Genomic DNA, 57,671 nt, shown 5'->3' with positions numbered 1-57,671 from the left:
TTCGGCTATTTCCGCGCGAGTTGGACGCTGCGCGTCGATCTCGTCGCCGATTTCGTCTGCCGCCTGCTCGGGCATATGAAGGCGAAGGGTGCCAACAAGGTCGAGGTTGGCTTGCGCCCTGAAGATCACAACATGCCGATCCTGCCCTGGATCGATCCGGAAAACTTCAACCCCGGCTACATGATGCGTAACATGGACGTCCTGCCCAGGCGCGGCGACAAGCCGGAATGGCAGCACAGCCAGGACTACTGGACCGAGAAGGACGAGATCCCGAAGACGGATCTGGATGATAAAGCGTTCGTGTATGGGTGAGGGGGGTAAGCGTCGCCACAAACTCTGGTGTCGTCCCGGCGAAGGCCGGGACCCATATCCCCAGGGAGTAGACGTGGCGCGAGCTGCCAACTCCAAGTCTTCGCCAAATCGCCTCCTGTGGTTATGGGTCCCGGCCTTCGCCGGGACGACCCCGTTTGTTGGGGTGACGGCGTTGCAGCTTACTTGCTGTCGCCCTGGCGAAAGCCAGGACCCATTACCCCAGGGGGTGGTTGCGGCGCGAGTAGTCACCACAAGTCTTCGCCAAACCACTTCCTGTGGTAATGGGTCCTGGATCCGCGCTCCGCTTCGCTGCGCTTGTCCAGGACGACGAGGAACTAGGAATTCCGCCTTGTCGCATTCGTGGCAATCGCCGCGGCCGCCGTCCGGTTCTCCACCCCAAGCTTGGCGTAGATCTGCTCCAGATGCTTGTCGACCGTGCGCGGGCTGAGGCCCAGGATCTGCGCGATGTCGCGGTTGGTCTTGCCTTTGCTGAGCCAGGCCAGCACCTCGCCTTCGCGGGTGGTGAGGCCGAGCTCGCTGGTGAATTCGGGCGGCAGCGCGGTGCCGGACTCCTTGGACAATCGCAGCAGAAACTCGTTTGCCGCGGTTTCGCCCATGTAATAGAGCCGGAGTTGCGGATTGTCGGGCAGGGAGACTGCCTGAGACTTCGAGCTGCCCTTGCCCTTGGCCTGCTCCAGCCATTGCAGCAGCGATTCCGGCAGGATGAAGTCATCATCAGTCTGGGCGCCGTGATGATCGGCGAGCAGCTTCTGCGCCTGCGGTGTCGCCCAGAGAACCTTGCCTTGGCGGTTGACCGCGAACAGGAAGCGTCCGGAGACGTCCAGTGCGGCGCGCGCGCTCTGGGTCAGCCTTGCGTTGCCGAGATGGACACGGATGCGCGCCAGCATCTCCTCGATCACGATCGGCTTGGTCACGTAGTCGACGCCGCCGGCTTCCAGCCCGCGTACGATATGCTCCGTCTCGGCCAGACCGGTCATGAAGATCACGGGGACATTGGCGAGGCCCGCGTCGCGCTTGAGCCGGCGGCACGTCTCGAACCCGTCCAGCCCGGGCATCACGGCATCGAGCAACACGATGTCAGGCGTGATCTGGTCGACGATGCGCATGGCGGCGGCGCCGTCGAGCGCCACCATCACGGTCATCCCTGCGCCGTCGAGCGCGTCGGTGAGCAGCCGCAGCGTCTCCGGAGAGTCGTCGACAACGAGCGCGACGTCGCGCTTTTTTGTCTCAATGCTCATAAGCATGCAGTGTTTTCAATGTGACCATGTATTGGTCAAGATCGAAGCGGTCGACCAGCGATCGCATCTGTGCGACGAAGTCGGCATGCTCGGGATGTTCGCTGCCGATCTCGTCGAGCTTCAACTGGATGCCCCTGACGTAGCCGATCTGACCGAGCCCGATCAGTGCCTCGATATGCCCGACCGGCGGCCGCGAGCCGCTCTCGGGCCGCCACAGCGGTACAGCGATCTCGTCGGAGCCGTATTGCCATTCGATCTTGAGCAACTGGCGAATGCTCTCCAGCAGCCGCGGGATGTCGATCGGCTTCATCAGGTAGCCGTCGTGGAAAGGTTGCGCCAGCGGCATCCCGTGAGCCTCCAGCGCGCTCGCCGACACCATCAGGATGCGTGCCTGGTGATGGCCGCTCGCGCGCAACGACTCCGCCACGGTCCAGCCGTCCATGCCCGGCATCGAGATGTCGAGCAGGAACAGATCGGGCCGACAATGCTGGGCCAGCGCGAGACAACCCGGCCCGTCGGCGGCGCTGAGCAGGATGAAGCCAAGCGGCGTCAGCACTTCGCGCAAGAGGTCACGATGGACGGGGTCGTCGTCGGTGATGAGGATGGTCTTGCGCGCGCCGTGATAGCCGGAGACCGGCGCCTCCACGGGCGCGGTGCGCCTGGGGTTGGTGACCTCCGACAGCAGCATCTTCACCTTGAACGTGCTGCCGCGGCCAACGGTGCTGGTGACCTTGATGTCGCCGCCCATCACGCCGGCGAGCAGCCGGCTGATCGTGAGCCCCAATCCCGTGCCGCTGTGCGGCTGCGAGACCCCGAGCGCGCCGCGCTCGAACGGCGCGAAGATGCGTTCGAGATCATCGGCCTGGATGCCCGGGCCGGTATCGATCACCTCGAACTCGGCGACCGGGCTGCGGTAATGCACCACGAACTGCACGCTGCCGGTCTGGGTGAACTTGATGGCGTTGGACAGCAGGTTGATCAGGACCTGACGCAGCCGCTTCTCGTCGGCGTAGACCACTGTCGGCAATGTTGCCGGCCGCCTGAAGACGAAGTCGATGCCTTTGGCGCCGGCCTGGAGGCGGAACATGCCGAGGAGCTGGTCCAGGAATTCGCTCAAGCGGACTTCGTCGCGGGAGAGATAAAGCCGTCCAGCTTCGATCTTGGAAATGTCCAGAATCCCGTCGATCAGGCCGGAGAGGTGGTCGGCGCTGCGGCGGACGACGCGGACCTGATCGCGTGGCTTGGTGTTCAGCGTCGTGTCCTGCTCCAGGAGCTGGGCATAGCCGCTGATCGCGTTCAGCGGCGAGCGCAGCTCGTGGCTCAGGCCGACGACATAGCGGCTCTTGGCGAGGTTGGCGGATTCGGCGACCTCCTTGGCGCGCTGGAGCTCGGCGTCGGTGCGCTTGTGCGCGTCAATCTCCTGGATCAGCAGCGTCGTCTGCCGCCGAGTCTCGGCTTCCGCGGCGCGACGGCTCTGCTGCGCCAGCACGAACAGCCAGGCCACCACGCCGATGATGATGCTGAGCGAGAAGAAAACCTTCCACAGCACGTTGGAGACGAGCACGTTCTCGCCATGGACGCTCGCCGAGGTCTGGAGATAGATCAGGCCGAGCACCAGTGCGACGAGCCCGGCGGAGACCACGAATACGCCGATGTAATGGCCGAGCTGCGAGTTGATCCGCTGATAGATCGGCTGCGGCAGGATCTTGCCGAGCGTCTCGGAGAATTGCGTCTGGATCCGCGCGTGCGGCTTGCAGAGATCGTGGCAGCGGGCGTCCAGCGAACAGCACAGGGAGCAGATCGGCCCGGCGTAAGCGGGGCAGGAGGCCATGTCCTCCGGTTCGAACGAGTGCTCACAGATGCAGCACTGGATCGCCTCGATGTTTTGCCAGCTCCGCTTCGGCTTGCGCGCGATGTAGTATTTGCCGTCGGTGGCCCAGGCAATCAGGGGGGCGGCGATGAAGGCAACCGCCAGCGCGATGAAGGCCGACAGCGCCTTCGCGGTAGGCCCGAACAGGCCGTAGAAGGCACTGATGGAGACAATGGTCGCGATGGTCATCGCGCCAACGCCGACCGGATTGATATCGTAGAGATGCGCGCGCTTGAATTCGATCTGCGGTGGCCGCAGGCCAAGCGGCTTGTTGATGACGAGATCAGCGACCAGCGCGCCGACCCAGGCAATCGCGACGTTGGAATAGAGCGCCAGCGTCTGCTCCAGAGCCTTGTAGACGCCGATCTCCATCAACAGCAGCGCCACGATCACGTTGAAGACCAGCCAGACCACGCGGCCGGGATGGCTGTGAGTCAGGCGCGAGAAGAAGTTCGACCAGGCGATCGAGCCGGCATAGGCGTTGGTGACGTTGATCTTGACCTGTGACAGGATCACGAAAGTGCCGGTCAGCGCCAGCGCGAGGTCAGGCTGCGACAGCACGTATCGAAATGCTTCGAGATACATATGCGCGGGCTCGGCAGCTTCTTCCGGCGGCACCCCGTGGCTGAGTGCGAAGAAGGCGAGGAACGAACCAGCCAGCAATTTCAGCGCGCCGAGCACGATCCAGCCGGGCCCTGCGCTCATCAGCGCGATCCACCAGGAGGCCTTCGAGGCGCGACGGTCGCGCGGCAGGAATCGCAGGAAGTCGACCTGCTCGCCGATCTGCGCCACCAGCGAAAACACGACCGAGGCCGCTACACCGAACAGCAACAGATCGAAATGTCCGTTGAGATCGCCGTGATCGCCCGAGAACTTGCGCCACTCCGTAAAGGAGTGCGGGTTGTGCCAGGCGATCGCCGCGAACGGCATGATGTGAAGCACGATCCAGAGTGGCTGCGTCCAGAGCTGAAAGCGGCTGATCAGCGTGATGCCGTAGGCCACCAGCGGGATGATGACGACGGCGCTGATGAGATAGCCTACGGGGCGCGGAATCCCGAAGCACATCTCGAGCGCGGACGCCAGGATCACGGCCTCGATCGCAAAGAAGATGAAGGTGAAGGAGGCATAGATCAGTGAGGTGATGGTCGAGCCGATGTAGCCGAACCCAGCGCCGCGGGTGAGCAGGTCAATATCGATGCCGCATTTGGCGGCATAATAGGCAATCGGCACGCCGCAGCAGAAGATGATGGTCGAGACGACGAGGATCGCGGCGGTGGCGTTGGTGACGCCGTAGTTCAGGGTGATGGTGCCGCCGATCGCCTCCATCGCCAGGAACGAGATTGCGCCCAGCGCCGTGTTGGCGACGCGAGCGGCGGACCAGCGGCGCGCGCTCTTGGCGGTGAAGCGCAGCGCGTAGTCTTCCAGCGTCTGGTTGGCGACCCATTGGTTGTACTGGCGCCTGACGCGGTCTATTCGCTGCCGCCCTGCCACTTAACCCCACTCCCGAACTCGCCAAAACCCTCGCAAATCCCGTACCAAAAGCCTACGTCGGTATTTTGCGGTGCAGTATACGCGATCTTGCGTATGCTTGCGGTGCACAAATTCGAGCCATCCTCACGGCACCAATCGCGTGTCCTCGAACAAAAGTGGGGTGCTCATGTCAGACGAAGCAAACAAGGGTCTATTGTCGCCGCTCCGGCGCAAACTATTGATGGGAATGGCGGCCGTGCCGGCCATCACGATGCTGCCGCGAGCGTCTTTTGCGCAGGCTCCGGCGACCTCGGCGGTCAATACCACGGGTCTCGCGGTCACCGACACCGAGGTGACGGTCGGCATCCTGCATTCGGCGACCGGCACCATGGCCATCTCCGAGACCGGCTCGATCGAAGCCGAAAAGCTCGCCATCGAGCAGATCAACGCCATGGGCGGCGTGCTCGGGCGCAAGATCAAGTTCATCCAGGAAGATGGCGCCAGCGACTGGCCGACCTTCGCGGAGAAGGCCAAGAAGCTGCTGGTCAACGACAAGGTCGCGGCGATCATGGGCTGCTGGACCTCGGCCTCGCGCAAGGCGGTGCTGCCGGTGGTCGAGCAGTATAACGGCATGCTCTATTACCCGACCTTCTACGAAGGCCTCGAGCAATCCAAGAACGTGATCTACACCGGCCAGGAGGCGACCCAGCAGATTCTCGCCGGCCTGAACTGGATCGCGAAGGAGAAGGGCGCGAAGTCGTTCTTCTTCATCGGCTCCGACTACATCTGGCCGCGCACCTCGAACAAGATCGCGCGCAAGCACGTCGAAAACGTGCTGAAAGGCAAGGTCGTCGGCGAGGAGTATTATCCACTCGGCAACACCCAGTTCAACTCGGTGATCAACAAGATCAAGCTGACCAAGCCTGACGTGATCTTCACCGACGTCGTCGGCGGCTCGAATGTCGCGTTTTACAAGCAGCTCAAGGCCGCGGGCATCGACCTCTCCAAGCAGGCGCTGCTGACGATCTCGGTGACCGAAGACGAGATCGATGGCATCGGCGGCGAGAACATCGCGGGCGCCTATGCCTGCATGAAGTACTTCCAGTCGCTCGACAATCCGAACAACAAGACCTTCGTGCCGGCGTTCAAGAAGATGTGGGGCGAGAAGACCGTGATCGGAGACGTCACCCAGGCTGCCTATCTCGGCCCGTGGCTGTGGAAGTTGACGGTGGAGAAGGCCGGCTCCTTCGATGTCGACAAGATCGCTGCGGCCTCGCCGGGCGTCGAGTTCAAGGGCGCTCCGGAAGGCTACGTGCGCATCCACGAAAATCATCACCTCTGGTCGAAGACCCGGGTGGGACGCGCCAAGCTCGATGGCCAGTTCGAGCTGATCTACGAGACCGCCGATCTCGTCGAGCCGGATCCGTTCCCCAAGGGCTACCAATAACAAGAGCTACCAGTAAGTCGCGGCGCGCCTGCCGCGGTTTCCTCTCAAGACCAAGGCGCTCCCTGGCGTGGATTGCAAGTCCACGCTCAAGACCCCGCGTCGCGAACCTGCTCGCGACGCGGGACCTTCATCCCAGACGGAGGACATCGATGTTCGGCGACTATTCGCTTGGTGATCTTGGCTCCATCTTCGTCATGCAGGGCTTTGCAGGACTGATCCTGTTCTCGGTCTACGTGCTGATGGCGCTCGGTCTTGCGATCATCTTCGGCCAGATGGGCGTCATCAACATGGCCCATGGCGAGTTCATGATCCTCGGCGCCTACGTCACCTGGATGACTTCGAATTTCTTCCAGTCCTATTTGCCGAGCTTGTTCAGCGGTTACTTCTTCCTCGCGATGATCCTGGCCTTTGTCGCATCCGGTGCGCTGGGAATGCTGGTGGAATGGGTGTTGATACGGCATCTGTACAAGCGCCCGCTCGATACGCTGCTTGCCACCTGGGGACTCAGCCTGATTTTGCAGCAGGCTTTTCGCTCCGTGTTCGGCGCGCGCGAGGTCGGCGTCGACCTGCCGCAGTGGATGCTCGGGTCGCTGCACGTGTCCGAGAGCATCGAAGTGCCGATCAACGGCGTCTTCGTGATGTGCCTCACCGTCTTGATCACGGTCGGTGTCGCCTATGTGATGTACAAATCGCGCTGGGGCCGCCAGGTGCGCGCCGTGGTGCAGAACCGCATCATGGCCGGCGCGGTCGGTATCAACACCGAAAAAGTCGATCGCTATACCTACGGCCTCGGCTGCGGCATCGCCGGTGTCGCCGGCAGCGCCTTCACGATGATCGGCTCAACCGGGCCGACGTCCGGACAGCTCTACATCGTCGATACCTTCCTGGTGGTCGTGTTCGGCGGCGCCGCGAGCCTGCTCGGCACCATCGCCTCGGCCTTCTCGATCTCACAGACGCAATCCACCCTCGAGTTCTTCATGTCGGGCTCGATGGCCAAGGTGCTGACGCTGCTCGCCGTTGTCGGAATCCTGATGCTGCGGCCGCAAGGGCTGTTCGCCCTCAAGGTCCGCAAGTGAGAAACGGAAGGCTGATGCAATGACCGACAATCGCTTCTTCAATCGATCGGAGTTGATCGGAATTCTGTTGCTCGCGATCTTCCTGGTGCTGGTGCTGCCGCTCACGCTCGATGTCTTCAGGCTCAATCTGGTCGCGAAATACCTGACCTATGCCTTCGTCGCGTTGGGGTTGGTGGTTTGCTGGGGCTATGGCGGCATTCTCAGCCTCGGCCAGGGCGTGTTCTTCGGGCTCGGTGGCTACTGCATGGCGATGTTCCTCAAGCTGGAAGCCTCCAGCCCCGAGAACACCAAGATCCAGTCGACGCCCGGGATTCCCGATTTCATGGACTGGAATCAAATCACCTCGCTGCCGCTGTTCTGGAAGCCTTTTCACAGCCTCACCTTCACCATCGCCGCCATCATTCTGGTGCCTGGCATCTTCGCCCTGATCATCGGGACGGCGATGTTCAAGCGCCGCGTCGGTGGCACCTACTTCGCCATCATCACCCAGGCGGTCGCGGCCATCCTCACCATCCTGATCGTGGGCCAGCAGGGCTACACCGGCGGCATCAACGGCATGACCGATCTGCGGACGCTGAAGGGGTGGGATATCCGGCCCGATCACGCCAAGATCGTGCTGTACTTCTTCGAGGTCGGATGCCTGTTCGTCTGCATCATGATCGCGCAGTTCGTCCGGCACTCCAAGCTCGGACGCATCCTGGTCGCGATGCGTGAGAAGGAGGACCGGGTCCGCTTCTCCGGCTACAGCGTCGCGAACTTCAAGATCTTCGCCTTCTGCGTCGCTGCCGTGTTCGCCGCAATCGGCGGCGCGATGTTCGCGCTCAATGTCGGCTTCATGTCGCCGTCCTTCGTCGGCATCGTGCCGTCGATCGAAATGGTGATCTACACCGCGGTCGGCGGCCGGCTGTCGATCCTCGGCGCGGTCTACGGCACGCTGCTGGTCAATTTCGCCAAGACCAGCCTGTCGGAATCCTTTCCCGAATTGTGGCTATTCGGATTGGGCGGGCTGTTCATCGCCGTGGTCCTCGCCTTCCCGAACGGCCTTGCCGGGATCTGGGGCGACTATGTGCAGCCGCGCATCGATCGCCTGATCTCGTCGCGCAAACCGAAACCTGAAGGCTGGACCGACAGCTCGGTCGCCGACGGCGCCCCGGCAGAGTGAGGAGATCATCATGCTCGTAGGTCACCAGCCCAAGGAATTCCTGCTCGCGGTCGAGGCGCTTACGGTGTCGTTCGACGGGTTCAAGGCGGTCAACGATCTCTCTTTCTATGTCGATGAGAACGAGATCCGCGTCATCATCGGTCCCAACGGCGCCGGCAAGACCACCGTGCTCGATTTGATCTGCGGCAAGACCAAAGCAACATCCGGCTCGATCCAGTTCCGTGGCAAGGAGCTGACCCGGATGAAGGAAAACGAGATCGTCAAGACCGGCGTCGGCCGCAAGTTCCAGAACCCGTCGATCTATGACGACCTCACGGTGTTCGAGAATCTGGAGATTTCCTATCCGCGCGGACGCTCGGTGTTCGGTGCATTGACCTTCACCCGCGACGCCGCCGTGCGCGACCGGGTGCATGAAGTCGCCGAAATGATCTTCCTGAAGGATCGGCTGAACGTGAACGCCGATCTGCTCAGCCATGGCCAGAAGCAGTGGCTCGAGATCGGCATGCTGCTGATCCAGGACCCCGACCTGCTGATGCTCGACGAGCCCGTCGCCGGCATGAGTGTGTCCGAGCGGGCCAAGACCGCCGAGCTTCTCAATCGCATCATCAAGAATCGTTCGGTGCTGGTGATCGAGCACGACATGAAGTTCGTCGAAGACATCGCGCACAAGGTCACCGTACTTCACCAGGGCCAGATCCTCTCCGAGGGCACCATGGAGAAGGTGAAGAACGACCCCAAGGTCATCGAAGTCTATCTCGGCCATTAAGGAGCAGGTTCGATGCTGGCTATTTCCGATCTTCACGTCGCCTACGGCCAGAGCGAGGTGCTGCACGGGCTCAACGTCAAGGTCGCCGCCAACGAGATCGTGGCGATCATGGGCCGCAACGGCATGGGCAAGACCACACTGATGAAATCGCTGATGGGCATCCTGCCGGCGAGGAGCGGCTCGGTGACGATGGACGGCGCCGAGCTCGGCAATCTGCCGAGCTACGAGCGCGTGGCCAAGGGTCTCGCCTATGTGCCGCAGGGCCGCATGATCTTCTCGACCATGACGGTGAAGGAGAACATCGAGACCGGTCTCGTCGTCTCCGGCGGGACCGAGGTGCCCGCTGATATCTACGAACTGTTCCCGGTGTTGCTGGAGATGAAGGGCCGCCGCGGCGGCAATCTCTCCGGCGGCCAGCAGCAGCAGCTTGCGATCGCGCGCGCACTCGCGACCAAGCCGAAGGTGCTGCTGCTGGACGAGCCGACCGAAGGTATCCAGCCGTCGATCATCAAGGACATGGCGCGCACCTTGAAGCGCATCCGCGACGAAAAGGGGCTCTCGATCGTCGTGTCCGAGCAGGTCCTGAGCTTCGCGCTCGATATCGCCGACCGCGTGCTGGTCATCGAAAACGGCGAGATCGTGCGCGACGATCCGCGCGACAGCGTCGATGCCGCGCAGGTCTCGAAATATCTGTCCGTCTAACCAACCGTGTAAAAGGGGAGCATCTCGATGCCAGAGACACTGATCAAGGTCGATCTCACCAAGTCGGCTTACGATAATGACATGGTGCATAACCGCTGGCACCCCGACATCCCGATCGTGGCCTGGGTCAATCCCGGCGACGACTTCATCATCGAGACCTATGACTGGACCGGCGGCTTCATCAAGAACAACGATTCCGCCGACGACGTGCGCGACATCGATCTTTCGATCGTGCACTTCCTGTCCGGCCCGATCGGCGTCAAGGGCGCCGAGCCCGGCGATCTCCTCGTCGTCGACCTGCTCGACGTCGGTCCGCTCAAGGAGAGCCTGTGGGGCTTCAACGGCTTCTTCTCCAAGCAGAACGGCGGCGGCTTCCTCACCGACCATTTCCCGCTGGCGCAGAAGTCGATCTGGGACATCAAGGGCCTCTACACCTCGTCGCGCCATATTCCCGGCGTCAACTTCGCTGGCCTGATCCATCCCGGCCTGATCGGCTGCCTGCCCGATCCGAAGATGCTGGACATGTGGAACAAGCGCGAGGCCGAGCTGATCTCGACCAACCCGACCCGGGTACCCGGCCTTGCCAATCCGCCATTTGCGCCGACTGCCCATGGCGGCCGCGCCAAGGGCGACGCCAAGGAAAAGATCGGCGCGGAAGGCGCGCGCACCGTGCCGCCGCGCGAGCATGGCGGCAATTGCGACATCAAGGATCTCTCGCGCGGCTCGAAGATCTACTTCCCGGTCTACGTGCCCGGCGCCGGTCTCTCGATGGGCGATCTGCACTTCAGCCAGGGTGACGGCGAGATCACCTTCTGCGGCGCGATCGAGATGGCCGGCTGGCTGCATCTCAAGGTCGAGGTGATCAAGGACGGCATGGCGAAGTACGGTGTCAAGAATCCGATCTTCAAGCCGTCGCCGATCACGCCGAATTACAAGGACTACCTGATCTTCGAAGGCATCTCGGTCGACGAAGCCGGCAAGCAGCACTATCTCGACGTCACCATCGCCTATCGCCAGGCCTGCCTCAATGCGATCGAGTACCTCAAGAAGTTTGGTTACTCCGGCGCCCAGGCCTATTCGATCCTCGGCACCGCACCGGTTCAGGGCCACATCTCCGGCGTGGTCGACGTGCCCAATGCCTGCGCCACGCTATGGCTGCCGACGGAAATCTTCGACTTCGACGTGATGCCGTCGTCGGCGGGACCGATCAAGCACATCACGGGCGATATCCAAATGCCGATCTCGCCGGACAAGTAATCACTGCGCGACGGGATGCGGGACGGCTTGTATCTGCGGCCCCGCATCCGCCACTGGATACGTTGAACAAGCTGAAGCGTAGGGATGATGCGATGCCGGTCTATGAATATCTCTGTGACGACTGCGGTCCGTTCAAGGATCTGCGCCCGATGGCGGAATGCGACGATCCGCAGAGCTGTCCCCATTGCGAGACGATGGCGCCTCGCGTGATCCTGACCGCGCCAAACTTCTTCTGCATGCCGGCGGAGAAGCGCAAGGCCCACGCCGTCAACGAGCGCAGCTCGCACGCGCCGCAGACGCTCGCGCAATACAAGGCGTCTCATGGCCCCGGCTGCGGATGCTGCTCGACCGGCAAGAAATCGTCCAGGTCCGCGTCGGACAAGACAAAGCCGGCGCGCCTGATGACCAAGAGCACGAGCGGCGCCAAGGGCTTCCCGACAGCGCGACCCTGGATGATCAGCCACTAACGCAGGCGGCAACCTCAAACCAATAAAAGACAGGAGCGGTCCCATGCTTCACGGCGATATTTCCAGCAGCAACGACACCGTCGGCGTTGCAGTGGTCAACTACAAGATGCCCCGCCTGCATACCAAGGCCGAGGTGCTCGACAACGCCCGTAAGATCGCCGACATGATCGTCGGCATGAAGCTCGGCCTGCCCGGCATGGATCTCGTGATTTTCCCGGAATACTCGACCCAAGGGATCATGTACGACTCCAAGGAGATGTACGAGACCGCCTCGGCGGTGCCCGGTGAAGAGACCGCGATTTTTGCCGAGGCCTGCCGCAAGGCGAAAGTGTGGGGCGTGTTCTCGCTGACCGGCGAGCGCCACGAGGAGCATCCGAACAAGGCGCCCTACAACACGCTGATCCTGATGAACGACAAGGGCGAGATCGTGCAGAAGTACCGCAAGATCATGCCATGGGTGCCGATCGAGGGCTGGTATCCCGGCAATTGCACCTATGTCTCCGACGGCCCGAAAGGGATGAAGGTCAGCCTGATCATCTGCGACGACGGCAATTTTCCGGAGATCTGGCGCGACTGCGCCATGAAGGGAGCCGAGCTGATCGTGCGTTGCCAGGGCTACATGTATCCGGCGAAGGAACAGCAGATCCTGATTTCCAAGGCGATGGCGTGGGCCAACAATGTCTATGTCGCCGTCGCCAATGCTGCCGGATTTGATGGAGTCTATTCCTACTTCGGTCACTCCGCGATCATCGGCTTTGATGGCCGCACACTCGGCGAGTGTGGGGAGGAGGAGTACGGCATCCAGTACGCCCAGCTTTCGAAGAATCTCATTCGCGACGCCCGCCGTACCGGTCAGTCGCAGAACCATCTCTACAAGCTGGTCCACCGCGGCTACACCGGTATGATCAATTCCGGCGAAAGCCCGCGCGGCGTCGCGGCCTGTCCCTATGATTTCTACAAGAACTGGATCGCCGATCCCGAAGGTACGCGGGACATGGTCGAAGCGATGACCCGTTCGACGGCAGGCACCGCCGAATGCCCGATCGATGGCATCCCGAATGAGGCTGCGCCGAGCAACTATTAGGTCGTCGCGGCCGACATCCGGGTCGGCCGGCGCAGGATCTTGCGCGGAATGGCAACTCCGCCGGGCAAAACCGTGGCGCGGTTGCAACATGGTCGTGGATTTTGCCTCGGTTGTGCGCCAAACGGACGCATTCGGGCCGGCCGTAGTTCTGCGGAACCTCCCCATGGCCTAAGTTCCCGGGCGGAATAGGCGGGACTGGGGGAGTGCGACGTGAGGGGCGTGGGGCTATGGAGGCTGCAGGGTGGACTGCGCCGGTATGGCGCCGTGTCATCCGCTGGCGCATCAACAATCCTGACGCTGGTGTTCAGCCTTGGCCTCTCGACGAATTCGGCCAACGCGCAATGCGCGCCTGATCCGGCGTCAAGCGGCCAAACGGTCACCTGCAGCGGTACCGATGCCGACGGCTTTCAGGCTGGCGTCGCTGTCAACAGCCTCACCGTCAACGTGCTGTCGGGCGCGACCGTGAACGACAACGGTGCCGTGTCGATCGGCGTCAACGACTCCAACACCGTCACCAACAACGGAACGCTTTCGGCAGGCTCGGGCCTGACCGGCATCAGCGTGGGCAATTCGAACACCGTGACCAACAACGGCATCATCACGGTGCTCGACAACGGCCTCGGCATCTCCGCGCTGGACCGCAACACGATTGCGAATGCCGGAACGATCACGACGGGTGACGGGGGCGTCGCGATCTCCGTCGACGACAACAACACCGTCACCAACACGGCGAGCGGCAATATCTCGGTCGGCCTGAGTGGCGCCGGCATACTCATGAACGGCAACTTTCAAACCGTCAGCAATTTGGGCGCCATCACGGCCGGCGACTCCGGTGTCGGAATTGCTGTGCAGGGCGATGACGCCAAGGTCAGCAATGGCGGTTCGATCACGACGGGCGACAGCGGGTCGGCGGGCATTTCGCTGCAGGGTGATCGGGCCGTCATCAGCCAGAGCGGGACGATCAGCGTTGGTCTGGGCGGCGTGGGCATCGCCGCGTCCAGCCTGTCCTCCACGATCACCAACAGCGGGCGGATCACGGGGACCGATTTTTCCGAGGGCATCATTATGTTCGGCGACGGCAACGTCGTCACCAACAGCGGTACGATCTCTGTCGGTGCCTCAGGCGTCGGTATCGATGTGTTCACGTTGTCGACCAGCAATCAGGTCGTCAATACCGGCACCATCACCGTCGGGTCCGGCGGCGTCGGCATCAGCGTGAGTGGCGGCGCGAGCGTCTTCAACTCGGGAACCATCAACGCCGCGACCGGCTTTGCCGCGATCGAGTTCTGTAGCTGCGGCTCGAACACGCTTACGCTCGGGCCCGGCAGCGTCATCAACGGCTTCGTGCTTGGCGCTGGCACCGATACATTCCAGCTCGGCGGCACCGGCAAGGACACGTTCGATCTCAGCCTGATCGGCAGCGGCCTCCAGTACGACGGCTTCACGACCTTCAACAAGGTCGACAGCTCGACCTGGACGGTGACGGGCACCGGCAATCAGAACTGGAACGTCCTGGGCGGCACGCTCATGCTCGCCGGTACCATCAACGGCATTGTGAGTGTCGCGGCCGGCGGCACGTTCGGTGGTGTCGGCACGACTGGCACGATCACCGTTACTGGCGGCACGCTGGCGCCGGGTCATCCGACCGGCACGCTCACCGTGTCCGGCGACCTCTCGTTCACGTCGGCGTCGAGCTACATGGTGCAGGTCTCAGGCACCAACAACGGCTTCACGATCGTGACCGGGACGGCGACGCTCGCCGGCGCCACGGTCGTCGTCGTGCCGACCGGGTCGATCGCGAAGCACTACACGATCCTGAATGCGACGACGCTTCCCGACAGGTTCAACCCGGTGGTCGCGGGTCTGTCGCCGAATCTGCATGCCATTCTGAGCTATGATCCGAACAATGTCTTCCTCGATCTCGCGCTGGGCTACGGCGGCGGCCTCAACATCAACCGGCAAAACGTCGCCAATGTCCTGACACACCACTTCGACAGCACCGGCAGCCTTCCCGTGGCGCTGGCGAACCTCTCGCCGACCGGACTGACGCAAGCCTCCGGCGAGCCGGGGACGGGATCGCAGCAGACCACGTTCAATGCGATGAACCTGTTCCTTGGCCTGCTGACCGACGTCTTCGGCACGGGGCGTAGCGGCGCGCCCGGTGCTGCGCCTTATGCCGACGAGACGAACGCAAATGGCTATGCGGCGGCCGGCAAGCGCCCCAGCGATGCGTTTGCGTCGATCTACCGCAAAGTACCGACGCCGACATTCGAGCAGCGCTGGGACGTCTGGGCTGCGGGTTATGGCGGCTCGCAGAGCACCGACGGCAATGCCGCGCTCGGCTCGAACAACACCACCAGCAGTGTCTACGGCACCGCGGTCGGTCTCGATTATCGCTTCTCGCCGGCGACGATCGCGGGCTTTGCTCTTGCGGGCGGCGGCACTGGTTTCAGCGTCAACGGGCTGGGTTGGGGCCGCTCGGACCTGTTCCAGGCCGGCGCCTTCGTCCGTCACACCGCCGGGCCTGCCTATATCTCGGCGGCGTTGGCCTATGGCTGGCAGGACGTCACCACCAATCGCATCGTCACGGCCGCCGGCATTGATCAGTTGCGCGCGCAGTTCAATGCCAACGCCGTCTCGGGCCGCATCGAGGGCGGCTATCGCCAGGCAACGCAGTGGATCGGGCTGACGCCCTATGCCGCACTCCAGGCCACCATGTTCAGCCTTCCCAGCTATTCGGAGTTCGCTGTGGTCGGCAACAACGCGTTTGCGCTCAATTACGCTGCCAAGAGCGTCACCGACACCCGCACCGAGCTCGGCCTGCGCGCGGACCGGGCGTTTGCGGCCGCAGGCGGCGTGATGACGTTGCGCGGCCGTGTCGCCTGGGCGCATGATTTCAATCCTGACCGCAGTGTCGGTGCGGTGTTCCAGGCGCTGCCGGGCGCGGCCTTCGTCGTCAACGGCGCCGCGCAGTCGCGCGATTCCGCGCTGACCACGGCGTCGGTGCAAATGAACTGGATGAACGGCTGGATCGCGGCGCTGACCTTCGAAGGCGAGTTTTCGAACGTCACCCGCTCCTACGCCGGCAAGGGTGTCGTGCGCTACGCCTGGTAGACTTTACCGTTTCTGCTGTGTGGGCTTGCGCGGTGGACGCGGCGCGACCGGAGTTCCGCTCATCTTGTTGGCGGCCTCGCTGATGTCGAGCAGGGTCTTTCGGCCATCCTCGAGGAAGCTCGCCGATTTTTTCTTCATGGTGTCGGCGAGCTCGTGCAGACCCTGCACCTTTTCGAACAGCTCGTCGGCCTTGCCGTCGACGAAGCCCGGCACCACGCCCTCGATCTTCGTGACCGCCTTGTCGAAGCCCGCAAACGCGCTGTCGACTTTGGCCATGATCGTGTCGATTTCGCCGCCTTTGCTCCTGAGGTCGTCGGTGTAGTTTTCGAACGTGCGCAGGCCTTCCTTGATCGCGGGCGCGTTGCTGACGATCGTGCGATCGACACTGTGCAGGGTGTCGACGATCGTTTCGGCGTCGCTGAGATCGGCGGTCAGCACGGGGACGCCGTCCGAATCCAGCGGCACCGGCGGCGCGGAGGGCGCGCCGCCGATCAGCGAGACCGCAGCGACGCCGGTGAGGCCCTGGAACTCGATGCCGGCGACGGTGTCCTTGCGGATCGGTGCCGCGTTGTCGAGCATTACCAGCGCGACGACCTTGCGCGGATTGTCGAGCTTGATCGACAGGATCTGGCCGGCAGGCACGCCGTCGAAATTGACCGGTCCGCCGCGACGCAGGCCGCTCGCGGAACCGCCTTCGAATACGACGCGCAGCTGGCTGCGGCTCTGGATGGTGCGCCATTTCTGCACGCCGAGCAGGCCGCCGAACGCCACGGCGATCACCGTCAGCGTCGCTGTTCCGATCACCAGATTGCTCGCGCGTGCCATGCAGGTGCGATTCTACGGCCAAAGCGGGAAAGTTGGAAGGACGATGCTTCGGTCGTGATGTTAAGGAGGGCGCGTTAGCGAAGCGCAACCCGCCCTATCTCTTGCGGCCTTTGGATACAAGATGGCGGATTACGCGGAGCCGGTGGCTCTTCCGCCCTACGGCTCTTCAATGCCCGGCGGAGCGTTTTGCCGCAGCATTGTTCAGTACGATCAGGGCGTCGACGGCGACGCCGGTCCTGGCGTTGATCAGGAACGGATTGATGTCGATCGATGCGATCCGGTCGCCGGCATCCGCGATCAGGTTGGAGAGTCCAACCAGCGCCTTGACCGCGGAGGCCTCATGCAACGCCGGCTTGCCACGATAGCCGTGCATCTTGACGCCGGCCTTGGTGCGTCCGATCAAAAGCCGCGCTTCGTCCTCGTCGAGCGGTGCGCCGGCGAGCGCCACGTCCTTCATCAGCTCGATATCGATGCCGCCGGTACCGAACAGCACGACCGGCCCCATCTCCGCATCCAGCGAGGCGCCGACCACGAGTTCGAGATCAGCCCTGACCTGCTGCGCGATCAGGATGCCGTCGAGCTTCGGCTTGCCCTTCAGCTTCTTCACCCGCGCCGTGATGTCGGCAAACGCCTTCTTCACCTCGGCCGCGTTGTTGAGGTTCAGCACCACGCCGCCGATGTCGGATTTGTGCAGGATCTCGGCGCTGACCACCTTGGCTACGACGGGATAGCCGATCTGCTTGGCGATCTTCACGGCCTCCACTGTCGTCTGCGCGATTCCTTCCTTCGAGACCGGAATACCGTAGGCCTTCAGCAGCTTCTTCGAGGCGACCTCGTCGAGGGCGGCGCCGGTTGCCGATGTCAGCGCCTTCTCCAGCACAGCACGCGCGGCAGGCCTTGAGCTCGAGGCGATGTCCGGCACTTCCTTGCGCAGCCTGGCATAGTCGAGCAGGGATTTGATCGCAGTCACCGCGCGGTCCATGCCCTGCATGACTGCGAGATGCGGCAGCGATTTGCGCAAGCCCTTGGTGAATTCGGTGAAGCCGATCGACATCGCGCTGATATAGATCACCGGCTTCGAAGCCCGGCCCGCCATCTCGTCGACGATGCGTAAATTGCGCTCGCGCAGCTCATGCGGTGCCTTCGGCAGCTCGGCATCGACAATGACGATATCGATGTCGGGATCGTCGATCATCAGCTTGATCGACTTCATGTAGACGGAAGGATCGACCACCGCGGCGAAGCCTGCGTCGAGCGGATTGCCGACGATCGAGCCCGGCCCGAGCATTTTTGCAAGTTCCGAGCTGACATGCGGGCTCAGCGGCGCGAAATTCAGTCCCGCGGCATAGAAGGCGTCGATCAGCATGCCGCGCTTGCCGCCGGACAGCGTGACTGCGGCGAGCCGGTCGCCTTTGGGTAGCGCGGCGTGGACGAAACATTCGGTGGTCTCGATCAGCTCGTCGAGGCCGCGCACGCGGATCACGCCCTCGCGGGTCGCAATCGCGTCGAACGTCTCGATCGAGCCAGCGAGCGCGCCAGTATGCGCCATCGCGGCGGCGCGGCCGCCCTCTGACGAGCCGAGCTTGAGTGCGATCACGGGCTTGCTTGCAGCACGCGCGGCCTTGCAGGCATCGCGAAAAGCCTTGGTGTTGCGCACGCCTTCGAGATAGACCACGATCACCTTGACGCTCGGATCCTCGGCGAAATAGCGCATCAGGTCCGGTGTCTCGAGCCCGGTCTCGTTGCCGGTCGTGACCATGTAGCCGACACCGACGCCGCGATCTTCCAGCGCCTGGCGGATCGCCATGACGATGGCGCCGGACTGCCCGGCGATCGCCACTGCGCCCTGTTCCATGGTGACGATGCGGTCGTCGATATTGGTGAACAGCTTTTCGCCCGCGCTCAAATTGCCAAGGCAGTTCGGACCCGTGACGGCCAGCCCGGTCTCGCGCACGGCCGCCTGCAATTCGGCGGCGAGCTTCTGGCTCTCCTCATCCTGCAACTCGCTGAAGCCCGAGGTGACGATGGTGGCCGACCGTGCGCCGGCCGCGGCAGCGTCGCGGATCACCTGCACGGCAAAGCGTGCGGGCACCAGCACCAGAACGTGATCAGGCTTTTCCGGGAGGCTGGCAAAGTCCTTGTAGCAGGGGACGCCCCAGATGGCTTCGCGCTTGGCGTTGACCGGGTAGAGCCCGCCCTCGAAGCCGTATTTGATCAAATTGTTCCAGATGCGCTCGGCATAATTGCCCGGCTTGTCGGTCGCGCCCACCAGCACGATGTTGTGCGGATGCAGCATGGCGTGGATGCCTTTGACCATTTCGCTGGCATCGGGCGGCGGAGACCAAGGAGAGACTGACGCAGCAGACACCTGAGCTTCCATGGCGTGACCTCACCTGTTGTTTTTCTTGGCGGCGCGTCGCTCTGTTCTATGGCGAGTTCTCCGCAGTGGCAACCGTGAGGGTGGTATGCCGCGTGATGGAATGAGCGACGTATCAGCGTGGGTGACCGCGGCGTGTTCAGTATCGCAGCAGGCCCCACTTGTAGCCATAGTGATAGGCCACTTGCTGTGCGAGATAAGGAGCGACGGCGCGCCGGATCTGCATCTGCGTCGGATCGAATCCGAGAACGCGGCACCGCAAGATGCCCATTTCTTTTACGCCGACCGAATAGGTTGCCGCGGTCTTCTGCGCGTCATGGATGCGGAAGCAGGACAGAAACCGCGGCAGGCGCACGAACTTGAATCCGGCGGCCTGCGCCCGCAGTATGAAGTCCCAGTCCATTGCGTAGTGGAAGCTTTCGTCGATCGGTCCGATCCTGTCCCATACGCGCTTGCGCCAGAACATCGTTTCCTGCGGAATGTAGTCGGCATATTGCAGCGCCTTGCCGTCATGGCGCGGCAGCACGGCGCGGCCGACCTCGAGCCCCTCGCGATCGATGAAGATGCGGTTGCCGTAGACGACGTCGGCGTCGGGATGCGCCGTGAAATAGTTGGCGACATAGGCGAGCGTCCCGGGCAGCAGCATGTCGTCGCTGTTGAGATAGGCCATGATCTCGCTGTCGACGCCGGCAAAGCCGAGATTGATGGCGTTCGACTGGCCCTTGTCCGGCTCGCTCTTCCAACTGATACGGCCGCCGCGGCCTTTCAGCAGATCAAGCGTGCCGTCGATCGAAGCGCCGTCCTGCACATGATAGTAAAGGTTCGGATAAGCTTGGCTGACGATGCTGTCGATCGTGGCGCCGAGATATTGCGCATGGTTGTAGCTCGGCGTCACGGATCGCGATCCGCGGCGCGTTTGCCGGGATAGCGGGTGCGGGACTGAACGCATTCAGGTTGAGCAGGCGCGGCGGATATTGCTCGAAGGTCCACATCGGCGGGCGCCGCCAGAGGCTGCGAAGGGAGGTGCGCCGCTGGCCGGACGCGATGAGATCCAGGTTTCTTTCCAGTAACGCGACGCGGTTTTCGAGCTGCTCCAATCTCTGTTCGAGACGCTGCCTGAACTCTTCGTCCATCTACGGCTTCTTCCCCGCCGATTCCAGAATAGGAAAATCCCGGCATTCTTGTAGGTCTACGAGGTCTACGGCTGGCGGCGCCAGTTCACAGGTTCCATGCGACGATTTGGCCCGGCGAATTTATGCGCAGTTTGAGAAGGCGCGACAGAAAACCTAGCCGCCGTTTCCAACCAGCGTGGCATGAAGGATGTAGCGCTCGGGGCCGGACGCGACGGCGTCGAACGGCCAGCAGGTGGTGAGTACAAGTTCAGCATCCTCTGTCGCCGGATCGATGCCCGATGCATCGAAATGAACCACGGCGGAGGAATCCGCGCGATAGCGGAAGTGCCTGCCGTCGCGGCGTGTGATCTCGATCACGTCGCCAATTGCAACATTTCGCAAGAAGCGGAAATGCGTGTCGCGATGCGCCGCATATACAGCAATGCCGTGCTCGCCGGCATCAACCGTTTGGTCGATATGACCGGGCCCGAAGGCAAGCGCCTGTCCGCTGGTGCCCGCGAGCACGATGGTGCTGGCGCCGATCCGCTTCACCTCGATCCGTGCGATCGGCCAGGTATCGGCCCAGGACCACGGCTTGACCGTCTGGCCCGTCGCAACGCTTCTGTCGAATGCGCGCTCCAGCAGCACCTGCGCGAACCAAGCCTTGGCGTGGATGTAGACGCCATCGCCAAACAGGATGGCGCCGACGAGCGCGAGAACGAGAGGAGAGATAAAGCGGGGCATTTGTTCCACACTCGTCATTGCGAGCGAAGCGAAGCAATCCAGAGTGTTTCCGCGGAAGCAGCCTGGATTGCTTCGCTACGCTCGCAATGACGGTAAAAAAACGCGCGCGGCTGTTGGGATGGGGACGGGGCAGCCGCGCGCGCTGAAGGAGAGGAGTTCGGGGGGCTCCTCTCTCAAGCGGCGTCAGTGAGCAAGGGCTGACGCCGGTTGAATACGAACAGGATCAGGGCGAGCACGATCAGGATCAGGCCTGCGACCATCTTCAGCTCGGCCGAGGTTGCGGTCTTGGGCAGGCGGATCGCATCGGGCGCGGCAGGTGCCGGTCGCCTGGCCGCGGGCTGACTGCCCGCATCGGCACGGCGCTCGCGCAACTGTGTCGGCGCCTGCTGCGGCCGCTCGCCAAACACCTTCGCGAAATTCCAGCCGGCCGGCAGGTTGATCGGCAGCTCGCTGAGCTTGAGCGGCTCGCCTTCGGGACGACTCGGCGTCTTGTCGACCGCAACCAGGCTGGTCAGCCGCGTGACGATCTGATGGTCGAGCGCCAGCGCAAGGATCGCCTTGTCCGTATCCTCAGGCGTCGTCTCGCGCAGGGTGCGCGCCACTTCCGCATCGCCGATCTTGCGCTTCGCCCAGAGCTTCGACAGGCCCTTGCCTTCTGCAGCATTCTGCAGCGGCAGCGTCACCGACCACGGACGGTCGCCGACGCGCCCCTTGATCTCGAGCGAACCCGCGAGCTTGTCGAGCTTCGCCGCAAGCACCAGCGGCTCGTCGCGGTAGACGTCGGGGATGATCGCAGGCGTAACGTCGGCCTTGGCTTCGGAGAACTTTGCGGCGAGGCCGGTCACCGCAGGGTTCTCCAACTTGGCGAACAGGCCGCGCATGCGCTCCTCGACCTGCTCGACCGAGCCGATATGGGTGAAGGCGCCGCGGCCGAGCTCGGAAGCGCGCGTCATCAGATAGGTGTTGGGCGCTGATCCAATGCCGACCATGAAAATGCGCGAGCGGCCACGCATCGCCGTGATCGTCTCGAACAATTGCTGCTCGTTGCCGATCGCGCCGTCAGTGAGGAATACGACCTGACGGACCATGCTGGTGTCGCCGAGCTTGTCGGTCAGCGCCGCACGCATCGCCGGCACCATCTCGGTGCCGCCGCGCGCCTGCAACGCGCCGACGAACGCGGTCGCCTCACCGACATGCGCGGCATCGGCCGGCACGGAGGTCGCGAACAGCACGTCCATGGTGTCGTCGAAGCGGATGACGTTGAAGCGGTCGTTCGGCTGAAGCCGGCCGAGGGCATAGAGCAGGCTCGCCTTGGCCTGGACGATCGAGGTGCCGCCCATCGAGCCGGAATTGTCGATCACGAACACGACCTCGCGCGGCAGCGGCTTCTGCGTCGCCTGCTCGGCGGCAGGCGGTGTGACGAAGGCGAGCAGGTAGTCGGCGTCGCCGACATGCTCGCGGAACAGCCCGACCGACGGCGCCTTCTCGGCCGCCGGCTTCCAGGTCAGCTCGAAATCGCGGTCGGCGGGCACGGTGCCATCGGCCAGCGTGACGACCCGCGTCGTGCTGTCCGGGCTCTCGATCCTGACGTTGTGGTGGTGGCTCTTCACCTCGCCGAGCGCGAAGCCGGCCTTCAGACGTACAGTAATGCTGGTCAGATTGACCGGCTGATTCTTGGCGGGATCGAGTACCGGCGGTGAGATGCGGTCGCGGTCCGGCACCGGGTCCGATGTGGTTGCGCCCCAGCCTGAGCCGTCCTTGCGGAAATCGACGCTCTGTACGATCGGCGCCGGATTGTAGCGCGGCGCGACCACCAGCGGCACGCGCAGCGAATATTCACTGCCGGATTGATGCACCGGCTCCTGATATTCAATCTGCACCAGCAGGGTTTCGCCGGGACCGACATTGGCGACCGAGTTGGTGAAGATGTTGGGCCGTTCCTGCTCGGTGAGCGCAGCCGTCTGTCCGGCGCGGCGCGCCTGCTCGTAAATGACGCGTGCCTGCTGCCGCTCCTTGATGTCGCCGACGATGACGCGGTCGCCGACCACCATCTTCAGCGTGTCGACGGCGCCGTCGGTGGCAAGCGGATAGACATAGGTCGCCTCGACCCAGTCCTTGGTCGGGTTTCGGAAGACCTGGGTGACGCGGGTGCGCAGCGTCGGACCGGACACCGTGATGTCGACGTCGATCCCGAGGCGGATGGCTTCCGTAGTGGCGCCGTCCTCCTTCAGGAGGAGAGTGCCGGAACGGGCATCGCCCGACTGGAGCAGGTTGGCCTGCTCCGTCGTCGCCGACCAACTGGGCTCGAAGCTCACCAGCAGGGCTACGAAGCCAACCAGCAGCACGGCCACGCCCTGCACCAGAAGGAACAGTCCGAGCTTGATCAGCCTGCCCAAGAGAGGGTGCTCGTTGCTGTCGACCGCGTCGTAGGTGTTCATTTTGCCTGCTCCCGAAGGGTGTTTGACGACATCGAGCATCCGTCGGGACGGGCCGATTTCGCGAGCAGAATGATCGGCAATGTTCCGCCGCGGCTGGCCCGGGTGGGCCGCCGCCGAGGCCGCCATGTGCGGTTTTGTGCTGCCTTGTCTGCCCTGCTAGACTGGCGCTCGTGGAGCAGGGTTAACGATGCAGACTCAGGACAAACTCTCCGACAGGCAGCTTTCGGACGAGCAAAGCCGCGAGATCGCGGAGACCATCCGCGAGGAGCTCGCCAGACGCCGGATCTCGCGGCAGGCGTTGGCCGAGCAGGCCAAGCTCAGCCTGTCGACGCTGGAAAAAGTGCTCGGCGGGCGCCGGCCGTTCACACTGGCAACGACGGTCCGGCTGGAGCAGGCGTTGGGCGTCTCCCTGCGCAAGAGCGCTGTTGTGGTGACGCCTCCGGCCGCAAACGATGTCGCGCCCGACAGCCTCGGCTCCTATTCGCATCGCGCGGTGACCTGGCTCGAAGATGTCTACATCACGCTGCGGCCGTCGTTCGGCGACAAGGATGCGATCTTCGCCTACCGCACCGAGATCGTCTGGGAGCCGAAAGTCTCCTCGCTGGTCTTCCGCGAGGGCGAGCGGACGGACGCGGCCTATGAGCACACCGGCGAGGTTGCGGTACCGCACCAGTCCGGTTTCATCTATCTCGTTATCAACAAGCACGGCCAGCATCGCGTGATCACGGTGTCGCGGCCGACGGTGGCCGGCGAGATGTACGGCATCATCTCGACGCTGCGTGCCGGCTCAGGCTCGCAACTGACACCGATTGCGGCGCCGATCGCCTTTGTGCCGCTCAGGAACGTCCCGGAGCCGTCGCTGGGACGGGTCGCGCCTGGTGAAGCCAACCATGCACTCTATCGCGATCACCTGCGCCGCACGGTTGACGAATCGTTCGCACTCTTCCTGCCGGCTTAGTTCGCCTTAGCGGGGCACATGAAAAAATAGCGGCCCTTCGGCCGCTATTTCATTGAGGTCTGTCGCGACCTAGCCGCTGGGCTCGGCGCTGATGATGGGGCCGAACAGTTCCCACTGGCCGCTCTTGAAACGCCACATCTTGAGCTGCTCGATCGGCGCGAAGTCGGTGGACGAGGTATTGATCGTGATCCCCGGGATCAGCGTGTCGGGAGTGAAGTCCTTCAGGCTGGCGGCCTGTTTCATCACGTTCTCGCGGGTCAGATTGTCGCCGGCTTGCTTCAGCACCTGCACCATCGTCTGGGCTGCGGCATAGCCGTAAACCAGATTGGCGTCCGAAATGTTCGCACCCGGCATGTACTTGTCGATGAAGGCCATGAACTTCTTCATGCCGGCATCGTCCTTCCACTGCGGATCGGACGCATCCTTGAGGTAACCGGCCGACAGCACGCCTTCGGATGCCTCGAGGCCGGCCGGCTTCATCACCGCACCGATCGACACCGAGACGTCGGTCATCAGATGCATCGGCTTCCAGCCGAGCTCGGCGATCTTCTTGATGGCCTGCGCCGCGAACTTCGGGGTCGCGATGTTCACGAAGACATCGGCGCCAGTGTCCTTGAGCTTGACGATATGAGCGTCGATCGAGGGCTCCGATGTCTCGTAGCTTTCTTCAGCCACGATCAGCTTCGAGGCCTTGTCGCCGAATACGTCCTTGATGCCGGCGAGGTAGTCTTTGCCGAAATCATCGTTGGCATAGAAGATCGCAACCTTCGCATCCGGCTTCTCCTTCAGAATGTATTTTGCGAAGATCCGCGCCTCGACCCGGTAGCTCGGCTGGAAGCCCATGGTCCAGGGGAAGGTGTGCGGGTCGTTCCACTTGCTGGCGCCGGTGGCGAGGAAGAGCTGCGGCACCTTCTTCGAATTGTGATATTTCTGCACGGCGGTCTGGGTCGGCGTGCCCAGCGCGTTGAACACCAGGAACACCTCGTCACTCTCGATCAGCTTGCGGATCTGCTCGACGGTCTTCGGCGGCGAATAGCCGTCGTCATAGGAGATGAAGTTGATCTTGCGGCCGTTGATGCCGCCTTGGTCGTTGATCATCTTGAAGTAGGCTTCCTCGGTCTTGCCGATCACGCCGTAGGCGGAAGCCGGGCCCGAATAGGCCTCGACATTGCCGATCTTGATCTCGGTGTCGGTGACGCCGGTGTCGTATGCCTTCTGCGCCTGGGCGCCCTGGGTCGTGAGCAATGCCAGGGCCGCTGCGGCGGCAAGCAGGGAGAGTTTCCTCTTCATGAAATTTCCTTGGGTTTCTTGGTTGGAGACAGGCACGTCAGAAAAGAAGAAGCGCCCGCGAGAGGGGCGCTTTGGTCAGGCGTTGGCGACTTTCTTGTCGATTTCCGAGGTCACGGAAAATTCCTTGCGCAAGGTCGGCTTGTGGATCTTCCCGGTGGCATTGCGCGGCAGTGCATCGACGAAGCGAACCTGGCGCGGACATTTGAAGCGCGCGAGATTGGCTGCGCAGTGCGCCAAGACATCGGTCTCGCTCAGCCGTTGGCCCGGCTTGACCGCGACGATGGCGAGGCCCACCTCGCCCCATTGTGGATCGGGAACGCCGATCACAGCAGCTTCCGCGATCGCGGCGATCTGGTGCAGCACGTTCTCGACCTCGGCCGGATAGACGTTCTCGCCGCCGGAGATGTACATGTCCTTCCAGCGGTCGACGATGTAGTAGAAGCCTTCTTCATCGACGCGGGTGGCGTCGCCGGTGTGCAGCCAGCCATCGGTGAAGGAGGATTTGTTCGCCTCCGGCCTGTTCCAGTAGCCCGGCGTGATGTTCGGCCCCTTGACCCAGAGCTCCCCGAGCTCGCCGACATCGGCGTCGCTGCCGTCGGGGCGCACGATCCGCACCTCCGTGTGCAGCACCGGCTTGCCGGCGGAGCCCGCTTTCCGCGCCGCATCCTCGCGATCGAGCACCAGCACTGCGGGCGAGGTCTCGGTCATGCCGTAGCCCTGCTGGAGCGCGACGCCGCGCGCCTCCCAGACCTTCAACAACGGCACCGGCATTGGCGCGCCACCGACACCGCCGACGATCAGCCGGCCGAGATCGGTCGTCGCAAACGCCGGATGCTGCGACATGAATTGGTAGATCGCGGGCACGCCGAAGAACACGTTGATGCCCTGCGCGGGATCGTTGATCAGGCCGAGCGCCGTGCCGGGATCGAAGGCGCGCATGATCATCACGGTGCCGCCGGCATGCAGTACCGGATTGGTGTAGCAATTGAGCCCGCCGGTGTGGAACAGCGGCAGCACGGTGAGTAGCACCGAGGCTGGCCCGATACAGGCGGGGCCGCCGAGATTGACGCAATTCCAGAAGGTCATGCCGTGGGTAATGGTCGCGCCCTTCGGATGACCCGTGGTGCCCGATGTGTACATGATGGTCGAGACATCATCGAGTGTGACCTCCTCGATTGCCTCGAGCGGTCTTGCGACGGCGATGCCGGTCTCGTAGGTGCCGGCAGGACCCAGCAACAGACTCGTCGCGACACCACAGAGCTTCGCCACCGTCAGCGCGGTTTCGGCGAGATCGGTGTCGTGGATCATCACCTTCGGCGCGCAGTCGCCGACGATGAACTGAAGCTCGGGAACGGTGAGGCGGGTGTTCAGCGGCACGAAGACGGCGCCAAGCCGGCCACAGGCGAACTGCACCTCCAGCGTATCGGTCGTGTTGAGCGCCAGCACCGCGACGCGGTCGCCGCGTGAGACCTTTAGCGTGTCACGGAGGAAGGAGGCCAGCCGCGAAACTCGCGTATCCAGCTGCGAATAGGTGAAGCGGCGCTCGCTCGCGAGGTCGATGACCGCGACCTTGCCGGGTGTGCGGCGGCCATGATGGGCGATCCAGTCGTAGTAACGAACGGCCAAAAATCCCTCCCTCGGCGGTCTTTTGCCGCCTGCATTCTTATTGCCGTGCACCATGCCCGGCATGGCCCTGGGGGGCCAGGCGGAGTTTTGTGCAGCACGTCTTTTTTGAAACGGAGTTGGTCTGCGAGGGACGAAAGCTGTCTTGCGTTGAGTTGCTAGCTCACGGCTTGCGTGGCGCGTTGTCCCTCCGGTCAGCCACTCCGCGCAAGTGAGCCGCCAATGTTCCAGCCATGGTAGATGAGACGAATCCGTCAGCAAGCGAAAGTGCGATGAAGAGCCCGTTCTATACCGCCGAGCACGACGCTTTCCGCGACATGATGCGCCGCTTCGTCGAGAAGGAGATCGAGCCGTTCGCCCATGAGTGGGACGAGGCCGGCGAATTCCCCCGCGCGCTCTATCGCAAGGCCGCCGAGATCGGGCTGCTGGGGCTGGGATTCCCCGAGGAATATGGCGGTGTCGCCGCCGACCAGTTCATGAAGATCGTGGCGAGCCAGGAGCTGGCGCAGGCCGGGGCTGGTGGTGTCAGCGCGAGCCTGATGAGCCACACCATCGGTTCGCCGCCGATCGCGCGCGCGGCGCGGCCGGAGGTCAAGGCACGCGTGCTACCGCAGGTGCTCGCCGGCGAAAAGATCTCCGCACTTGCGATCACTGAGCCGGGCGGCGGCTCCGATGTCGCGAACCTCCGCACCAGGGCGCGGCGCGACGGCGATCACTACGTCGTGAGCGGCGAGAAGACCTTCATCACGTCAGGGATGCGCGCCGACTATCTGACCGTTGCAGTGCGCACCGGCGGCGAGGGCGCCGGCGGCGTCAGCCTCCTCCTGATCGAGGGCAACACGCCCGGCCTGTCGCGCACCAAGCTGAAGAAGATGGGCTGGTGGGCCTCCGACACCGCGACGCTGCATTTCGATGACTGCCGTGTGCCGGCCGAGAATTTGATCGGCGAGGAGGGCCAGGGCTTCAAGATCATCATGCGGAACTTCAACAGCGAGCGCATGGGCATGGCGGCGGGCTGCACCGCCTTCGCGCGGGTCTGCCTCGACGAGGCGATCGCCTACGCCAAGGAGCGCAAGACTTTCGGCAAGCCGCTCGCCCAGCACCAGGTCATCCGCCACAAGATCGTCGACATGGCGCAGAAGGTCGCGGCGAGCCAGGCGATGCTGGAGATGCTGGCCTGGCGGCTGGAGCAGGGCGAGAGCCCGGTGGCCGAGATCTGCATGATGAAGAACCAGGCGACGCAGACCATGGCATTCTGCGCCTCGGAAGCCGTGCAGATCTTCGGCGGCGCCGGCTTCATGCGCGGCATCAAGGCCGAGCGCATCTACCGCGAGGTCAAGGTCAACGCCATCGGCGGCGGCACCGAGGAGATCATCAAAGATCTGGCAAGCCGGCAGATGGGGCTTTAATTGCCGTCATTCCGGGGCGCGCGAAGCCCGAACTATGATGCGCAATTGCGCATCTGAGAATCCATCGGGCCGCACACTCCCGTGGAGATATGGATTCCGGGTTCGGCCCTACGCGCCGCCCCGGAATGACGAGGGGAAAGAGAATGCTGCTCACCGCCGACCATGACGAGATCCGCCGTTCCTTGCAAAAATTCATCGCGAACGAGATCAACCCTCACGTCGATGAATGGGAGAAGGCCGACATCTTCCCGGCGCATGAGCTGTTCAAGACAATGGGCAGCCTCGGCTTCCTCGGGCTGAACAAGCCGGTCGAGTTCGGCGGCTCGGGTCTCGATTATTCCTATGCGCTGATGATGGCGGAGGAGCTTGGCGCCATCACTTGCGGTGGCGTGCCGATGGCGATCGGGGTGCAGACCGACATGGCGACGCCGGCGCTGGCGCGGTTCGGCTCGGACGAGGTGCGTCGCGAATTTCTGGTGCCGTCGATCTCCGGCGACTATGTCGCCTGCATCGGCGTCTCCGAGCCCGGCGCAGGCTCGGACGTCGCCTCGATCAAGACCAATGCACGCTCGGACGGCGACGACTACGTCATCAACGGCGGCAAGATGTGGATAACCAACGGCACCCAGGCCGACTGGATCTGCCTGCTCGCCAACACCGGCGATGGTCCCGTTCACCGCAACAAGTCGCTAATCTGCGTCCCCATGAAGAGTCAGGGCGTCACGGTCGCGCGAAAACTCGACAAGATGGGGATGCGCTCCTCCGACACCGCGCAAATCTTCTTCGACAATGTCCGCGTGCCCAAGCGCAACCGGATCGGCGAGGAGGGCAAGGGCTTTACCTACCAGATGATCCAGTTCCAGGAGGAGCGCCTGTGGGGTGCCGCCGCCTGCCTCAAAGCGCATGAATACATCATCAACGAGACCATCGAATACACCCGCAACCGCAAGGCGTTCGGGAAGTCGATCCTCGACAACCAGGTCGTGCACTTCAAGCTCGCGGAAATGCAGACCGAGGTCGAGCTGCTGCGCGCGCTGATCTATCGCGCCGCCGAAGCGCTGGTGGCCGGCGAGGACGTCACAAAACTTGCGACCATGGCCAAGCTGAAGGCCGGCCGGCTCGGGCGCGAGCTCACCGACGCCTGCTTGCAATATTGGGGCGGAATGGGCTTTACCAACGAGACGCCGGTCAGCCGTGCCTATCGCGACAGCCGCCTGACCTCGATCGGTGGTGGCGCCGACGAGGTCATGCTGATGGTCCTGTGCAAGATGATGGGCACGCTGCCCGGCAGCAAAGGGAAGACCTCATGATCACGCTCTATCACTGCGACGCCGCGCGCTCGTTCCGCCCGCTCTGGATGCTGGAGGAGATGGGGCTCACGTATGAACTGAAGATGCTTCCGTTCCCGCCGCGGGTCTTCGCCAAGGATTATCTCGGGATCAATCCGCTCGGGACGATCCCGTTCATGATCGACGGCGAGGCGCGGATGACCGAGTCCTCCGGCATCTGCCACTATCTCGGCATCAAACACGGGCCGACGCCGCTGATGTTGGGACCTCAGGATCCAGCCTATGGCGCATTTCTGAACTGGATGTATTTCAGCGACGCCACGTTAACTTTCCCGCAGACGCTGGTGCTCCGCTACACCCAGCTCGAGCCGGAGGAGCGTCGCAATCCGCAGGTTGCCGGCGATTATGCAAAATGGTTTCTGGGCCGCCTGCGCGCCGTTGAGGCAGCGACTGCGAATGCCGAAACCTTGTGCGCCGGCCGCTTCACCGCCGCCGACATCGTCATTGGCTATGCGCTCCGCCTCGCCGACAATATCGGGCTCGCCAAGGATTTTGGGCCAAATGTGGCAGCCTATTGGGCGCGCTTGCAACAACGTGACGGCTTCAAGCGCGCGGTTGCTGCGGAGCAAAAGGCCGGCGTCGAGCAGAACATTGCGCCGAGGGTGAGGGCGTAAGTTACTTGTCGTCCCGGCCTTCGCCGGGACCCATATCCCCAGGGAGATATTTTGCGAAGATTGATCGTTCGGGAGTAGCACCACCCGGATCGATAGACCTCGCGGTATGGATCTTGGCCTTCGCCGGGACGACGATGTTGCTGATGGGTTCCGGGCTCGTCCAATGGCCGTCCCGGAATGACGACTTTTTGCGCGTCATGACAGCGCTATCCCGCCGTGACACCGCCTGAATTTAGGCTAAGGTGACCTCCGTCCGCAGCGGCCACAGAGCCGCGCGAGGAGGACCCAATGGAAGATAACGGTCGCGAATCCGACCATCTGATGCTGATCACGCCGGAGCGGGTGTTCTATGCCGGCCTGCTCGGCCGCCCCCGCAAGCGGACCCCCGGCTGCTGCCATGTCTATGTCGCGGTCAAGGGCAGCCTGGATTTGACGATCGACGATACCCTCGCCACCGGCGAGCTGTTCGTGACCCTGCCGAACCAGCGGCATTCCATCGCCAGCGACTACCGCACTGCAATCAGCGTGACGCTCGAGCCCGAAAGCATGCCGGACGGCGTGATCGAGGCCTTGGCTGAGCGATTGACCGGACCGGACAGGGCCGTCTATGCCCGCAAGATTCTCGCCGCTTACGCGCTGCTGCGCCAGCGCCGCTATAACGACATTACCACCGCCGAATTCGACGAGATGTGCTTTGGCGAGGCGTTGCCGCGCCGCGTGCTCGACCCGCGGGTGATGCGCGCCGTCGCTCGTATCGGGCGCTTCTCCGGCGAGCCGGTGACGGCGGATACATGCGCGGCCGAAGCAGGTCTTTCCGCTTCGCGATTCCTGCATCTGTTCAAGGAGGAGACCGGCATCTCGTTCCGATCCTTCCGCGCCTGGAAGCGTGCGCGGCACCTGCTCCACTTCGCCAACCAGGATCTCAACCTCGCCCATCTCGCGCAGGACATCGGCTATCCCGACTCGACCCATTTCAGCCACTCGATCCGCCGGTTCTACGGATTGAAGCCGCGCGCGATCTTCGTCGGCTCGCGGGATCTTGCGATCTATCGCAGCACCGAGACGGTGAGGCTTGCGGAAGCGAGCTGAGATCGCTTCGTAGGGTGGGCAAAGCGGCTTGTCCGCCGTAGCTCGAAGAGCGAAGGCGGAAGCGTGTCCACCACTTTCGTCGGGCGTGGAGAGATGGTGGGCACGGCGCAAGCGCCCCTTTGCTCACCCTACGCCATCTCACTTTTCCGCTAGCTTCTCCGCGCAAGAAGCCACATGCCGCGCGTCACATGATCGCAAGCGTTGAATTCTCAACCTGCGAGATTTCCAAGTCATGGGCGAAGAGGCATGAGCGACAAGGCCGTCATCACCTGCGCGCTGAACGGCGTGCTCACCGACCCGAAGCAGCACAACGTGCCTGTTACACCCGAGCAGATGGCGCGCGAGGCCAAGGCTGCGTTCGACGCCGGCGCCAGCATCATGCACATCCATCTGCGCCAGCAGGCGCCGAACAAGGGACATCTGGCGTCCTGGGAAGTCAGCGTCAGCAAGGAAATCCAGCAGGCGATCCGCGAAGCCTGCCCCGGCGTGATCATCAACCATACCTCGGGGGTATCAGGGCCGAATTACAGCGGTGCACTCGACTGCATCCGTGAGACCAGGCCGGAGATTGCCGCCTGCAACGCCGGTTCGCTGAATTATCTGAAGGTGAAGGCCGACAATAGCTGGGCCTGGCCGCCGATGATGTTCGACAACGCGGTCGAGAAAGTGAAGGACTATCTCGACGTCATGAACGCGGTTGGCACCATCCCCGAGTTCGAATGCTTCGACGTCGGCATCGTGCGCTGCGTCGGAATGTACAACCAGGTCGGCATGTACAAGGGCCCGCTCGAATATAATTTTGTGATGGGCGTCGCCTCCGGCATGCCGTCGGATCCCGACCTGCTGCCGATCCTGATCAAGCTGAAGCGCCCCGGGGCGCATTGGCAGGTCACCGCGATCGGCCGCGAAGAGATCTGGCCGCTACACCAGCGCTGCGCCGAGCTTGGCGGCCATTTGCGCACAGGTCTCGAGGACGCCTTCTATCTCGCCGACGGCAAGAAAGTGACGTCGAACGGCCAGTTGATCGAGGCCATCGTCGCCTGCGCCCGGCGCGCCGGCCGCGACATCGCGAGCCCGGCCGAGGCGCGGAAGATCTTTGGGACGAATCGGTAGGTATCGCCTCAACCGTCATTGCGAACGAAGCGAAGCAATCCAGAATCTTTCCACAGACGCAGTCTGGATTGCTTCGAAGCTCACGCCCTCGCAATGACGAGCAGGATAGAGTTATGTCCATTCTCGAAAACACCATTTCCCCCGGCAGCGCCGCCTACCACGCCAACCGCGACGGCATGCTCGCTTTGATCGACCGCATGCGCGCGCTGGAAGAGCGCACGCGTGCCGCATCCGCCGCTGCAAAAGATCGCTTCCACAAGCGCGGCCAGCTGCTGCCGCGCGAACGCGTCGCGCTGGTGCTCGATCCCGGCGCGCCCTTCATCGAGCTGTCGACGCTGGCCGGCTACATGTTCGACGTGCCGGATCCGAACAAGAGCGTGCCCGGCGGCGGTGTCATCGCCGGCATCGGTTTCGTTTCGGGCATCCGCTGCATGGTCAGCGCCAATGACGCCGGCATCGACGCCGGCGCGCTTCAGCCCTACGGCCTCGACAAGACGCTGCGGGTGCAGGAGCTCGCGCTGGAGAACAAACTGCCCTACGTCCAGCTCGTCGAAAGCGCCGGCGCCAATCTGCTACGCTACCGCGTCGAAGACTTTGTTCGCGGCGGCAACATCTTTCGTAACCTTGCCCGGCTCTCGGCGGCGGGGCTGCCGGTCGTCACCGTCACGCATGGCTCGTCGACCGCCGGCGGCGCCTACCAGACTGGGCTCTCCGACTACATCGTCATGGTCCGCGGCCGCACCCGCGCCTTCCTCGCCGGGCCGCCGCTGCTGAAGGCTGCAACCGGCGAAATCGCGACCGAGGAAGAGCTCGGTGGTGCCGAGATGCACACCCAGGTCTCCGGTCTCGGCGATTATCTTGCCGAGGACGACCGCGATGCCTTGCGGATCGCGCGCGAGATCATGGCGGCACTGGAATGGGAGCGGCCGGGCAGGGCGGCCGCGCCATTCAAGCTGCCGCGCTACGACCAAGGTGAGCTGCTCGGCATCATGCCGATGGACCACAAGCGCTCCGTGGACATGAAGCAGGTGATCGCGCGCATCGCCGACGATTCCGACTTCACCGAGATGGCGCCGAACTACGGCCCGGCCACCGTCTGCGGCCATGCCCGCATCGAGGGGCAGGCGATTGGCATCATCACCAACAACGGTCCGCTCGATCCGGCCGGCGCCAACAAGGCGACGCATTTCATCCAGGCCTGCTGCCAGACCCGCACGCCGCTGCTCTATCTCAACAATACGACTGGCTACATGGTCGGAAAGGCCTACGAAGAAGCCGGTATGATCAAGCACGGCTCGAAGATGATCCAGGCCGTGACGTCGGCGACGGTGCCGCAGATCACAATCTACTGCGGAGCGTCGTTCGGGGCCGGCAATTACGGCATGTGCGGGCGCGGATTCCATCCACGCTTCTGCTTCTCCTGGCCCAACGCCAAGACCGCCGTGATGGGCGGCGAGCAGGCCGCCGAGACCATGGCGATTGTGACTGAAGCCGCTGCAGCACGCCGCGGCAAGCCGGTCGAGAGAGGAACGCTCGACGCCATGAAAGCGCAGATCATCGGCGTGTTCGACGGCCAGATGGATGTGTTCTCGACCAGTGCCCGCGTGCTCGACGACGGCGTGATCGACCCGCGCGACACCCGCGCTGTGCTGTCAGAGGTACTCGCGATCTGTCGCGAGGGCGACGCGCGCACGCCCCAGCGCATGCAGTTCTCGGTGGCCCGCCCATGAGGAACGGATCAGTGCAGCACCGCCCGTTCTTCAAGGTCCTGATCGCCAATCGCGGCGAGATCGCGCTGCGCGTGATGCGCAGCGCGCGCCGGCTCGGCCTTGGTGTCGTCGCGGTTTATTCGGATGCAGATCGCGATGCACTCCATGTGCGGCGAGCCGATCAGGCTGTGCGCATCGGCGAAGCGCTGCCGGCGCAATCCTATCTCAACATCCCCGCCATCATTGCGGCTGCAAAGGCCAGCGGCGCGGATGCAGTGCATCCCGGCTACGGCTTTCTCGCCGAGAACGTGGATTTTGCACAAGCCTGCAAGGATGCCGGCCTCGTCTTTATCGGCCCGTCGCCGCAGGCGATCGAAGCGATGGGCAACAAGGCCGGCGCCAAGGAGATCATGAGGAAGGCCGGCGTGCCTTGTGTGCCCGGCTATCAGGGCGCTAACCAAAGCGACGACTTCATGCTCGCAGAGGCCAAAAAGATCGGCTTCCCCGTGATGATCAAGGCGGTCGCCGGCGGTGGCGGGCGCGGCATGCGGCTCGTCACGGAAGCGGCGTCGTTCCCGGATGCGCTGCGCAGCGCGCGCTCCGAGGCAAAGGCTGCGTTTGGCGATCCGACGGTCATTCTCGAACGCGCCATCCAGAATCCACGCCACATCGAGGTCCAGGTGTTCGGCGACAGCCACGGCAACGCCATCCATCTCGGCGAACGCGATTGCTCGGTGCAGCGGCGGCACCAGAAACTGATCGAGGAGGCACCATCCCCGGCGGTGACGCCCGAGCTGCGCGCGAAGATGGGCGAGGTCGCGGTCGCGGCGGTGAAGGCGCTGCGCTACGAAGGCGCTGGTACGCTGGAATTCCTGCTCGACCCAAGCGGCGAGTTCTACTTTATGGAGATGAACACGCGCCTCCAGGTCGAGCATCCCGTGACCGAGGCGATCACCGGGCTCGATCTCGTCGAACTGCAACTATGCGTCGCGCGCGGCGAGCAGCTCGCCGTGAAGCAGCAGGACATCCGCTTCTCGGGCCACGCCATCGAGGTGCGGCTGTGCTCGGAGGACGCCGCGCACGACTTCATGCCGCAGTCCGGCCGCATGGCGCGCTGGCAGGTGCCGGAGGGTATCCGCGTCGAGCATGCGCTGCAATCGGGCTCGGAGATCCCGCCGTTCTACGATTCGATGATCGCCAAGGTGGTCAGCCACGGCGCGACGCGCGAGGAGGCGAGGGGGCGGCTGATCGTCGGCCTGGAGCAGCTCACGGCCTTCGGCGTGACCACCAACCAGGCGTTCCTGATGTCGTGCCTGCGTCATCCCGGATTTGCCAGGGGCGAGGCGACGACGGCGTTCATCGGCGCGCATCGCGATGAACTGCTTGCGCCACGAACGGACACTGCGCTCGATACGGCGCTCGCGGGTCTGCTGCTCTACGTCACCAATCGGCTCGCGCCGTCATGGTGCGGCGGACGGAGTCTTGCGGCGACGTTTCCACTGCCGGCGAAGATCGAGATCGCCGGCCATACGCACGAACTGGAAGTCACCCGCGAGCGCGACGGCGGCTACATCGTTGGCGCCGATGGCCGCCAGGACAAGTTCGAGATCGACAAGCTCGATTCCGACGCCGTCCGCTTCCGCCACGACGGCGTGATGGACAGCGCAAAATTCCTGCGCGACGGCGACCGGCTCTTTTTGGCGCATCGCGGTATCCCGCTCGCGGTGACCGATCTCACCCTCGCAGCCCCAAAGGCGGCCGTAACCAACGGTGGCGACGGCAAGGTCCGCGCCGCCTTGAACGGCCGTATCGTTGCCGTGCTGGTCAAGCCCGGCGACCGCGTCACCGCCGGCCAGCCGGTGATGACGCTGGAGGCGATGAAGATGGAGCACGTCCACAAGGCCGGCATCGACGGAGTGGTGGCGGCGATCGACGTTGCCGAGGGTGAGCAGGTGACGACGGGCCGGATCGTGGCGGAGATCGAGGCAGGGTAGGGCGGCAAGCTCAATTCGTCGTCCCGACGAAGGCCGGGACGACAGCGGAACTATCCGCTTCGTCCTGTCCCCTCATTCAACAAACACGCCACCTGGTGTCCGTCGCCTGCCTCAACCAGCACCGGCCGCTCGGTCTTGCACCGCTCCATCGCAAACCGGCAGCGCGTGTGAAACGCACATCCTGGCGGTGGATTGACCGGGCTCGGCACATCGCCGTCGACCAGCGGCGCAAGCTTCCTCGCAAGCGGATTCGCAACCGGCACTGAAGCCAGCAGCGCCTGCGTGTATGGATGGCGCGGGTTCCTGAAAAGCTCGTCCTTGTCGGCGATCTCGACGATGCGCCCGAGATACATCACCGCGACGCGGTGGCTGATATGGGCGACCACGGCGAGGTCGTGGGCGATGAAGAGATACGAGAAGCCGTGCTGCCGTTGCAGGTCGATCAGGAGGTTGATCACCTGCGCCTGGATCGAGACGTCGAGCGCCGAGACCGGCTCGTCGCACACGATCAGGCGCGGCCCCAGCGCCAGCGCGCGGGCGATGCAGATGCGCTGCCGCTGGCCGCCTGAGAATTGATGCGGAAAATTGCGCATCTGGTCGGGCCGCAGGCCCACCTGCTCGAACAGTTTTGCGGTACGCGCCTCCAGCGCCTTGCCGGTCGCAAGGCCATGCACGGCCAGCGGCTCGCCGACGATGTCGCCCGCGGTCATGCGCGGATTGAGCGAGGCGAACGGGTCCTGGAACACGATCTGCATCGAGCGGCGGTGTGGCCGCAGCGCAGCCTTGGAGAGATGAGTGATGTCCTCGCCCTCGAGCCGGATCTGGCCCGAGGTCGGCTCGACCAGCCGCAGCACGCTGCGCGCCACTGTCGATTTGCCGCAACCGGATTCGCCGACCAGGCCCAGCGTTTCCCCGACACCAACCGAGAACGAGACGCCGTCGACTGCGTGCACGGTGCCGACCTGCCGGCGCAAAACGCCGGCGCGCACCGGATAGTGCTTTGTGAGATCACTGACTTCGAGCAGCGCTTCGGTCATGCCACCTCCGCCACTTCGGCCGCGCGCCAGCAGGCGGCAAGATGGCCGCCGCCCCAATCGGCGAGCGGCGGATATTCGACCTCGCAACGCTTGATCGCGAGCTTGCAGCGCGGCGCGAAGGCGCAGCCTTTCGGTAGCCGCACCAGCGACGGCACGGTGCCGGGAATTTCGTTCAGCCGCGCCTGCGCCGCGACACCCAATGCCGGCACCGCCGGGATCGAGGCCATCAGACCGCGCGTATAGGGATGTTTTGGCGCGGCGAACAGCGCCTCGACGCTGGCTTCCTCGACCTTCCTGCCCGCATACATCACGATCACGCGCTGTGCGGTCTGCGCGACGACGCCGAGATCATGCGTGATCAGCACGAGGCCGGTGCCGAGCTCCTTCTGGAGGTCGAGGATCAGGGCCAGGATCTGCGCCTGGATGGTGACGTCAAGCGCGGTGGTCGGTTCGTCCGCGATCAAGAGCGCCGGCCGGCAGGCCAGCGCCATCGCGATCATGGCGCGCTGGCGCATGCCGCCGGAAAGCTGATGCGGATATTCCCGCGCGCGCCGCGCCGGTTCGGGAATCCGCACCAGCCGCAGCATCTCGACCGCAATGTCACGCGCCTCTCTGGCCGACATTGCCCGGTGCAGCCGCACCGCCTCGGCGATCTGGTCGCCGATCCGCATGACGGGATTGAGCGAGGTCATCGGCTCCTGGAAGATCATGGAGATGCGATCACCCCGGATCGCGCGCATCTTCGCCTCATCCAGCGCCAGCAGATCAGTACCTTCGAGCGTGATCGAACCGCCGACGATGCGGCCGGGCGGATCGGGCACCAGCCGCATCAGGGACAGGGCAGTGACGCTCTTGCCGCAGCCGGACTCGCCGACGATCGCCAGCGTCTCGCCGCGCTTCACGGTAAACGAGATATCATCGACGGCCTTGAACAGACCCGAATTGGTGAAGAACACCGTCTTCAGGTTCTTCACCTCGAGCACGAGATCGGAGTTTTCCGTCATCAGCCGCGCTGCCTCGGATCGAGAATATCGCGCAAGGCATCGCCGAACAGGTTCGCGCCGAACACGGCGAGGCTGATCGCAATGCCGGGGAAGATCACGAGCCACGGCGCGGTGCGGACATATTCGGCGGCCGATTCCGAGAGCATGCGGCCCCAGGACGGGTAGGGCTCGGGAATGCCGAGGCCGAGGAAGGACAGTGAAGCTTCGGTGAGGATGGTCGAGCCGAGCTGGGCGGTCGCCAGCACGATCAGCGGCGCTAGCGTGTTCGGCAGCACGTGGCGGAGCGCAATGCGCACCTCGCTCATGCCGATCGACTTGGCGGCTTCGACGAACGGTTGCTCGCGCAGCGCCAGCGTGTTGGCGCGGGTGACGCGGGCCACCGTCGGGATCAGCGGAATCGCGATCGCGATGATCACGTTCGGCAGCGACGGGCCGAGCGCGGCCGTCATCACCAGTGCCAGCACCAGCAGCGGCAGCGCCTGGAGGACATCTGAGATGCGCTGGAACACCAGGTCGACCCAGCCGGAGAGATAGCCGGAAGTGAGGCCAACGATCACGCCGATCGAGCCGCCGAGCGCGGTTGAGCCGATCCCGACCGCGAGCGAGATGCGCGCGCCATGGATGATACGGCTGAACACGTCGCGGCCGAAGGAGTCCGTCCCCATCCAGTGCGCCAGGCTCGGGCGCGCCAGCGCGCGCGCGGAATCGATCGTCAGCGGATCGTAGCGCGCGATGAAGTCGGCGAAGATGGCTGTGAGCACGAACATCGTCATGATGACGAGCCCGGCCGCGCCCAACACATGCCGTTGCGCCAGGAACAACACGCGCCGCCAGCCGCCGGTCGCGTACGCTCCGGCGCGCCTCAGTTCAACGTCATAGTCGATCGTGGCCAAACAGCTCTCCTAGTCCGTATACCGGATGCGCGGATCGAACACGGCGTAGAGCATGTCGACGATGAAATTCGCGCTCACCACCACGACCGCAATCAGCATCACGAGGTTCTGCACGATCGGATAGTCGCGCCAGCGGATCGCCTCGACCAGGAAGCGCGCCACGCCGGGGATATTGAACACGGTTTCGGTGACGATCAGGCCGCCGATCAGGAACGCAGCCTCGATGCCGATCACGGTGATCACGGGCAGGATCGCGTTCTTCAGCGCGTGCTGATAATTCACCGCGGCGTCCGACGCGCCCTTGGCGCGCGCAGTGCGGATATAGTCCTGCCGCAGCACCTCCAGCATCGAGGAGCGCGTGATGCGCATGGTCAGCGCCGAACTGCGGAACCCGACCACCATCGCCGGAATGCAATAAGTCGCAAGGGCCTCGCCAAAACTCTGCGGGTTCGGATTGAACAGCGGCATCTGGCCGAACAACGCCACCGATGCGGTGAGGACCAGCAGCCCCAGCCAGAATGACGGCAGCGACAGGCCGGAAAGGCTCACCACGCGCAGCGCATAATCCAGCCGGGTGCCCTGTTTCACCGCGCTGATGACGCCGAGCGGAATGCCGATAGAGGCCGAGAACAACAGCGCCAGGCCCGCAAGCCGTGCAGTGATCGGGATCCGCGGCAGGATCTCCTGAAGCGCCGGCTTCTCCGATACATACGAGTAGCCGAAATCGCCGCGCAAAAAGCCGCCGATCCAGTGCAGATACTGCACCACCAGCGGCTGGTCGAGGCCGAGCTCCTTCTCCAGATTGGCCTTGTCGGCAGGATCGACATACCCCGCCGCGGCAAACAGGATGTCGACGATGTTGCCGGGCACGATGCGCAGCAGGCAGAAGATGACGATCGAGATCCCGAACAGGGTCACGAGCATCAGGAACAGGCGCCGTACCAGATAGGCAAACATTCACGCCCTCCCGCCGAACTCTCTGGGCCGTCCGCCGCGCTACTTGTCCATCCAGACGTCTTCGTAGCGATAGCCATTGTAGGAGCTGTTCGACATCACCGTCACGCCCTTGACGTAGGGCTGCCAGCAGGTGCCGGTCCGCGCATGAAAGATGATCGGGCGGGCGACGTCCTCCTGCAACTTCTTGTCGATGTCCCACACCAGCTTCTTGCGCTTGGCGATATCGGTCTCCTGCGACTGCACGTCGAACAGCTTTTCGATCTCCTTGTTGCAATAATTGGTGTAGTTGCGCTCGGAGCCGCAGGAATAGTTCTCGTAGAAGGACTGATCGGGATCGTCGACGGCATTGCCGGTCAGGTTGAGGCCAAGCATATAGTCCTTGCGCGCGATCTTCGGGAACCAGTTTGCGGTCTCGACCACGTCGAGCTCGCCGTCGATATAGATGCTCTTGAGCTGGTCGATCAGGATCACCGCGGGATCGCGGTAGACCGGGATGTTGCGGGTCGAGACCTTGACGGCGAGGTGCTTGTCCGGCCCGTAGCCGGCCTTCTGCATCAGCTTCTTCGCTTCCTCGCGATTGGCGTTGATGTCTGGGCCGTAGCCTGGAATGCTCTCCAGCATCTTCTTGGGCATCGCCCACAGCCCGGCCGGGGCCGGTTCCATGGTGCCGCCGATGTCGGCCTGGCCCTCGAACAGGATGTCGACGAAGGCCTTGCGGTCGAGCGCCAGCGCCATGGCGCGCCGGATATCGATATTGTCGAACGGCGGCGCGCTCGAATTGACGATGATGTTGGTCGAGACATTGTTGGGCTCGACCACGCAGACCGCGTTCGGCGCCTGCGATTTCAAGTCCTTCAGCAGCGGAATGCTCACCTCGGTCGGAAAGGTCATGTCGAACTTGCCGGCGACGAAGGCGAGGATCGCGGTCGAGCGGTTCGGGATGATGGTGAACTCGATGCCGTCGAGATGGGGCCGGCCCTTGCGCCAATAGTCCGGGTTTCGCGTCAGCTTGATCGATTCATTGGCCTTGAACTCCACGAACTTGAACGGCCCGGTGCCGATCGGATGCGTGCGCATGTCGCCGGGCGAGACGTGGCAGGGATAGACCGGCGTATAGCCCGAGGCGAGCAGCGCCAGCAGCGAAGGCTGCGGCCGTTTCAGGTTGAAGGAGACCTCGAAGTCGCCGTTGGTCGAGATATCGTTGACCTGCTCGTACCAGCTCTTGCGCGGGTTCTGCCGGAACTTTTGCTGCGACTTGCCCATCAGCATGTCGAAGGTGCATTTGACGTCAGCCGAGGTGAACGGCTTGCCGTCATGCCACTTCACGCCCTGGCGCAGCTTGAAGGTCAGCGTCTTGTTGTCGTTGACCCAGGCCCAGCTCTCGGCGAGCTCGGGGACGATGGTGTCCATGCTGTTCTGCGCCACGTCCTGCTTGTAGATGACGAGGTTGTTGAACACGGGCATGAAGGGAACGTTGAGCGAGTAAGTCGCGCCCTCGTGGATCGAGGCATTGCCGGGACTGTCGCGGTGGTACATCCGCAGGATTCCACCCTGCTTGGGCTCGCCGGCGAATGTGGTCGAAAACGCCAGCAAAGATAGCGCCGCCATCGCGGCGAGCGCCCGTACGCTCCGCATCCTCGTCCTCCCTGGACATTAGTCTTTTGGGCCTTTTGCGGCCTGTTTGTCAGGACGATAGCGACGCGCGCGCAGCGAGGCAACCGGCAAGGCCGGCGGCCTTCTCGACAATTCGGATGACGGAACGCCGCAGGGGTTTTCTCTCACAATGTGAGAGGTGCCTCAACAGCTAGCCCGTGTGTGGCGCGAGATTGCTGAAGCCCTCACACAATCCGCGACGTCTTGTTGCCCCAATACCGGTCCCTTAGCAGCCGCTTGTACAGCTTCCCCGTCGGCAGCCTTGGCAACTCCTTCTCGAAATCGACCGAGCGCGGCACTTTCTGCCGCGACAGCGACCGGCCGCAGAAGGCGATCAGCTCTTCGGCGAGCGCCTCGCCCGGCACCACGCCGGGCATCGGCTGCACCACGGCCTTCACCTCTTCGCCGAGGTCGGGATTCGGCACGCCGAACACGGCGGCGTCGGCAACCTTTGGATGGGTGATCAGCAAATTCTCGCATTCCTGCGGATAGATGTTCACGCCGCCGGAGATGATCATGAAGGTGGCGCGGTCGGTGAGATAGAGGAAGCGGTCTTCGTCGACATAGCCGACGTCACCGACCGTGCTCATGCTGCCGTCGGCGGAGCGCGCCTCCTTGGTCTTCTCCGGATCGTTGAAATATTCGAATGGCGATCCCGTCTTGAACCAGACCTGTCCCGGCGTGCCGGTCGGGCACGGCTTCATGTTCTCGTCGAGAATATGGAGGTCGCCGAGCAGCACCTTGCCGACGGTGCCGCGGTGGCTAAGCCATTCCTCGCTGTTGCAGGCGGTGAAGCCGAGGCCTTCGGTCGCGCCGTAATATTCATGGATGATCGGCCCCCACCATTTGATGATGTCGTCCTTGACCAGCGCGGGGCAGGGCGCCGCGGCGTGGATCGCGATCTCGAGCGAGGACAGATCGCAGCGATGGCGTACTTCCTCCGGCAGCTTGAGCATCCGCGAAAACATCGTCGGCACGAGCTGGCTGTGGGTGATGCCCCACCGCTCGACGAGCTGGAGATAACGCTCGGGATCGAACGTCTCCATGATGATCACGGTGCCGCCGATGCGGATCGTCAGGTTGACCGCGGCTTGCGGCGCGGAGTGATAGAGCGGCGCCGGCGACAGATAGACCATGCCCTCGCGGTAGTGCCAAAGCTTGGTGAGGAAATCGAACAGCGGCAGATTGTGCTTCGGCGGCTCCTCCGGGAGCGGCCGAATAATGCCCTTGGGACGACCTGTCGTGCCCGACGAATAGAGCATGGAGGTGCCGAGCCACTCATCCGCGATCGGTGTCTTCGGCAGATCGGCCGTCACCTCGGCAAGGCCGACGATGCGATCACTCTCGCCGGGGCCGTCGGCGATGATGCAGAGCTTGACGTCGGGACAGGCCTGGATTGCCTCGCGGGCGATGTCGAGCTTGGCCACCGACGTGATCAGGATCTTGGACTGGCTGTTGACAAGGAGATAGGCGAGCTCACCCGCGGTGAGGAAGGAGTTGATGCAAGTGTAGTAGAGCCCGGATCGCTCGCCGGCGCCGCAGGCTTCGAGGTAGCGGGAATTGTTCTCCATGAAGATCGAATAATGGTCGAGCCGCTTCAGGCCATGCTTGCGGAACAGGTGCGCCAGCCGGTTGCTACGCGCATCGAGCTCGCGATAAGTGACGGTCTCGCCTGTCGCAGCCATGATGAAAGCGGGCTGCAGCGGGCGTAGACGGGCATGCTGACCTGGGTACATCAGTCCTCCGGCTTAAGGTTATGCGGCGAGAAGCAGGATTTCGCGCACCTGCGCGGGGCCGTCGATCTTGCGCGGGTTGCGCGGCACCCAGGGCGTGCGCATGGCCTGTTCGGCGATGGCGTCGAAATGTTCCGGCGAGACGCGCACGTCGGCGAGGCTTCGCGGCATGCCGAGCGAGCGGATGAAGGCATCGAGCACGTCGGCGGCGTTGTGGCCGGGAAAACCCATCGCGGCGGCGACGATCATCTGGCGCTCGGCATTGTCGCGCGCATTCCAGCGCATCACCGCCGGCAGCATGATGCAGGAGGTGTAGCCGTGCGGTACGTCGAAGGCCGCGCCCAGCACGTAGCCGATGCCGTGGCTCGCGCCCATCGGCACGCCGGCCGCGAGCGCGCCCATCGACAGCCAGGTGCCGATCTGCGCATCCATCCGTGCGTCGAGATCGGCCTGGTCGGCCTTCACCCGCGGCAGCGAGTCGGCGAGCATGGCGAGGCCCTTCACCGACTGCGCGTCGGCATAGGGGTGGGTCTCGCGCGAGCAGATCGCCTCGACGCAATGGTCGACGGCGCGGATGCCGGTCGAGAGAAACAGCCATTCCGGCGTGTGCACGGTGATGGCGGGATCGAGAATGGTCGCGCGTGGCACCGTGAGCGGATGGCGCAGCATCTCCTTGACGTGAGTGCGGCGGTTGGTCACGCCCGCGATCGAGCTGAACTCGCCGCCGGCGATCGTGGTCGGTACGCTGATCTGGCGCACGGTCGGCGCGATCATGTCAGGCGCGACGCCCTTGTGCACGCGGATGCGCTCGATGCCGTCGATATCGTCGATGCCGTTGGCGAGGCAGAGCTGCACCGCCTTGGCCCCGTCGGTGATCGAGCCGCCGCCGACCGTGACGATCAGGTCAGCACCAGCCTCGCGCGCCGCATTGGTTGCAGCGATCACGGCCTCGCGCGGTGTGTGCGCCGGCATGGCGTCGAACAAGCCGGCGCAGCGCGCGCCCAGAGCATCTTTGACCTTTGCGATTTCGTCGGTCTCTCGGTTCAGCGTGCCGGAGACCATCAGGAAGGCTCGGCGTGTCCCCAGCCGGTCCATCTGCGCAACAATGGCCTCGGCCGCAGGATGGCCGAATACAACCTCCTCGATCGCGCCGTAAACGACACGTCCCTGATGCACGCCTGTCCTCCCGGGACAATCCGTCTTGTTTTTGTCGGGGTAATCTAGCCGAGCGGCCGGCATCCGTCATGTGCGAAGACGCTGGGGGTGCGCTCTCTCTTCTCCCTCTCCCCGTTCTTACGGGGCCGCGACGAGCTCCGCTCGCGCTGGGAGGGTCGGGGTGAGGGGCTCTATCCGCGAGGATGGTGAGAGATGAACTCGCGGAAGCTCCCCCTCACCCGCCGCGCTTCGCGCGTCGGCCTCTCCCCGCAAGCGGGAGAGGCGAAGCGAGGCGCGCAGCGCCGTTCTATCCTCCTGTCAACCCGCCATCCGGCCAGGGCATTCTTCCGGGTGTTGCGCGCGCCGTCGTCTTGAAGAGTTCATCATTGAAACCCATCTTGTGTCCCCCGCGGGTAAGCGCGTACCCTGCTGTTTCTGCGGCTTTTATGCGAGGACCTGGGATGAGTGGACCGGACGGAAGCGAGCAATTCGGCAGAACGCACGATTTCGTTCAGTCCCGGGCTTACGCAATTGCCGGCCTTCTGGCCGCGGCGTTCGCGCTCACCGGCTGCGGACAGCCAACCTCACAGGCGGCCGCGCCGCCGCCGCCACCGGTGACGGTGGCCCAGCCGGTCAAGCGCACGGTGACCGATTGGGATGAGTTCACCGGTCGCTTCGAGGCGGTCGAGGAGGTGCAGGTGCGGCCGCGCGTCGGCGGCTTCGTCAACTCCGTCGAGTTCCAGGATGGCGCGATCGTGCACGCAGGCGATCTGCTATACGTCATCGACCCGCGCCCGTTCGAAGCGGTGGCGGAGCAGGCGGACGGCCAGCTTTCCGACGCCCGCGCCAAGGTCGAGCTTGCCAAGCGCGAGCTCGACCGCGGCCTGAACCTGGTCCAGACCAGCGCGGTCTCGGAGCAGGTCGTCGACCAACGCCGCCAGGCCTTGCAGGCGGCGCATGCCGCGGAGACGCAGGCCGAAGGTTCGCTCAAAGCCGCCAGGCTCAATATCGAGTTCACCCATGTGGCCGCGCCGATCACCGGCCGCGTCAGCCGGCATCTCGTCAGCCCCGGCAACCTCGTTCAGGGCAGCGACACCGGCACCTCGACGCTGCTGACCTCGGTGGAGACGCTCGATCCGATCTACGTCTATTTCGACATGGATGAGACGACGTTCATCAAATACAGCAAGCTCTGGTTCGAGGGTAAGCGCCCGAGCTCGCGCGACACCGCGAACCCGGTGCAGGTGACGCTGGCCGGCGAGACGAAGCCCTCGCATGACGGCGCCATCAACTTCCTCGACAACCGCCTCGATGTCTCGACCGGCACGTTGCGCAGCCGCGCCGTGGTCAAGAACACCGATCTCTCGATCCTGCCCGGCCAATTCGGCCGCGTCCGGCTGATCGGCAGCGCGCCCTATGAGGCGCTGTTGATTCCGGACGTGGCGGTCGCGACCGACCAGTCGCGCAAGATCGTGTTCGTGGTGAAGCCGGACGACACCGTGGAAGCACGTCCCGTGGTGCTCGGGCCGCTCGATGACGGCCTGCGCGTGATCCGCGAAGGGTTGAAGGCGGAGGACCGCGTCATCGTCAACGGCATCCAGCGCGCTCGCGTCGGCGCCAAGGTTACCCCGTCTCCCGCGCAAGCGCCGGCCGGTGGCAAGCCTGGTGACAAGTCATGAATCTTGGCCGCCTTTCCATCAACCAGCCCATTTTGGCGATGGTGCTGTCGATCGTGCTCCTGATCGTCGGCGCGCTCGCCTACACCACGCTGCCGGTCTCGGAATATCCGCAAGTGGTGCCGCCGACAGTCGTTGTCACCACGCAATATCCGGGCGCCTCGGCGCAGACCGTGTCGGACACGGTCGCCGCTCCCATCGAGCAACAGATCAACGGCGTCGAGGACATGCTGTATCTCTACAGCCAGGCGACCTCGAACGGCCAGCTCACCATCACCGTCACCTTCAAGCTCGGCACCGATCTCGACAAGGCCCAGGTGCTGGTGCAGAACCGCGTCGCGATCGCGCAGCCGCAACTGCCGGATGAAGTGCAGCGCAACGGCGTCGTCACCCGCAAGAACTCGCCCGACATCCTGATGGTCGTGTTCATGCTGTCGCCCGACGACACCTTCGACCAGCTCTACATCTCCAACTACGCGCTGCTCCAGGTCCGCGACCAGCTGCTGCGCATCGACGGCGTCGGCGACATCCAGATTTTTGGCGCACGAGACTATTCGATGCGGCTCTGGCTCGATCCAGACCGGATCGCCAATCTCGGCCTGACCTCGACCGAAGTGCTGGCTGCGATCCGGGCGCAGAACGTGCAGATCGCAGGCGGCCAGATCGCCGAGCCGCCGATCGCGGATCGCGCCTTCCAGCCGAACCTCACCTTCACCGGACGCCTGAAAGACCAGAAGCAGTTCGAGGACATTCTGATCAAGGCTGGCTCGGACGGCCGCACGGTGCGCCTGCGCGATGTCGCCCGCATCGAGCTCGGCGCGCTGGCCTACAGCACCAACAGCTTCCTGTTGCGCAAATCGGCGGTCGCGATGCTGGTGACGCAGCGGCCGGGATCGAACGCACTCGCGACGGCCAAGAGCATCTCCGACACCATGGTGAAGCTCAAGGAGAGCTTTCCGAAAGGCCTCGACTACAATATCGGCTACAACCCGACCGAGTTCATCGCGCAATCCGTCCACGAGCTGATCAAGACCATCTACGAGGCCATGCTGCTCGTGGTCGTCGTGGTGCTGGTGTTCCTGCAAGGATGGCGACCCGCGATCATTCCGATCATCGCGATTCCCGTCTCGTTGGTCGGCACCTTCGCGGTGATGGCGGCGCTTGGTTTCTCCATCAACAACCTCACGCTGTTCGGCCTGGTGCTTGCGGTCGGCATCGTGGTCGACGACGCCATCGTGGTGGTCGAGAATGTCGAGAGGCATCTCGAGCACGGCTTGAGTCGGCGCGACGCCGCATTGAAGACAATGGAGGAGGTCGGCGGCGCGCTGGTGTCGATTGCGCTGGTGCTGTGCGCGGTGTTCGTCCCGACAGCGTTCTTAGGGGGAATTTCCGGGCAATTTTTCCAGCAATTCGCCGTCACGATCGCGGTCGCGACCGCGATCTCCTGCTTCTGCTCGCTGACCCTGTCGCCGGCGCTGGCCTCGCAGATCCTGGTGCCGCATGAGGAGAAGCGGCCGCCGGCCGCCTGGAATCTCCTAGCACGTGGTTGGAACGCGTTTACCGGCGTCTTCAACCGCGTGTTCGACCGGCTCTCGCATGGCTATGCCGGCCTCGCCAATTTCGTGATCCGGCATTCGGTGGTGATGATCCTGATCTATGTCGTGCTGATCGGCAGCGCCGGCTGGCTGATCGGGACCACGTCGCAGGGCTTCATCCCGGCGCAGGATCGCGGCTACGTCATCATCTCCGTCCAATTGCCGGGCGCTGCATCGCTGGCGCGGACCACCGAAGTGGTCCGCGAGATCGAGCGGATCTCGCTGGATACGCCAGGCATCGTCCGCGTTGCTGCCTTCGCCGGCTTCTCGGGCGCCACGCGCACCCAGGCCGGCAATGCGGCGGCACTGTTCCCGGTGTTCGACGAGCCTGAGGCCCGGATCAAGAAGGGGCTTACCGCAAACGCCATCACCGCCGAGCTGCGCAAACGGCTGCTGGCGATCCAGGGCGCGTTCATCATCGTCATTCCGCCACCGGCCGTACCCGGCATCGGTACGGGCGGCGGCTTCACCATCCGCATCCAGGATCGGCAGGGACGCGGACCGGAACTGCTTGCAGCCGCGACCGACGAACTCGTCGCGGCTGCGCGCAAGGCGCCGACGCTCACGTCGGTGTTTTCGCCGTTTTCGGCCAACACGCCACAGCTCTTCGTCGACATCGACCGCACCAAGGCGCAGAAGCTCGGCGTTCCCATCGTCAACATCAACGACACGATCCAGACCTATTTCGGATCGACCTATGTCAACGACTTCAACCTGTTCGGCCGCACCTATCACGTCACCGCGCAGGCCGACTTTCCGTTCCGGAAAGAGCCCAGCGACCTCGCGCGGCTGCGCACGCGCAACGCCTCCGGCGACATGGTGATGCTCGGCAGCGTGGTCGAGTTCAAGGACGTTTCGGGTCCCGACCGCGTCGCGCGCTACAATCTCTATGCGGCGTCCGAATTGCAGGGCGAGCCGGCGCCGGGCACGAGCTCGACCACCGCGCTCAACACCATCAAGAAGCTTGCGGACGACACCTTGCCGAGTGGCTTCACCTTCGAATGGACCGACCTGTCCTATCAGCAGGTCACCGGCGGCAATGCCGGCCTCTACGTGTTCCCGATCTGCGTGCTGTTCGTCTATCTCGTGCTCGCCGCGCAATATGGCAGCTGGACCTTGCCGTTCGCGGTGATCCTGATCGTGCCGATGTGCCTGCTGGCCGCCACCATCGGCGTGCGCATCATGGGCCAGGACGTCAACGTCCTCACCCAGATCGGCTTCGTCGTGCTGGTGGGGTTGGCGGCGAAGAACGCGATCCTGATCGTCGAGTTCGCGCGCGACATCGAGAAGGAAGGCAAGCCGCGGCTGGAGGCGGTGATCGACGCCTGCCGCCTGCGCCTGCGGCCGATCCTGATGACGTCGTTTGCCTTCATCCTCGGCGTGCTGCCGCTGGTGATCTCGACCGGCTCGGGCTCGGAGATGCGGCAGGCCGTCGGCGTCGCCGTCTTCTTCGGCATGATCGGCGTCACCCTGTTCGGGCTTCTGTTCACGCCGATCTTCTATGTGGTGGTGCGGAACCTGGCTGAGGGGCGGAACGACGGGAAGCCGAAGCCAGAGGTCGTGGGCTGACGGTAGTCAGTATGGCCACGAGCGCATCAACAAACCCGATGTCGTCCCGGCCTTCGCCGGGACGACATCTTTTGTGGCATCCGCCCATACTTTCGGCCTACGTCGAAATGGATGGGCAGGGGCGGGGTTCTTCACTACTATCCGCGCGATTTCAAAACAGAAAACTGCTGGGAGTTAATAGATGAAATCAGCACTTTTGGCCGCTGTCGCAACGTTCGCGCTGTTGCTGGCCGCGCCGGCCTCCGCGCAAGGCGTCAAGATCGGCATCCTCAACGATCAGTCCGGCGTCTATGCCGATTACGGCGGTAAGTATTCGGTCGAAGCGGCCAAGATGGCGATCGAGGATTTTGGCGGCGAAGTGCTCGGCCAGAAGATCGAGATGGTCACCGCCGATCACCAGAACAAGCCCGATCTCGCGACGTCGATTGCACGGCGCTGGTATGACGTCGAGCACGTCGACATGATCACGGAGCTGACTACCTCCTCGGTCGCGCTCGCGATCCACGAGCTCTCGAAGGAAAAGAAGAAGGTCGACATCGTTGTGGGTGCTGCGACCTCGCGCCTCACAGGCGATGCCTGCCAGCCCTACGGCTTCCACTGGGCCTACGACACCCGCGCGCTCGGCGTCGGCACCGGCGGTGCACTGACGAAAGCCGGCGGCGACACCTGGTTCTTCCTCACCGCGGACTACGCTTTCGGCTATGCGCTGGAGAAGGACACCAGCGAGATCGTCACCGCCAATGGCGGCAAGGTGGTCGGCTCGGTCCGCGTGCCGCTCAACTCCTCGGACTTCTCCTCCTTCCTGCTCCAGGCGCAGAGTTCGAAGGCAAAGATCGTCGGCCTCGCCAATGCCGGCCTCGACACCACCAACTCGATCAAGCAGGCGGCTGAATTCGGCGTCGTCTCCGGCGGCCAGAAGCTCGCCGGCCTCTTGATGACGATCACCGAAGTCAACGGGCTCGGCTTGCAGGCGGCCCAGGGCCTCGTTCTCACCGAAGGCTTCTATTGGGATCATGACGACCAGACCCGCGCCTTCTCCGAACGCTTCTTCAAGCGCACCGGGCGGATGCCGAGCATGATCCATGCCGGCACCTATTCGGCGACGCTGAGCTATCTGAAGGCGGTGAAGGCCGCCGGCACCAAGGATAGCGAAGCGGTCGCCAAGAAGCTGAAGGAGCTGCCGGTCGACGACGCCTTCGCCAAGGGCAAGGTGCTGGAGAACGGCCGTATGGTCCACGACATGTATCTGTTCGAGGTCAAGAAGCCCTCGGAGTCGAAGAAGCCGTGGGACTATTACAAGCAGCTCGCAGTGGTCCCCGGCGACAAGGCGTTCTTCACCGCCAAGGAAAGCGGCTGCCCGCTGACGAAGTAGAGCCTCTCGTGTCCCGGACGCGGTGCAGCGCCTCTTGGCGGTGCGCCGCAGAGCCGGGACCCACGCCACACCACGGTTCGAGGCCAGATGGGTCCCGGTTCAGCGGCGCAGCGTTACGCGCTGCACCGCGCCCGGGACACGAGAGCGTGTGATGCCCGCCTCCCTCACACCAGCCGCAACACCACCGCCCCCAGTGCGCCGGCCCACAGCGCGATGCTGGCGATGCCCTGGATCGCGAAGCCCGGGCTGCGCTTCGCGGCTTCCTTCGAATAGCCGATGAAGTAGACGATGCGGCCGATGATCCAGACCGCGCCGATTGCTGCCGCGATCGCGTCACTGATATAGACCGCGAACAGCCAGAGCGACGGCAGGAAGATCGGCATCCATTCCAGCGTGTTCATCTGGATGCGGAACGCGCGCTCGAAATCCGGGTGCCCCGACATCGCCGGCACCTTGACGCCTGTTTTGGCGCGCGACCGCGCGACGTTGATGCAGGTAAAGAAGTAAAACAGGATCGCCAGCAGCGTGACGAGGGCGGTGAGGTGATACATCGCTAATCCCTTTGAGGCGGTCGCGGTTCAATAGCCGGTCAGCTCGAGATAGCCAACACCGTCATGCGTGCCGGCGAAGCTGATCGGCCCCTCCCAATAGGAGAAGCCAGTCCCCATCCAGGCCTTTGGATTGAGCGGCTTGCAGAGAATCGAGAATGAACGTGACGGGATTGCGATCTGCCATTCCACCGGCAGCTTGTGTCCGGCCACATCTGTCGTCGCCTTCGGCGTCATCTGGATGGCGGTGCCCGCGATCATTTGCGTGCTGCCGGCGGCACTGATCCAGTTGCCGAAAGGATAGTCGCGGCCGTCCTTCTGCCGCAGCCGATACAGCATCAGCTTGTCGCCCGACGAAAGATGCAGTGACAACCAGTCCCAGCCGGTCTGGTCGGCGTCGAGCGGCTGGCTGCTCCATTCGCGGTCCATCCAGGCCTGGCCCGAGACATCGACCGGCTTGTCGTCGATCGTAAGCGTGCCGCGTGCGCGAAAAAACGGCTGACTGTAGTAGTAGGACGCCTGCCCGCGCTCCGACTTGCGGCTGAAGCCGCCGTCGCCCTGCAACACGACCGGACGATCGGCTTCCAGTGTCAGCGCGTAGCTGAAGTCGATGCCGGATGCTTTCAGCGTGACCGGCGACAAGGTGCGATCGTCGATGCGCTCAGTTCCTTTCATCTCCCAATCGTCGATCCAGGCGGCAAACGGCTTTGCCTCGACGTCGGCCTGGCCGACGCCGCCGCGTGAAAACAGCTCGTTGAAACGATGCGTATCGGCGCGCGTCACCGCGGCGTGTGCCATCCAGATTTGCTGATTGGCCCAGCCCTCGCCTTGCGGGCCGGGCTGCGCCGCCTGGCGAAACAGCGTCCATTGCAGGCCGCAAGCCGCGCCGCTGCTATCGACGAGGTTCGCCGTGAGATACCACCACTCGATGCGGAACTCCGGATGCGGACCGTGATCGCTGGGAAAGCTGAACGCTTTCCCCGGCGTCACCTGCGCAAAGCCGTCGGCTTTCTCGCCGAGTCCGGCATAGCCCTGCGCGCTTGCGCGGCGCAAGAGAACGAGCGCGGCGATGCCGCCGGTCAACATACGCCGCGAGATCCCGTCAGCGCTCATTGGCAAACACCTTGACGAGGTTCGCCGGCTGCATCCGCGCCAGCCGCGTCACCGGCAGGAACGCAGCAAGCAGAGAGGCGAACAGCGCGACCGCGACCAGCTCGACCAGTTGCAGCGGAAACACATGGAACGGCAGCCGCCAGCCGAACGCCTTCACGTTCACGATCGCGATCAGGCACCACGCCACCAACAGCCCGAGCGGAACGGCCAGCAGCGACGTGAACAGCGCAACCGACAGCGTCTTGGTCAGTTCGATCGCGGCGAGGCGCGGCCGGGTGATGCCGATCGCCCAGAGTGGAGCGAGCTGTGGCAAGCGGGAATTCGCCAGCGTCAGCAGGCTGGTGAGGAGCGCGATCCCGGCCACCCCGAGCGTGAAGGCATTCAACGCGGACGTCACCGCAAAGGTCCGGTTGAAGATGCGGATCGATTCCGCCTTCACCGTCGCCTGGTCGGCGACGCTGCGGTCGTCGAACGAAAACTGCTTCTGCAAAGCCGCGATCAAGCCCGGAATCTTGTCTCGTGGGACAATGAGGCCGATCCGCGTCTGCGGCGTTTGCGGAAACTGCCGGATCAGCGCCGCGACATTCACCGCGAGCTGTCCCTTGGGATTGCCGTAGTCGGCATAGATGCCGACGATGTCGAGCTCCCAGGTCCCGCCCGGCGCCGGCACTTCAATGACATCGCCGACGCGGATATTCAGCCGGCGGCTCAATTGCTCGCTGATGAAGGCGGCATTGCCGGGCACGAGCTGGGTCCAGGCGCGCGGCGCGGTTTCCAGCAGCGGCCAGCGCTCGCGATAGAGCGCGTGATCGGGCAGGCCGAGCAACTCCACCGGCTGACTCTGAACCTGCGTTTCGGCACGGCCGCCCGACAGGATCGCTTGCACTTCGCTGCGATCCTTCAGCCAGTTTCGAATCGCAACGCCTTGCGCGTTGTCGGAGGCGCTGATGTAGACATCGGCCGCAAGCCGGCCGTTGAGCCAGCCGACAAAAGTGCGGCTGAACGTCTCCACCATGGTGGAAACGCCGACATTGACGGCGAGCGCGAGCAGCAGCGCCATCAGCGCCAGCGACAGTCCGGAGAGCTGCTGCCGGCTGTCAGCCCAGAACCACAGCGCAAGCGGTCTCCGCGCGGTGCGCTGGCCCACGAGCAGGAGGATTTCGAGGAAGGCGGGCAGGATCAGCGCTGCGCCGAACATCAGCGCCGCCAGTACGCCAAAGCCGGCGACCAGCGATTCTCCATAGCGGAGCAGCAGCAGCGCCACCGCGAACATGGCGCAGGCCGCACCGCTTTGCAGGATCAGCCAGCGGCGCTGCCTCTGCTGCCACGCCTGCGGTTGCGCGGTGGCCAGCACCGGCATTCGGATCGCCTTGATCAGGCTGGTCGCCGCCGCCACGATCGCGCCGGCGACGCTGATGCCGATGCCGGCGAGCCACCATTCAGGCCTCAGAGTCAGCTGCCCCGGGATCTGCGCGCCATAGAGTCCGCGCAGCGAGGCCGCGACGTCGGGCAACAGCGCGGCCGCAATGAAATAGCCGCAGACGAGCCCGATCAGGCCGGCGACCAGCGCCAGCGCCACCAGCTCGACCACCAGCACCGTGTTGACCAGCCGCGCCGAGGCGCCGCAGGCCCGCAACGTGCGCAGCATCGGCAGCCGCTGCTCGAAGGCGAGGCCGACGGCGGAATTGACGATGAAGAGGCCGACGAAGAACGACAGCAGGCCGAAGGCGGTGAGGTTGAGATGGAAACTGTCGGTGAGGCGTTCCAGCTCGGTCTCCGCGTTCGGCTCGATCCGTTGCAACTGATCGCCAATGATGCTTGCGAGCGGCGCGGGCCTGCCCTTCGCCTTGCCGATCAGAAGTCGCGACACCTGGTCCGGCTTGTTCAAAAGCCGTTGCGCCACGCCGATGTCGACCACCAGCACCTCAGGCACGAGCTGCGGCTGCACGCGCAGCGGCGGCAGCTTTGCGCCACTGCTGATCGACAGTGATGCGCCCTCCTGTTCCTGCAAGTCCGTGAGCGTCTCCCGCGCCACCAGCGTCTGGCCGGGCGAGGCAACAAAACTGCTCAGATCAGCGGCACCGAGGTGCGGCGCATTGCCGACATCGGCCGGCAGCGTCACCGGCTCGATCCCGAGCAGCCGCACCGAGCGTCCGTTAATCTGGACGCGGCCTTCCAGCACCGGCGAGACCGGCCAGCCCGCGCGCCTGAGTTTTACGAACAGATCCTGCGGAAAGGTCGCCGCATTGGGCCCGACCAGCATCGCAGTGCGCACGCCGCCGAACGTCGCCGCCGCGCGGTCATAGGCGGTGCGGGCCTGCTGGTTGATGGCCTGCACGCCGCTCCACAGCGCGGTTGCGGAGATCAGCCCGATCAGCAGCGTCGCGAACTGCATCTTGTGGCGCCGCCAGTGGCTGAGCAGCACCGCGAGGACCCACAGCGCGCGCCTCATGCGATCCGTCCCGCATGCAGGATGACGTGGCGGTCGAGCGTGCCGGCCAGATGCAGGCTGTGCGTCACCATCAGGAAGCCGCAGCCGGTGCGCGCGACGAGGTCGCGCGTCAGCGCCAGCACGTCGTCGGCGGTGGCTTCGTCGAGATTGCCGGTCGGCTCGTCCGCGAGCAGCAGCAACGGCTTTGTCGCCAGCGCCCGGCCGATTGCGACGCGTTGCTGCTGGCCGCCGGACAATTGCTCGGGATAGCGCTTCAGCAGGCTGTCGAGCCCCAGCCGCTCGACCAGCTCCTTGGTCCACGCTGCATCATGCCGGCCGGCGATTCGTGCCTGGAAAGCGAGATTGTCCGCGACCGACAGGCTCGGGATCAGATTATACTGCTGAAAAACCAGGCCGACCCGGTCGCGCCGCAGCGCGGCGCGGCCTGCATCCGACAGCTTGGTAACCTCGGTGTCCTCGAGCCGGATCGTGCCGCCGTCGGCGGCATCCAGCCCTGCGATCAGGTGCAGCAGCGTACTCTTGCCGCTGCCGGATTCGCCGGTCAGCGCGACGCGCTCACCGGCCTTGAGGTCGAGATCGACACCGCGCAGGACATGCACGGGCTCACCGGCCGAGGAGAAGGTCTTTGAGAGATTTTTGATGCTCAGCACGATGAATGGCGCCGGACGGAATTAACGTGAATGCTGCGTAGCACACTTGCTGTGGACTTGCCGTGGAAATGCCGGGGTTGCGTTGCCGTCAAAGCCGTTGTTAGCTTCAACAACGGCCAAATCATAAAAGTGCCAAAAAGACATACGGGGAGAATTATGAGCGCTCAGGGAACGCCGTCCGCGACGGGTAAGACGACCGGAACACCGAAGGGTGCCTGGACGGTCACTTTTCTCCTCTTTCTCTTCATGGTGGTGAACTTCGCCGACAAGATCGTCGTCGGTCTCGCCGGCGTTCCGATCATGACCGACCTCAAGCTCGATGCCGAGCAATTCGGCCTGCTCGGGTCCTCGTTCTTCTTCCTGTTTTCGATTTCGGCCATCGTGGTCGGCTTCATCGTCAACAAGGTGCCGACGCGCTGGGTGTTGCTGACGCTGGCGGTGATCTGGGCGCTGGCGCAGTTTCCGATGGTCGGCTCCGTCTCCTTCACGACGCTCCTGATCTGTCGCGTCGTGTTGGGCGCGGGCGAAGGCCCGGCCTTCTCGGTCGCCGCGCATGCGATCTACAAATGGTTCCCCGACGAGAAGCGCACGCTGCCGACCGCGATCCTGTCGCAGGGCTCGGCCTTCGGCGTCATCCTGGCCGTGCCGGCGCTGAACTGGGTCATCGTCAATCACTCCTGGCACTACGCTTTTGGCGCGCTCGGCATCGCCGGCCTGATCTGGGTCTGTGCCTGGCTCACGTTCGGCAAGGAAGGCCCGCTGGAGGACACGCAGGCCCTCGCCTCTACTGAGCCGAAGATCCCTTATGTGCAGCTACTGACCTCACGGACGTTCCTCGGCTGCGTGATCGCGACCTTCGGCGCCTATTGGGCGCTGTCACTCGGCCTCACCTGGTTCACGCCCTTCATCGTCAAGGGTCTCGGATTCTCGCAGAGCCAGGCCGGCTTCGTCTCGATCCTGCCCTGGGTGTTCGGCGCCACCATCGTCATCCTCACCGGCTGGATCTCGCAGGTGATGATGGCCCGCGGCTATACCACCCGGATCTCCCGCGGCGTGCTCGGCTCGGTCCCGCTGATCATCGGCGGCTTGATCCTGTCGACGATGCCACATGTCCAGGGCGCGGGTCTCCAGATCGCGTTGCTCGTCGTCGGCTCCGGCCTCTGCGGCGCGATCTATGTCGTCTGTCCGCCGATGCTCGGCGAGTTCACGCCGGCCTCGCAGCGCGGCGCGGTCCTCGCGATCTACGGCGCTCTCTACACGCTCTCGGGCATCATCGCGCCGAACGTGATGGGCACCGTGATCCAGCGCGCCGGCAACATGGTCGATGGCTACATGACCGGCTTCACCATCAATGCGGTGGTGATGGTTGGCTCCGGTGTCATTGGTCTGCTCTTGCTTTGGCCGAACACGGAAAAGGCCCGGCTGACGCGTCGTGCGACCCTGCAGGCAGCGGCGCTGAAGGGCGCGGTCTCGCCGACGTAAGGGGTGGCTTAGAGACAAACCACAAACGCAATCGTCGTCCCGGCCTAGGGTCTGTTGAGATTCAGGATTCACAGATTGGAACATCCGTGATTCAAGCTCCGAAAGGAGCTTTGGATGCACCGATTCGTTTTGACGGACGAGCAGTGGGCGAA

41 protein-coding genes and 1 pseudogene (1 of these 42 running past the window's edge) are annotated in these 57,671 nt (G+C 63.9%); 22 read left to right on the top strand and 20 right to left on the bottom strand.

What is annotated here, in order from left to right:
• Positions 1 to 312, top strand: partial view of a flavin-containing monooxygenase gene (locus ABIB73_RS12295; RefSeq protein ID WP_354224379.1) — the 3' end only. It extends 1,191 nt beyond the left edge of the window; the window shows 312 of its 1,503 coding nt (coding positions 1,192-1,503); its start codon lies beyond the left edge, outside the window; the stop codon is at positions 310 to 312.
• Between the two features lie 335 nt (positions 313 to 647).
• On the opposite strand, the gene ABIB73_RS12290 is transcribed toward ABIB73_RS12295, so the two are convergent.
• Both ABIB73_RS12290 and ABIB73_RS12285 read right to left on the bottom strand, forming a co-directional pair.
• Positions 648 to 1,577, bottom strand: a complete 930-nt coding sequence (locus ABIB73_RS12290) for a response regulator (protein ID WP_354224377.1) — start codon at positions 1,575 to 1,577, stop codon at positions 648 to 650.
• Positions 1,561 to 4,932 (bottom strand): hybrid sensor histidine kinase/response regulator, encoded by a 3,372-nt coding sequence (locus tag ABIB73_RS12285; protein WP_354224375.1) that lies wholly within the window; start codon positions 4,930 to 4,932, stop codon positions 1,561 to 1,563. Before ABIB73_RS12285 ends, ABIB73_RS12290 begins: the two co-directional genes overlap by 17 nt.
• Before the next feature lie 166 nt (positions 4,933 to 5,098).
• Between ABIB73_RS12285 and urtA the strand changes: the two genes are divergently transcribed.
• The 9 genes from urtA (at position 5,099) to ABIB73_RS12240 (ending at position 15,986) form a co-directional block, all read left to right on the top strand.
• Complete coding sequence (gene urtA, locus ABIB73_RS12280) at positions 5,099 to 6,358, top strand: urea ABC transporter substrate-binding protein (RefSeq protein WP_354224373.1); 1,260 nt, start codon at positions 5,099 to 5,101, stop codon at positions 6,356 to 6,358.
• A gap of 149 nt (positions 6,359 to 6,507) precedes the next feature.
• Positions 6,508 to 7,434, top strand: coding sequence for an urea ABC transporter permease subunit UrtB (gene urtB / locus ABIB73_RS12275; protein WP_354224371.1), 927 nt, complete (start codon positions 6,508 to 6,510; stop codon positions 7,432 to 7,434).
• 19 nt (positions 7,435 to 7,453) lie between these two features.
• Positions 7,454 to 8,596, top strand: coding sequence for an urea ABC transporter permease subunit UrtC (urtC, locus tag ABIB73_RS12270; protein WP_354224369.1), 1,143 nt, complete (start codon positions 7,454 to 7,456; stop codon positions 8,594 to 8,596).
• Between the two features lie 10 nt (positions 8,597 to 8,606).
• A complete protein-coding gene (gene urtD / locus ABIB73_RS12265) occupies positions 8,607 to 9,362 on the top strand; it encodes an urea ABC transporter ATP-binding protein UrtD (protein WP_143842796.1) in 756 nt (251 codons plus the stop codon).
• Between the two features lie 12 nt (positions 9,363 to 9,374).
• Positions 9,375 to 10,064, top strand: coding sequence for an urea ABC transporter ATP-binding subunit UrtE (gene urtE / locus ABIB73_RS12260; protein ID WP_354224367.1), 690 nt, complete (start codon positions 9,375 to 9,377; stop codon positions 10,062 to 10,064).
• A gap of 27 nt (positions 10,065 to 10,091) precedes the next feature.
• On the top strand, positions 10,092 to 11,321 hold the full coding sequence (gene fmdA / locus ABIB73_RS12255; RefSeq protein ID WP_354224365.1) for a formamidase: 1,230 nt from the start codon (positions 10,092 to 10,094) through the stop codon (positions 11,319 to 11,321).
• A 92-nt stretch (positions 11,322 to 11,413) separates the two neighbouring features.
• Positions 11,414 to 11,788 (top strand): FmdB family zinc ribbon protein, encoded by a 375-nt coding sequence (locus ABIB73_RS12250; protein ID WP_354224363.1) that lies wholly within the window; start codon positions 11,414 to 11,416, stop codon positions 11,786 to 11,788.
• 43 nt (positions 11,789 to 11,831) lie between these two features.
• Positions 11,832 to 12,872: an aliphatic amidase gene (locus tag ABIB73_RS12245; RefSeq protein ID WP_354224361.1), complete on the top strand. Its 1,041-nt coding sequence runs from the start codon at positions 11,832 to 11,834 to the stop codon at positions 12,870 to 12,872.
• Between the two features lie 264 nt (positions 12,873 to 13,136).
• Positions 13,137 to 15,986, top strand: coding sequence for an autotransporter outer membrane beta-barrel domain-containing protein (locus ABIB73_RS12240; protein WP_354224359.1), 2,850 nt, complete (start codon positions 13,137 to 13,139; stop codon positions 15,984 to 15,986).
• 3 nt (positions 15,987 to 15,989) lie between these two features.
• Here the strand turns inward: ABIB73_RS12240 and ABIB73_RS12235 are convergent, their stop codons facing one another.
• From ABIB73_RS12235 to ABIB73_RS12215, 5 genes and pseudogenes are all read right to left on the bottom strand, one after another.
• Positions 15,990 to 16,811, bottom strand: a complete 822-nt coding sequence (locus ABIB73_RS12235) for an MlaD family protein (protein WP_354224357.1) — start codon at positions 16,809 to 16,811, stop codon at positions 15,990 to 15,992.
• Positions 16,812 to 16,977: 166 nt separating this feature from the next.
• Positions 16,978 to 19,191, bottom strand: a complete 2,214-nt coding sequence (locus ABIB73_RS12230; protein ID WP_354224356.1) for an acetate--CoA ligase family protein — start codon at positions 19,189 to 19,191, stop codon at positions 16,978 to 16,980.
• A 136-nt stretch (positions 19,192 to 19,327) separates the two neighbouring features.
• Positions 19,328 to 20,321, bottom strand: a pseudogene (locus ABIB73_RS12225) (glycosyltransferase family 2 protein).
• Positions 20,322 to 20,474: 153 nt separating this feature from the next.
• Complete coding sequence (locus tag ABIB73_RS12220) at positions 20,475 to 21,044, bottom strand: class GN sortase (protein ID WP_354224354.1); 570 nt, start codon at positions 21,042 to 21,044, stop codon at positions 20,475 to 20,477.
• Positions 21,045 to 21,217: 173 nt separating this feature from the next.
• Positions 21,218 to 23,482, bottom strand: a complete 2,265-nt coding sequence (locus tag ABIB73_RS12215) for a marine proteobacterial sortase target protein (RefSeq protein WP_354224352.1) — start codon at positions 23,480 to 23,482, stop codon at positions 21,218 to 21,220.
• A 187-nt stretch (positions 23,483 to 23,669) separates the two neighbouring features.
• Here ABIB73_RS12215 and ABIB73_RS12210 point away from each other — a divergent pair, with 187 nt between their 5' ends.
• Positions 23,670 to 24,440 (top strand): helix-turn-helix transcriptional regulator, encoded by a 771-nt coding sequence (locus tag ABIB73_RS12210; protein WP_354224350.1) that lies wholly within the window; start codon positions 23,670 to 23,672, stop codon positions 24,438 to 24,440.
• A gap of 69 nt (positions 24,441 to 24,509) precedes the next feature.
• On the opposite strand, the gene ABIB73_RS12205 is transcribed toward ABIB73_RS12210, so the two are convergent.
• Together ABIB73_RS12205 and ABIB73_RS12200 are read right to left on the bottom strand one after the other, a co-directional pair.
• On the bottom strand, positions 24,510 to 25,730 hold the full coding sequence (locus ABIB73_RS12205) for an ABC transporter substrate-binding protein (protein ID WP_354224348.1): 1,221 nt from the start codon (positions 25,728 to 25,730) through the stop codon (positions 24,510 to 24,512).
• A 75-nt stretch (positions 25,731 to 25,805) separates the two neighbouring features.
• A complete protein-coding gene (locus tag ABIB73_RS12200) occupies positions 25,806 to 27,356 on the bottom strand; it encodes an acyl-CoA synthetase (protein ID WP_354224346.1) in 1,551 nt (516 codons plus the stop codon).
• Between the two features lie 269 nt (positions 27,357 to 27,625).
• On the opposite strand from ABIB73_RS12200, the gene ABIB73_RS12195 reads away from it, so the two are divergent.
• The 7 genes from ABIB73_RS12195 (at position 27,626) to ABIB73_RS12165 (ending at position 36,630) form a co-directional block, all read left to right on the top strand.
• Positions 27,626 to 28,762 carry an acyl-CoA dehydrogenase family protein gene (locus tag ABIB73_RS12195; protein ID WP_354224344.1) on the top strand — a complete coding sequence of 379 codons (1,137 nt, stop codon included), beginning with the start codon at positions 27,626 to 27,628 and terminating at the stop codon, positions 28,760 to 28,762.
• A gap of 143 nt (positions 28,763 to 28,905) precedes the next feature.
• Positions 28,906 to 30,072 (top strand): acyl-CoA dehydrogenase family protein, encoded by a 1,167-nt coding sequence (locus tag ABIB73_RS12190; protein WP_354224342.1) that lies wholly within the window; start codon positions 28,906 to 28,908, stop codon positions 30,070 to 30,072.
• Positions 30,069 to 30,725, top strand: a complete 657-nt coding sequence (locus ABIB73_RS12185) for a glutathione S-transferase family protein (RefSeq protein WP_354224340.1) — start codon at positions 30,069 to 30,071, stop codon at positions 30,723 to 30,725. Before ABIB73_RS12190 ends, ABIB73_RS12185 begins: the two co-directional genes overlap by 4 nt.
• A gap of 288 nt (positions 30,726 to 31,013) precedes the next feature.
• Entirely contained in the window at positions 31,014 to 31,814 is an 801-nt protein-coding gene (locus ABIB73_RS12180) for an AraC family transcriptional regulator (RefSeq protein WP_354224338.1), read from the top strand.
• A 246-nt stretch (positions 31,815 to 32,060) separates the two neighbouring features.
• The gene (locus ABIB73_RS12175) at positions 32,061 to 32,927 is read left to right on the top strand and encodes a beta-keto acid cleavage family enzyme (RefSeq protein WP_354224336.1); all 867 of its coding nucleotides are present in this window, start codon (positions 32,061 to 32,063) and stop codon (positions 32,925 to 32,927) included.
• Positions 32,928 to 33,040: 113 nt separating this feature from the next.
• On the top strand, positions 33,041 to 34,657 hold the full coding sequence (locus ABIB73_RS12170) for an acyl-CoA carboxylase subunit beta (protein WP_354224334.1): 1,617 nt from the start codon (positions 33,041 to 33,043) through the stop codon (positions 34,655 to 34,657).
• A complete protein-coding gene (locus tag ABIB73_RS12165) occupies positions 34,654 to 36,630 on the top strand; it encodes an acetyl/propionyl/methylcrotonyl-CoA carboxylase subunit alpha (protein ID WP_354224332.1) in 1,977 nt (658 codons plus the stop codon). The genes ABIB73_RS12170 and ABIB73_RS12165 overlap by 4 nt, the downstream gene beginning before the upstream one ends.
• 50 nt (positions 36,631 to 36,680) lie before the next feature.
• Here ABIB73_RS12165 and ABIB73_RS12160 read toward each other — a convergent pair whose 3' ends face one another.
• From ABIB73_RS12160 to ABIB73_RS12130, 7 genes are all read right to left on the bottom strand, one after another.
• Positions 36,681 to 37,667 (bottom strand): ABC transporter ATP-binding protein, encoded by a 987-nt coding sequence (locus tag ABIB73_RS12160; protein ID WP_354224330.1) that lies wholly within the window; start codon positions 37,665 to 37,667, stop codon positions 36,681 to 36,683.
• Positions 37,664 to 38,671 carry an ABC transporter ATP-binding protein gene (locus ABIB73_RS12155; RefSeq protein ID WP_354224328.1) on the bottom strand — a complete coding sequence of 336 codons (1,008 nt, stop codon included), beginning with the start codon at positions 38,669 to 38,671 and terminating at the stop codon, positions 37,664 to 37,666. The genes ABIB73_RS12160 and ABIB73_RS12155 overlap by 4 nt, the downstream gene beginning before the upstream one ends.
• Positions 38,671 to 39,564 (bottom strand): ABC transporter permease, encoded by an 894-nt coding sequence (locus ABIB73_RS12150; protein ID WP_354224326.1) that lies wholly within the window; start codon positions 39,562 to 39,564, stop codon positions 38,671 to 38,673. The genes ABIB73_RS12155 and ABIB73_RS12150 overlap by 1 nt, the downstream gene beginning before the upstream one ends.
• A gap of 9 nt (positions 39,565 to 39,573) precedes the next feature.
• Positions 39,574 to 40,521 (bottom strand): ABC transporter permease, encoded by a 948-nt coding sequence (locus ABIB73_RS12145; protein WP_354224324.1) that lies wholly within the window; start codon positions 40,519 to 40,521, stop codon positions 39,574 to 39,576.
• Between the two features lie 39 nt (positions 40,522 to 40,560).
• On the bottom strand, positions 40,561 to 42,156 hold the full coding sequence (locus ABIB73_RS12140; protein ID WP_354224322.1) for an ABC transporter substrate-binding protein: 1,596 nt from the start codon (positions 42,154 to 42,156) through the stop codon (positions 40,561 to 40,563).
• 203 nt (positions 42,157 to 42,359) lie between these two features.
• Complete coding sequence (locus tag ABIB73_RS12135) at positions 42,360 to 43,910, bottom strand: AMP-binding protein (protein WP_354224320.1); 1,551 nt, start codon at positions 43,908 to 43,910, stop codon at positions 42,360 to 42,362.
• Positions 43,911 to 43,928: 18 nt separating this feature from the next.
• Positions 43,929 to 45,083, bottom strand: a complete 1,155-nt coding sequence (locus ABIB73_RS12130; RefSeq protein WP_354224318.1) for an iron-containing alcohol dehydrogenase — start codon at positions 45,081 to 45,083, stop codon at positions 43,929 to 43,931.
• A 440-nt stretch (positions 45,084 to 45,523) separates the two neighbouring features.
• Between ABIB73_RS12130 and ABIB73_RS12125 the strand changes: the two genes are divergently transcribed.
• The 3 genes from ABIB73_RS12125 to ABIB73_RS12115 all read left to right on the top strand — a co-directional run bounded on the left by ABIB73_RS12125 (position 45,524) and on the right by ABIB73_RS12115 (position 51,274).
• A complete protein-coding gene (locus ABIB73_RS12125; RefSeq protein ID WP_354224316.1) occupies positions 45,524 to 46,741 on the top strand; it encodes an efflux RND transporter periplasmic adaptor subunit in 1,218 nt (405 codons plus the stop codon).
• A complete protein-coding gene (locus ABIB73_RS12120) occupies positions 46,738 to 49,902 on the top strand; it encodes an efflux RND transporter permease subunit (RefSeq protein WP_354224314.1) in 3,165 nt (1,054 codons plus the stop codon). The genes ABIB73_RS12125 and ABIB73_RS12120 overlap by 4 nt, the downstream gene beginning before the upstream one ends.
• A gap of 181 nt (positions 49,903 to 50,083) precedes the next feature.
• Positions 50,084 to 51,274: an ABC transporter substrate-binding protein gene (locus ABIB73_RS12115; RefSeq protein WP_354224312.1), complete on the top strand. Its 1,191-nt coding sequence runs from the start codon at positions 50,084 to 50,086 to the stop codon at positions 51,272 to 51,274.
• Between the two features lie 164 nt (positions 51,275 to 51,438).
• Here ABIB73_RS12115 and ABIB73_RS12110 read toward each other — a convergent pair whose 3' ends face one another.
• The 4 genes from ABIB73_RS12110 to ABIB73_RS12095 are packed head-to-tail and all read right to left on the bottom strand — an operon-like array spanning position 51,439 to position 56,037.
• On the bottom strand, positions 51,439 to 51,825 hold the full coding sequence (locus ABIB73_RS12110) for an MAPEG family protein (RefSeq protein ID WP_354224310.1): 387 nt from the start codon (positions 51,823 to 51,825) through the stop codon (positions 51,439 to 51,441).
• Between the two features lie 27 nt (positions 51,826 to 51,852).
• Positions 51,853 to 52,935 (bottom strand): lipocalin-like domain-containing protein, encoded by a 1,083-nt coding sequence (locus ABIB73_RS12105; protein WP_354224308.1) that lies wholly within the window; start codon positions 52,933 to 52,935, stop codon positions 51,853 to 51,855.
• Entirely contained in the window at positions 52,925 to 55,387 is a 2,463-nt protein-coding gene (locus ABIB73_RS12100) for an FtsX-like permease family protein (RefSeq protein WP_354224306.1), read from the bottom strand. The genes ABIB73_RS12105 and ABIB73_RS12100 overlap by 11 nt, the downstream gene beginning before the upstream one ends.
• Entirely contained in the window at positions 55,384 to 56,037 is a 654-nt protein-coding gene (locus tag ABIB73_RS12095; RefSeq protein ID WP_354224304.1) for an ABC transporter ATP-binding protein, read from the bottom strand. Before ABIB73_RS12095 ends, ABIB73_RS12100 begins: the two co-directional genes overlap by 4 nt.
• A 156-nt stretch (positions 56,038 to 56,193) precedes the next feature.
• On the opposite strand from ABIB73_RS12095, the gene ABIB73_RS12090 reads away from it, so the two are divergent.
• Positions 56,194 to 57,519, top strand: a complete 1,326-nt coding sequence (locus tag ABIB73_RS12090; RefSeq protein WP_354224302.1) for an MFS transporter — start codon at positions 56,194 to 56,196, stop codon at positions 57,517 to 57,519.
• Positions 57,520 to 57,671: the final 152 nt, after the last annotated feature.

The sequence above is a fragment of the Bradyrhizobium sp. F1.4.3 genome, from assembly GCF_040548375.1.
Taxonomy (GTDB): domain Bacteria; phylum Pseudomonadota; class Alphaproteobacteria; order Rhizobiales; family Xanthobacteraceae; genus Bradyrhizobium.
Note: the sequence above shows the minus strand (reverse complement) of the source record. Positions and strands in the feature narration are given on the sequence as shown.

Excerpts from the sequence above, each read along its gene's own strand:
- ABIB73_RS12290 (WP_354224377.1), bottom strand. The coding sequence starts at position 1,577 with ATGCTTATGAGCATTGAGACAAAAAAGCGCGACGTCGCGCTCGTTGTC.
- urtA (WP_354224373.1), top strand. The coding sequence starts at position 5,099 with ATGTCAGACGAAGCAAACAAGGGTCTATTGTCGCCGCTCCGGCGCAAA.
- urtB (WP_354224371.1), top strand. The coding sequence starts at position 6,508 with ATGTTCGGCGACTATTCGCTTGGTGATCTTGGCTCCATCTTCGTCATG.
- urtC (WP_354224369.1), top strand. The coding sequence starts at position 7,454 with ATGACCGACAATCGCTTCTTCAATCGATCGGAGTTGATCGGAATTCTG.
- urtD (WP_143842796.1), top strand. The coding sequence starts at position 8,607 with ATGCTCGTAGGTCACCAGCCCAAGGAATTCCTGCTCGCGGTCGAGGCG.
- urtE (WP_354224367.1), top strand. The coding sequence starts at position 9,375 with ATGCTGGCTATTTCCGATCTTCACGTCGCCTACGGCCAGAGCGAGGTG.
- fmdA (WP_354224365.1), top strand. The coding sequence starts at position 10,092 with ATGCCAGAGACACTGATCAAGGTCGATCTCACCAAGTCGGCTTACGAT.
- ABIB73_RS12250 (WP_354224363.1), top strand. The coding sequence starts at position 11,414 with ATGCCGGTCTATGAATATCTCTGTGACGACTGCGGTCCGTTCAAGGAT.
- ABIB73_RS12245 (WP_354224361.1), top strand. The coding sequence starts at position 11,832 with ATGCTTCACGGCGATATTTCCAGCAGCAACGACACCGTCGGCGTTGCA.
- ABIB73_RS12235 (WP_354224357.1), bottom strand. The coding sequence starts at position 16,811 with ATGGCACGCGCGAGCAATCTGGTGATCGGAACAGCGACGCTGACGGTG.
- ABIB73_RS12230 (WP_354224356.1), bottom strand. The coding sequence starts at position 19,191 with ATGGAAGCTCAGGTGTCTGCTGCGTCAGTCTCTCCTTGGTCTCCGCCG.
- ABIB73_RS12220 (WP_354224354.1), bottom strand. The coding sequence starts at position 21,044 with ATGCCCCGCTTTATCTCTCCTCTCGTTCTCGCGCTCGTCGGCGCCATC.
- ABIB73_RS12215 (WP_354224352.1), bottom strand. The coding sequence starts at position 23,482 with ATGAACACCTACGACGCGGTCGACAGCAACGAGCACCCTCTCTTGGGC.
- ABIB73_RS12210 (WP_354224350.1), top strand. The coding sequence starts at position 23,670 with ATGCAGACTCAGGACAAACTCTCCGACAGGCAGCTTTCGGACGAGCAA.
- ABIB73_RS12205 (WP_354224348.1), bottom strand. The coding sequence starts at position 25,730 with ATGAAGAGGAAACTCTCCCTGCTTGCCGCCGCAGCGGCCCTGGCATTG.
- ABIB73_RS12195 (WP_354224344.1), top strand. The coding sequence starts at position 27,626 with ATGAAGAGCCCGTTCTATACCGCCGAGCACGACGCTTTCCGCGACATG.
- ABIB73_RS12190 (WP_354224342.1), top strand. The coding sequence starts at position 28,906 with ATGCTGCTCACCGCCGACCATGACGAGATCCGCCGTTCCTTGCAAAAA.
- ABIB73_RS12185 (WP_354224340.1), top strand. The coding sequence starts at position 30,069 with ATGATCACGCTCTATCACTGCGACGCCGCGCGCTCGTTCCGCCCGCTC.
- ABIB73_RS12180 (WP_354224338.1), top strand. The coding sequence starts at position 31,014 with ATGGAAGATAACGGTCGCGAATCCGACCATCTGATGCTGATCACGCCG.
- ABIB73_RS12175 (WP_354224336.1), top strand. The coding sequence starts at position 32,061 with ATGAGCGACAAGGCCGTCATCACCTGCGCGCTGAACGGCGTGCTCACC.
- ABIB73_RS12170 (WP_354224334.1), top strand. The coding sequence starts at position 33,041 with ATGTCCATTCTCGAAAACACCATTTCCCCCGGCAGCGCCGCCTACCAC.
- ABIB73_RS12165 (WP_354224332.1), top strand. The coding sequence starts at position 34,654 with ATGAGGAACGGATCAGTGCAGCACCGCCCGTTCTTCAAGGTCCTGATC.
- ABIB73_RS12160 (WP_354224330.1), bottom strand. The coding sequence starts at position 37,667 with ATGACCGAAGCGCTGCTCGAAGTCAGTGATCTCACAAAGCACTATCCG.
- ABIB73_RS12155 (WP_354224328.1), bottom strand. The coding sequence starts at position 38,671 with ATGACGGAAAACTCCGATCTCGTGCTCGAGGTGAAGAACCTGAAGACG.
- ABIB73_RS12145 (WP_354224324.1), bottom strand. The coding sequence starts at position 40,521 with ATGTTTGCCTATCTGGTACGGCGCCTGTTCCTGATGCTCGTGACCCTG.
- ABIB73_RS12140 (WP_354224322.1), bottom strand. The coding sequence starts at position 42,156 with ATGCGGAGCGTACGGGCGCTCGCCGCGATGGCGGCGCTATCTTTGCTG.
- ABIB73_RS12135 (WP_354224320.1), bottom strand. The coding sequence starts at position 43,910 with ATGTACCCAGGTCAGCATGCCCGTCTACGCCCGCTGCAGCCCGCTTTC.
- ABIB73_RS12125 (WP_354224316.1), top strand. The coding sequence starts at position 45,524 with ATGAGTGGACCGGACGGAAGCGAGCAATTCGGCAGAACGCACGATTTC.
- ABIB73_RS12120 (WP_354224314.1), top strand. The coding sequence starts at position 46,738 with ATGAATCTTGGCCGCCTTTCCATCAACCAGCCCATTTTGGCGATGGTG.
- ABIB73_RS12115 (WP_354224312.1), top strand. The coding sequence starts at position 50,084 with ATGAAATCAGCACTTTTGGCCGCTGTCGCAACGTTCGCGCTGTTGCTG.
- ABIB73_RS12110 (WP_354224310.1), bottom strand. The coding sequence starts at position 51,825 with ATGTATCACCTCACCGCCCTCGTCACGCTGCTGGCGATCCTGTTTTAC.
- ABIB73_RS12105 (WP_354224308.1), bottom strand. The coding sequence starts at position 52,935 with ATGAGCGCTGACGGGATCTCGCGGCGTATGTTGACCGGCGGCATCGCC.
- ABIB73_RS12100 (WP_354224306.1), bottom strand. The coding sequence starts at position 55,387 with ATGAGGCGCGCGCTGTGGGTCCTCGCGGTGCTGCTCAGCCACTGGCGG.
- ABIB73_RS12090 (WP_354224302.1), top strand. The coding sequence starts at position 56,194 with ATGAGCGCTCAGGGAACGCCGTCCGCGACGGGTAAGACGACCGGAACA.